This is a genomic window from Flexivirga sp. G2 (genome assembly GCF_055397625.1).
Genome location: NZ_AP039675.1, coordinates 3,568,881 through 3,623,965 on the forward strand (window position 1 = coordinate 3,568,881; position 55,085 = coordinate 3,623,965).

Annotated in this window: 57 protein-coding genes and 1 riboswitch (2 of these 58 cut by a window edge); of the genes, 24 read left to right on the top strand and 33 right to left on the bottom strand. The window is 68.0% G+C overall.

Going from position 1 to position 55,085, the window contains the following annotated elements; all coding sequences use genetic code 11:
* A protein-coding gene (locus ACZ50J_RS17280; protein WP_464298393.1) for a class I SAM-dependent methyltransferase crosses the window boundary here: on the top strand, positions 1-259 show its 3' portion. 968 nt of this gene lie to the left of the window's left edge; 259 of the gene's 1,227 nt are visible here — the last part of the coding sequence; its start codon lies beyond the left edge, outside the window; the stop codon is at positions 257-259.
* 1 nt (position 260) lies between these two features.
* Here ACZ50J_RS17280 and ACZ50J_RS17285 read toward each other — a convergent pair whose 3' ends face one another.
* The gene (locus tag ACZ50J_RS17285; protein WP_464298394.1) at positions 261-491 is read right to left on the bottom strand and encodes a hypothetical protein; all 231 of its coding nucleotides are present in this window, start codon (positions 489-491) and stop codon (positions 261-263) included.
* Between the two features lie 61 nt (positions 492-552).
* Between ACZ50J_RS17285 and ACZ50J_RS17290 the strand changes: the two genes are divergently transcribed.
* Positions 553-1,569 carry a glycoside hydrolase family 3 N-terminal domain-containing protein gene (locus tag ACZ50J_RS17290; RefSeq protein WP_464298395.1) on the top strand — a complete coding sequence of 339 codons (1,017 nt, stop codon included), beginning with the start codon at positions 553-555 and terminating at the stop codon, positions 1,567-1,569.
* Between the two features lie 90 nt (positions 1,570-1,659).
* Here ACZ50J_RS17290 and tsaD read toward each other — a convergent pair whose 3' ends face one another.
* The 9 genes from tsaD to glmS form a co-directional block, all read right to left on the bottom strand.
* A complete protein-coding gene (gene tsaD, locus ACZ50J_RS17295) occupies positions 1,660-2,706 on the bottom strand; it encodes a tRNA (adenosine(37)-N6)-threonylcarbamoyltransferase complex transferase subunit TsaD (RefSeq protein ID WP_464298396.1) in 1,047 nt (348 codons plus the stop codon).
* Positions 2,699-3,235 (bottom strand): ribosomal protein S18-alanine N-acetyltransferase, encoded by a 537-nt coding sequence (rimI, locus tag ACZ50J_RS17300; protein WP_464298397.1) that lies wholly within the window; start codon positions 3,233-3,235, stop codon positions 2,699-2,701. Before rimI ends, tsaD begins: the two co-directional genes overlap by 8 nt.
* Positions 3,232-3,909 carry a tRNA (adenosine(37)-N6)-threonylcarbamoyltransferase complex dimerization subunit type 1 TsaB gene (tsaB, locus tag ACZ50J_RS17305; protein WP_464298398.1) on the bottom strand — a complete coding sequence of 226 codons (678 nt, stop codon included), beginning with the start codon at positions 3,907-3,909 and terminating at the stop codon, positions 3,232-3,234. Before tsaB ends, rimI begins: the two co-directional genes overlap by 4 nt.
* Positions 3,910-3,963: 54 nt before the next feature.
* Entirely contained in the window at positions 3,964-4,428 is a 465-nt protein-coding gene (tsaE, locus tag ACZ50J_RS17310) for a tRNA (adenosine(37)-N6)-threonylcarbamoyltransferase complex ATPase subunit type 1 TsaE (protein WP_464298399.1), read from the bottom strand.
* Positions 4,425-5,498, bottom strand: coding sequence for an alpha/beta fold hydrolase (locus ACZ50J_RS17315; protein WP_464298400.1), 1,074 nt, complete (start codon positions 5,496-5,498; stop codon positions 4,425-4,427). The genes tsaE and ACZ50J_RS17315 overlap by 4 nt, the downstream gene beginning before the upstream one ends.
* Positions 5,495-6,652 carry an alanine racemase gene (gene alr / locus ACZ50J_RS17320; protein WP_464298401.1) on the bottom strand — a complete coding sequence of 386 codons (1,158 nt, stop codon included), beginning with the start codon at positions 6,650-6,652 and terminating at the stop codon, positions 5,495-5,497. The genes ACZ50J_RS17315 and alr overlap by 4 nt, the downstream gene beginning before the upstream one ends.
* A gap of 65 nt (positions 6,653-6,717) precedes the next feature.
* Positions 6,718-8,196 (bottom strand): bifunctional ADP-dependent NAD(P)H-hydrate dehydratase/NAD(P)H-hydrate epimerase, encoded by a 1,479-nt coding sequence (locus tag ACZ50J_RS17325; RefSeq protein WP_464298402.1) that lies wholly within the window; start codon positions 8,194-8,196, stop codon positions 6,718-6,720.
* A gap of 11 nt (positions 8,197-8,207) precedes the next feature.
* Complete coding sequence (locus ACZ50J_RS17330; protein WP_464298403.1) at positions 8,208-8,558, bottom strand: holo-ACP synthase; 351 nt, start codon at positions 8,556-8,558, stop codon at positions 8,208-8,210.
* 61 nt (positions 8,559-8,619) lie between these two features.
* Positions 8,620-10,473, bottom strand: a complete 1,854-nt coding sequence (glmS, locus tag ACZ50J_RS17335) for a glutamine--fructose-6-phosphate transaminase (isomerizing) (protein WP_464298404.1) — start codon at positions 10,471-10,473, stop codon at positions 8,620-8,622.
* 38 nt (positions 10,474-10,511) lie between these two features.
* On the opposite strand from glmS, the gene coaA reads away from it, so the two are divergent.
* Positions 10,512-11,474, top strand: coding sequence for a type I pantothenate kinase (gene coaA / locus ACZ50J_RS17340; RefSeq protein WP_464298405.1), 963 nt, complete (start codon positions 10,512-10,514; stop codon positions 11,472-11,474).
* A 109-nt stretch (positions 11,475-11,583) separates the two neighbouring features.
* Here coaA and ACZ50J_RS17345 read toward each other — a convergent pair whose 3' ends face one another.
* The 3 genes from ACZ50J_RS17345 to ACZ50J_RS17355 all read right to left on the bottom strand — a co-directional run bounded on the left by ACZ50J_RS17345 (position 11,584) and on the right by ACZ50J_RS17355 (position 14,516).
* A complete protein-coding gene (locus tag ACZ50J_RS17345; RefSeq protein WP_464298406.1) occupies positions 11,584-11,988 on the bottom strand; it encodes a hypothetical protein in 405 nt (134 codons plus the stop codon).
* 123 nt (positions 11,989-12,111) lie between these two features.
* Entirely contained in the window at positions 12,112-12,918 is an 807-nt protein-coding gene (locus tag ACZ50J_RS17350) for an aggregation-promoting factor C-terminal-like domain-containing protein (protein WP_464298407.1), read from the bottom strand.
* A 257-nt stretch (positions 12,919-13,175) separates the two neighbouring features.
* The gene (locus ACZ50J_RS17355; protein ID WP_464298408.1) at positions 13,176-14,516 is read right to left on the bottom strand and encodes a PhoH family protein; all 1,341 of its coding nucleotides are present in this window, start codon (positions 14,514-14,516) and stop codon (positions 13,176-13,178) included.
* Positions 14,517-14,882: 366 nt separating this feature from the next.
* Between ACZ50J_RS17355 and ACZ50J_RS17360 the strand changes: the two genes are divergently transcribed.
* Positions 14,883-15,917 (top strand): S66 family peptidase, encoded by a 1,035-nt coding sequence (locus ACZ50J_RS17360; protein ID WP_464298409.1) that lies wholly within the window; start codon positions 14,883-14,885, stop codon positions 15,915-15,917.
* A 126-nt stretch (positions 15,918-16,043) separates the two neighbouring features.
* Here ACZ50J_RS17360 and ACZ50J_RS17365 read toward each other — a convergent pair whose 3' ends face one another.
* A complete protein-coding gene (locus ACZ50J_RS17365; protein WP_464298410.1) occupies positions 16,044-16,805 on the bottom strand; it encodes an isoprenyl transferase in 762 nt (253 codons plus the stop codon).
* Between the two features lie 116 nt (positions 16,806-16,921).
* Between ACZ50J_RS17365 and trhA the strand changes: the two genes are divergently transcribed.
* A complete protein-coding gene (gene trhA / locus ACZ50J_RS17370; RefSeq protein WP_464298411.1) occupies positions 16,922-17,623 on the top strand; it encodes a PAQR family membrane homeostasis protein TrhA in 702 nt (233 codons plus the stop codon).
* Between the two features lie 20 nt (positions 17,624-17,643).
* On the opposite strand, the gene ACZ50J_RS17375 is transcribed toward trhA, so the two are convergent.
* A complete protein-coding gene (locus ACZ50J_RS17375) occupies positions 17,644-17,910 on the bottom strand; it encodes a hypothetical protein (RefSeq protein ID WP_464298412.1) in 267 nt (88 codons plus the stop codon).
* Positions 17,903-18,862 carry a mycothiol conjugate amidase Mca gene (mca, locus tag ACZ50J_RS17380; protein WP_464298413.1) on the bottom strand — a complete coding sequence of 320 codons (960 nt, stop codon included), beginning with the start codon at positions 18,860-18,862 and terminating at the stop codon, positions 17,903-17,905. The genes ACZ50J_RS17375 and mca overlap by 8 nt, the downstream gene beginning before the upstream one ends.
* A gap of 100 nt (positions 18,863-18,962) precedes the next feature.
* Between mca and ACZ50J_RS17385 the strand changes: the two genes are divergently transcribed.
* Both ACZ50J_RS17385 and greA read left to right on the top strand, forming a co-directional pair.
* Positions 18,963-19,325 (top strand): DUF4307 domain-containing protein, encoded by a 363-nt coding sequence (locus ACZ50J_RS17385; RefSeq protein ID WP_464298414.1) that lies wholly within the window; start codon positions 18,963-18,965, stop codon positions 19,323-19,325.
* A 144-nt stretch (positions 19,326-19,469) separates the two neighbouring features.
* On the top strand, positions 19,470-19,964 hold the full coding sequence (gene greA / locus ACZ50J_RS17390) for a transcription elongation factor GreA (RefSeq protein ID WP_464301367.1): 495 nt from the start codon (positions 19,470-19,472) through the stop codon (positions 19,962-19,964).
* 125 nt (positions 19,965-20,089) lie between these two features.
* On the opposite strand, the gene ACZ50J_RS17395 is transcribed toward greA, so the two are convergent.
* From ACZ50J_RS17395 to ACZ50J_RS17405, 3 genes are all read right to left on the bottom strand, one after another.
* Positions 20,090-20,992 (bottom strand): ABC transporter permease, encoded by a 903-nt coding sequence (locus ACZ50J_RS17395; protein ID WP_464298415.1) that lies wholly within the window; start codon positions 20,990-20,992, stop codon positions 20,090-20,092.
* A gap of 67 nt (positions 20,993-21,059) precedes the next feature.
* On the bottom strand, positions 21,060-22,043 hold the full coding sequence (locus tag ACZ50J_RS17400; RefSeq protein WP_464298416.1) for an ATP-binding cassette domain-containing protein: 984 nt from the start codon (positions 22,041-22,043) through the stop codon (positions 21,060-21,062).
* A 246-nt stretch (positions 22,044-22,289) separates the two neighbouring features.
* The gene (locus tag ACZ50J_RS17405) at positions 22,290-23,462 is read right to left on the bottom strand and encodes a cystathionine gamma-synthase (RefSeq protein ID WP_464298417.1); all 1,173 of its coding nucleotides are present in this window, start codon (positions 23,460-23,462) and stop codon (positions 22,290-22,292) included.
* A 42-nt stretch (positions 23,463-23,504) separates the two neighbouring features.
* Between ACZ50J_RS17405 and ACZ50J_RS17410 the strand changes: the two genes are divergently transcribed.
* Positions 23,505-25,271 carry an alpha-amylase family glycosyl hydrolase gene (locus tag ACZ50J_RS17410; RefSeq protein WP_464298418.1) on the top strand — a complete coding sequence of 589 codons (1,767 nt, stop codon included), beginning with the start codon at positions 23,505-23,507 and terminating at the stop codon, positions 25,269-25,271.
* Positions 25,272-25,324: 53 nt separating this feature from the next.
* Here ACZ50J_RS17410 and ACZ50J_RS17415 read toward each other — a convergent pair whose 3' ends face one another.
* Positions 25,325-28,348 carry a glycine--tRNA ligase gene (locus ACZ50J_RS17415; RefSeq protein WP_464298419.1) on the bottom strand — a complete coding sequence of 1,008 codons (3,024 nt, stop codon included), beginning with the start codon at positions 28,346-28,348 and terminating at the stop codon, positions 25,325-25,327.
* Positions 28,349-28,551: 203 nt separating this feature from the next.
* On the opposite strand from ACZ50J_RS17415, the gene ACZ50J_RS17420 reads away from it, so the two are divergent.
* The 3 genes from ACZ50J_RS17420 to ACZ50J_RS17430 all read left to right on the top strand — a co-directional run bounded on the left by ACZ50J_RS17420 (position 28,552) and on the right by ACZ50J_RS17430 (position 30,718).
* A complete protein-coding gene (locus ACZ50J_RS17420) occupies positions 28,552-29,028 on the top strand; it encodes a lamin tail domain-containing protein (RefSeq protein WP_464298420.1) in 477 nt (158 codons plus the stop codon).
* Between the two features lie 142 nt (positions 29,029-29,170).
* Positions 29,171-29,875: a peptide-methionine (S)-S-oxide reductase MsrA gene (msrA, locus tag ACZ50J_RS17425; RefSeq protein ID WP_464301368.1), complete on the top strand. Its 705-nt coding sequence runs from the start codon at positions 29,171-29,173 to the stop codon at positions 29,873-29,875.
* A gap of 171 nt (positions 29,876-30,046) precedes the next feature.
* Entirely contained in the window at positions 30,047-30,718 is a 672-nt protein-coding gene (locus ACZ50J_RS17430) for a hypothetical protein (protein WP_464298421.1), read from the top strand.
* A 78-nt stretch (positions 30,719-30,796) separates the two neighbouring features.
* Here the strand turns inward: ACZ50J_RS17430 and ACZ50J_RS17435 are convergent, their stop codons facing one another.
* Positions 30,797-31,243, bottom strand: a complete 447-nt coding sequence (locus ACZ50J_RS17435; RefSeq protein WP_464298422.1) for an anthrone oxygenase family protein — start codon at positions 31,241-31,243, stop codon at positions 30,797-30,799.
* Between the two features lie 91 nt (positions 31,244-31,334).
* On the opposite strand from ACZ50J_RS17435, the gene ACZ50J_RS17440 reads away from it, so the two are divergent.
* Positions 31,335-31,913, top strand: a complete 579-nt coding sequence (locus tag ACZ50J_RS17440) for a TetR-like C-terminal domain-containing protein (protein ID WP_464298423.1) — start codon at positions 31,335-31,337, stop codon at positions 31,911-31,913.
* Positions 31,914-31,952: 39 nt separating this feature from the next.
* Here ACZ50J_RS17440 and ACZ50J_RS17445 read toward each other — a convergent pair whose 3' ends face one another.
* Together ACZ50J_RS17445 and ACZ50J_RS17450 are read right to left on the bottom strand one after the other, a co-directional pair.
* The gene (locus tag ACZ50J_RS17445) at positions 31,953-32,915 is read right to left on the bottom strand and encodes a prenyltransferase/squalene oxidase repeat-containing protein (protein WP_464298424.1); all 963 of its coding nucleotides are present in this window, start codon (positions 32,913-32,915) and stop codon (positions 31,953-31,955) included.
* Positions 32,916-33,090: 175 nt separating this feature from the next.
* Positions 33,091-33,852 carry a hypothetical protein gene (locus ACZ50J_RS17450; protein WP_464298425.1) on the bottom strand — a complete coding sequence of 254 codons (762 nt, stop codon included), beginning with the start codon at positions 33,850-33,852 and terminating at the stop codon, positions 33,091-33,093.
* A 173-nt stretch (positions 33,853-34,025) separates the two neighbouring features.
* Between ACZ50J_RS17450 and ACZ50J_RS17455 the strand changes: the two genes are divergently transcribed.
* Together ACZ50J_RS17455 and ACZ50J_RS17460 are read left to right on the top strand one after the other, a co-directional pair.
* A complete protein-coding gene (locus tag ACZ50J_RS17455; protein WP_464298426.1) occupies positions 34,026-34,316 on the top strand; it encodes a GNAT family N-acetyltransferase in 291 nt (96 codons plus the stop codon).
* A 112-nt stretch (positions 34,317-34,428) separates the two neighbouring features.
* Positions 34,429-34,947, top strand: a complete 519-nt coding sequence (locus ACZ50J_RS17460; RefSeq protein ID WP_464298427.1) for a ferritin — start codon at positions 34,429-34,431, stop codon at positions 34,945-34,947.
* A 30-nt stretch (positions 34,948-34,977) separates the two neighbouring features.
* On the opposite strand, the gene ACZ50J_RS17465 is transcribed toward ACZ50J_RS17460, so the two are convergent.
* A complete protein-coding gene (locus ACZ50J_RS17465) occupies positions 34,978-35,805 on the bottom strand; it encodes an alpha/beta fold hydrolase (protein ID WP_464298428.1) in 828 nt (275 codons plus the stop codon).
* Positions 35,806-35,902: 97 nt separating this feature from the next.
* Between ACZ50J_RS17465 and ACZ50J_RS17470 the strand changes: the two genes are divergently transcribed.
* The 3 genes from ACZ50J_RS17470 (at position 35,903) to ACZ50J_RS17480 (ending at position 41,622) form a co-directional block, all read left to right on the top strand.
* Positions 35,903-36,511, top strand: coding sequence for a hypothetical protein (locus ACZ50J_RS17470; protein ID WP_464298429.1), 609 nt, complete (start codon positions 35,903-35,905; stop codon positions 36,509-36,511).
* Positions 36,512-36,623: 112 nt separating this feature from the next.
* Positions 36,624-38,207, top strand: a complete 1,584-nt coding sequence (locus tag ACZ50J_RS17475; protein WP_464298430.1) for a DNA polymerase Y family protein — start codon at positions 36,624-36,626, stop codon at positions 38,205-38,207.
* 1 nt (position 38,208) lies between these two features.
* A complete protein-coding gene (locus tag ACZ50J_RS17480) occupies positions 38,209-41,622 on the top strand; it encodes an error-prone DNA polymerase (RefSeq protein ID WP_464298431.1) in 3,414 nt (1,137 codons plus the stop codon).
* A 71-nt stretch (positions 41,623-41,693) separates the two neighbouring features.
* Here ACZ50J_RS17480 and ACZ50J_RS17485 read toward each other — a convergent pair whose 3' ends face one another.
* The gene (locus ACZ50J_RS17485; RefSeq protein WP_464298432.1) at positions 41,694-42,425 is read right to left on the bottom strand and encodes a class I SAM-dependent DNA methyltransferase; all 732 of its coding nucleotides are present in this window, start codon (positions 42,423-42,425) and stop codon (positions 41,694-41,696) included.
* 79 nt (positions 42,426-42,504) lie between these two features.
* On the opposite strand from ACZ50J_RS17485, the gene ACZ50J_RS17490 reads away from it, so the two are divergent.
* Entirely contained in the window at positions 42,505-42,918 is a 414-nt protein-coding gene (locus ACZ50J_RS17490; protein ID WP_464298433.1) for a VOC family protein, read from the top strand.
* On the opposite strand, the gene ACZ50J_RS17495 is transcribed toward ACZ50J_RS17490, so the two are convergent.
* Positions 42,915-43,760, bottom strand: coding sequence for a bifunctional 5,10-methylenetetrahydrofolate dehydrogenase/5,10-methenyltetrahydrofolate cyclohydrolase (locus tag ACZ50J_RS17495; RefSeq protein WP_464298434.1), 846 nt, complete (start codon positions 43,758-43,760; stop codon positions 42,915-42,917). The two genes, ACZ50J_RS17490 and ACZ50J_RS17495, sit on opposite strands and share 4 nt — an antisense overlap.
* A 23-nt stretch (positions 43,761-43,783) precedes the next feature.
* Positions 43,784-43,861, bottom strand: a riboswitch (ZMP/ZTP riboswitch).
* A 37-nt stretch (positions 43,862-43,898) separates the two neighbouring features.
* A complete protein-coding gene (locus ACZ50J_RS17500; protein WP_464298435.1) occupies positions 43,899-44,981 on the bottom strand; it encodes a LacI family DNA-binding transcriptional regulator in 1,083 nt (360 codons plus the stop codon).
* A gap of 80 nt (positions 44,982-45,061) precedes the next feature.
* On the opposite strand from ACZ50J_RS17500, the gene ACZ50J_RS17505 reads away from it, so the two are divergent.
* Positions 45,062-46,354, top strand: a complete 1,293-nt coding sequence (locus tag ACZ50J_RS17505; protein WP_464298436.1) for an MFS transporter — start codon at positions 45,062-45,064, stop codon at positions 46,352-46,354.
* 130 nt (positions 46,355-46,484) lie between these two features.
* Positions 46,485-46,820 (top strand): helix-turn-helix domain-containing protein, encoded by a 336-nt coding sequence (locus tag ACZ50J_RS17510; RefSeq protein WP_464298437.1) that lies wholly within the window; start codon positions 46,485-46,487, stop codon positions 46,818-46,820.
* Between the two features lie 4 nt (positions 46,821-46,824).
* On the opposite strand, the gene ACZ50J_RS17515 is transcribed toward ACZ50J_RS17510, so the two are convergent.
* Complete coding sequence (locus tag ACZ50J_RS17515) at positions 46,825-47,415, bottom strand: ClpP family protease (protein ID WP_464298438.1); 591 nt, start codon at positions 47,413-47,415, stop codon at positions 46,825-46,827.
* A 3-nt stretch (positions 47,416-47,418) separates the two neighbouring features.
* The gene (locus tag ACZ50J_RS17520; protein WP_464298439.1) at positions 47,419-48,030 is read right to left on the bottom strand and encodes a ClpP family protease; all 612 of its coding nucleotides are present in this window, start codon (positions 48,028-48,030) and stop codon (positions 47,419-47,421) included.
* Between the two features lie 107 nt (positions 48,031-48,137).
* Here ACZ50J_RS17520 and ACZ50J_RS17525 point away from each other — a divergent pair, with 107 nt between their 5' ends.
* Positions 48,138-48,866 carry a transporter substrate-binding domain-containing protein gene (locus tag ACZ50J_RS17525; protein WP_464298440.1) on the top strand — a complete coding sequence of 243 codons (729 nt, stop codon included), beginning with the start codon at positions 48,138-48,140 and terminating at the stop codon, positions 48,864-48,866.
* 12 nt (positions 48,867-48,878) lie between these two features.
* Positions 48,879-50,858 carry a thioredoxin domain-containing protein gene (locus ACZ50J_RS17530; protein WP_464298441.1) on the top strand — a complete coding sequence of 660 codons (1,980 nt, stop codon included), beginning with the start codon at positions 48,879-48,881 and terminating at the stop codon, positions 50,856-50,858.
* Here the strand turns inward: ACZ50J_RS17530 and ACZ50J_RS17535 are convergent.
* Positions 50,848-51,768 carry an amidohydrolase family protein gene (locus tag ACZ50J_RS17535; protein ID WP_464298442.1) on the bottom strand — a complete coding sequence of 307 codons (921 nt, stop codon included), beginning with the start codon at positions 51,766-51,768 and terminating at the stop codon, positions 50,848-50,850. The two genes, ACZ50J_RS17530 and ACZ50J_RS17535, sit on opposite strands and share 11 nt — an antisense overlap.
* Before the next feature lie 43 nt (positions 51,769-51,811).
* Here ACZ50J_RS17535 and ACZ50J_RS17540 point away from each other — a divergent pair, with 43 nt between their 5' ends.
* Positions 51,812-52,282, top strand: coding sequence for a phosphoribosyltransferase (locus tag ACZ50J_RS17540; protein WP_464298443.1), 471 nt, complete (start codon positions 51,812-51,814; stop codon positions 52,280-52,282).
* 4 nt (positions 52,283-52,286) lie between these two features.
* On the opposite strand, the gene ACZ50J_RS17545 is transcribed toward ACZ50J_RS17540, so the two are convergent.
* The gene (locus tag ACZ50J_RS17545) at positions 52,287-52,826 is read right to left on the bottom strand and encodes a YciI family protein (protein ID WP_464298444.1); all 540 of its coding nucleotides are present in this window, start codon (positions 52,824-52,826) and stop codon (positions 52,287-52,289) included.
* Positions 52,823-53,221 carry a DoxX family protein gene (locus ACZ50J_RS17550; protein ID WP_464298445.1) on the bottom strand — a complete coding sequence of 133 codons (399 nt, stop codon included), beginning with the start codon at positions 53,219-53,221 and terminating at the stop codon, positions 52,823-52,825. The genes ACZ50J_RS17545 and ACZ50J_RS17550 overlap by 4 nt, the downstream gene beginning before the upstream one ends.
* Before the next feature lie 30 nt (positions 53,222-53,251).
* On the opposite strand from ACZ50J_RS17550, the gene ACZ50J_RS17555 reads away from it, so the two are divergent.
* Positions 53,252-53,914, top strand: a complete 663-nt coding sequence (locus tag ACZ50J_RS17555) for a TetR/AcrR family transcriptional regulator (protein WP_464298446.1) — start codon at positions 53,252-53,254, stop codon at positions 53,912-53,914.
* A 3-nt stretch (positions 53,915-53,917) separates the two neighbouring features.
* Here the strand turns inward: ACZ50J_RS17555 and lysX are convergent, their stop codons facing one another.
* On the bottom strand, positions 53,918-55,085 hold the 3' end of the coding sequence (gene lysX / locus ACZ50J_RS17560) for a bifunctional lysylphosphatidylglycerol synthetase/lysine--tRNA ligase LysX (protein WP_464298447.1). 2,255 nt of this gene lie beyond the right edge of the window; 1,168 of the gene's 3,423 nt are visible here — the last part of the coding sequence; the start codon falls outside the window, past its right edge — the gene reads right to left on this strand; the stop codon is at positions 53,918-53,920.

Sequence of the window (55,085 nt, forward strand, 5' to 3'; positions counted from 1 at the left end):
CACCTCACCTCGTGACGTCGTCGTCCCGTGGGCCAAGAAGTACGCCGTCACCGAGGCGGTCCCGTTCAACATCAAGGCGTTGCGATCGTGGGTGCGGGACCATCGGATCGGCCGGCTGACGATCAAGAAGAAGGGCGCGTCGATCGACCCGGCACAGTTGCGCCGTCAGGTGCGTCTCAAGGGTGACAACGAGGCGACGATCCTGGTGACGCGCGTCGGTGGCGCGCAGGCAGTGCTCATGCTGCAGCCCGTCCGGTGAGTTACCGTCGATCCGTGGCTGCTTCCCGACAGGTCATCCGCGCGGCGAGCGTGTGCGTCGTGTCGGGGTTGGTCGTCGCCGGGTGCTCCTCCGGTGGGACCACGCAGGGCGGCGGTTCGCCCTCGTCGACCGGCTCGTCCGCGACGTCCGCCGCGCGTATGCCGAGCAGGTCCTCCTCGACGCCGTCCTCGACATCGTCGTCGACGTCCTCGACCGTGAAACCCCGTGCCACCGGCACCAGCTCGGCGACTCCGTCCCCATCACGCGGTTGTGTGCAACGCACCTACGACCGGATGAGTCCTGCACAGCGCACCGGCCAGTTGCTGATGATCGGCCTGGACGGCACCTCCGCTGCTTCTGCCAACGACGCACTCATCGCGCGCGAACACGTGGGCAACGTCATCTACCTCGGCGGCTGGACCGGGGTGTCCCGTGTCCGAGCCACGTCCAATCACCTGCAGTCCCAGGTCAGTTCATCCTCGACCGGCGACGTTCCCCTGTTGATCGCGGCCGACCAGGAGGGCGGCTCGGTGCAACAACTGAAGGGCGCCGGCTTCTCGCCGTTGGAGTCCGCCACGCAACAAGGACGGATGAGCGGCAGACAGCGGGTCGCCTACGGACAACTGATCGGCCGCCAGCTCGAGGCGGCGGGGGTCAACCTCAACCTCGCACCCGTCGCCGACACGGTGCCCGCTTCCTTGGGCACGCGGAATGCGCCGATCGGCAAATGGGGCCGCGAGTACGGCCACGACCCGGCGACCGTCGCGACGTCCGTCACCGACGTCGTCCGCGGCCTGCGCAGCACCGGCGTCGGTGCCACGGTGAAGCACTTTCCCGGACTCGGCCGGGTCACCGGCAACACCGACGTGACCGCAACGGGGACCACCGACTCGCGGACGACGGCGACGGACAGCTACCTGAAGCCGTTCGCGGCCGGCATCCGGGCCGGTGCCGGGGCGGTGATGATGTCGTCCGCCCGCTACGACCGGATCGATCCCGCCAACCGGGCACCGTTCTCGCACAAGATCATCACGGGACTGCTGCGCGACAAGCTCGGCTGGCATGGCGTTGTCATCACCGACGACATGAATGCCGTTGCAGTGCAGGGTCTTTCACCCGGCCAGCGAGCAGTGCGATTCATCGCAGCGGGCGGTGACATCGTGTTGACCGGGCAATCGGCGGCCGCCGGGCCGATGGTGCGGGCGATCACCGCGCGTGCGTCGTCCGACAAGAAGTTCGCCGGCCAGGTCGCTGCGTCCGCCAAGCGGGTCCTCGCCCTCAAGCAGCGGCTGGGCCTACTGCACTGCTGATGTGCTCGACTCCTCGCGGCACAGCCCCGACGTCGTCTCGCGGGCGTCCACCAACCCTTCAGGAGAGTCGATCTCGCCGGTTACCTGCCACTAACCGGCCTTGGTCTGACTCACCGGCATCGACGAATCGGCCGGCAGATCAAGCGAACTCGGAGTCAGGCCACGCTGGACCATCTGTGACCCCAGGGCGGCGACCATCGCACCGTTGTCCGTGCACAACCGGACCCGCGGCACCCGCAGGCTGATGCCGGCCGCGTCGCAGCGCTCCTGTGCCATCGCGCGCAAGCGACTGTTGGCCGTCACTCCCCCGCCGATCTGCAGGTCCCTCACGCCATACTCCTGGCAGGCGTCGATCGCCTTGCGGGTGAGGACATCGGCGACCGCTTCGTTGAAACTCGCCGCGACGTCGGCGACGGGCAGGACCTCACCGGCGTTCTGCCGTTCCTGCACCCAGCGGACCACGGCGGTCTTCAACCCGGAGAACGAATAGTCGAACCGGTGCCGCTCCAGGTCCTTGCGCGTCGTCAGCCCCCGCGGGAAGCGGATGGCGGCCGGGTCGCCCTCGGCGGCCGCACGTTCGATGTGCGGCCCGCCCGGGTAGGGCAGGTCGAGCACGCGGGCGACCTTGTCGAAGGCCTCACCGGCCGCGTCGTCGATCGTGCCACCGAGTTCCTCGACATCGGAGGCGATGTCCCGCACCAGCAGGAGGTTGGTGTGGCCTCCCGAAACCAGCAGCGCCACAGTCGGTTCCGGCAACGGCCCATGGTCGAGTACATCGGCACACACGTGCGCGGCGAGGTGGTTGACGCCGTACAAGGGCTTGTCGAGGGCCCAGGCGAGCGCCTTCGCGGAGGCGACCCCGACCATCAGCGCACCAGCGAGGCCGGGGCCGGACGTGACTGCGATCGCGTCGACGTCGCGCAGGCTGTGCCCCGCCTCCTCGCACGAGCGCTTGATCGTGGGCAGCAGCGCTTCCAGATGGGCGCGGCTGGCGACCTCCGGCACGACTCCCCCGAAACGGGCGTGCTGGTCGACGCTGCTGGCGACGACGTCGGCGAGCAGGGTGTTGCCACGCACGAACGCGACACCGGTCTCGTCACAGGAGCTCTCGACGCCGAGGATCAGCGGTTCACTCATGAGAAGTCCCCTCGAGGTGCGCACGCATCACGTGCGCGTCGACGTTGTCCGGCTGGTAGTAGCCGCGGCGGGTCTGGATGTGCTCGAATCCCGCTCGCAGGTAAAGGTTTCGGGCCGGTTCGTTATCGGCGCGCACCTCCAGGAGCAGCGCCTGCGCGCCGCTGTCCCGAGCCTGCTGCGTGAGCCGCTCCAACAGGACGCGGCCCAGTCCGTGGCCCTGTTCTGCGGGTGCGACGGCGATGGTCATGACGTCCGCGGTGTTCCCGGCACAGTCGATCCCGCCATACCCGACGATGCGGTCGGCACCGGTCGCCACCGTGTACTGGCGCCGCGGGCGGCCGGCCAGCTCCGACCACCACGACCGCGCCGACCACGCGTCGTGCGCGAACAGCTGCTCGTCGAGCATGGTCAGCTGCTCGATGTCCGGCCACTCCATCTCGCGCAAGGCCACCGTCATACCCGTTGCCGCGCCTCTGCCCGCCATTCCGGTCATCGCTCCGCTGCGATCCTCGCGTCGGTCGGCGCTCACCGCGGCAGCACCGACTTCTGCGCGGTCGCCGGCTTCGCGTCCGGCTGCCGCAGGTAGAGCGGCTGCACGGGCAGCAGCTCGCGCCCGGCGGCCAGCTGCTGGATCGTGTATGACGCCACGCCACCCGCCGGCGCGTCGAGCGGCAACAGCGCCGCTGCGAAGGCGTCCGGGTAGAGCTGCGGACCACGACCAGCGGCAGGCAGGGCGCGAATCTCGTCGGGCAGTTCGGCGGGTCGGCACACCTGCGGCATACCCGAGACGCGCTCGACGCCGTCGGCGGTCGCGCGGTAACGCGCCCAGTAGACCTCTTTGCGGCGTGCATCGGAGGCGATGACGAAATCGCTCGGTGTGCCCTGCTCCTGCGCCGCCGCGTGCGCCAGTGCATCGAGGCTGCAGATGCCGTGGACCGGGAGGTCGAGTGCCAGGCCGAGCGTCGTCGCCGTGGCGATCCCGACGCGCAGGCCGGTGAACGGACCCGGGCCGACACCGACGGCGATCGCGGTCAGGTCGGCGGGCGCCCGGCCGGCCCCGGCGACGACCGAGGCGATCATCGGGGTGAGGGTCTCGGCGTGACGCCGTGAGTCGACCAGTGACTCCTCGGCGATCACCGTCGTCCCGTCGTGGAGGGCGACGGTCACGGCCGAGGTGGCGGTGTCGAGAGCGAGCAGCAGCACCGGACAAGGGTACGGCGCCCCCGGTCCCCCACCGAATGACGGCTTCCTCGGCCGTCATTCGTGGACGAGTTGCTCGACCAGCGCCTCGAATCGCGTTCCGGTGGGGAGCAGCGTGACGACCCGAGCATCACCGTCGGGCTCGAGCACCAGCTCCAGGTGCGACTCGGCGAGGTCCTCGGCCAGCCCGGACCCCCACTCGACCACGGTGACGGACGAGGCGATCTCGGCGTCGAGGTCGAGGTCGTCGAGTTCGGCGGAGCCGCCCAGCCGATAGGCGTCGACATGCACCAGCGACGGGCCGCCGACCAGCGACGGATGGATCCGGGAGATGACGAACGTCGGCGACGTGATCGGCCCGCGGACGCCGAGACCCTGGGCCAGGCCCTGCGTCAGGGTCGTCTTGCCCGCGCCGAGACCGCCGGTCAGCACGAGCAGGTCGCCCGCCCGCAGCAGAGCACCCAGCCGCGCACCCCACTCCTGCGTCGCGTCGGCGTCCGCCAGCCGCACCCGGGCGGTCATTGCTCGGCCCTGTCCCGCGCCGACCGTTCGGCCCGCTCGAGGAACGCCAACAGTTGGGCGCTGAGCAGGTCGGGCGTCTCCAACGGCAGCACGTGCCCGGCCCGCTTGACCACGACCAGCTCGGCACCCTGCAGCGCGCGGGCGAGACTCTCGCCGTGTGCGATCGGTGTCATCCGGTCGCGGATGCCGTGCATGATGAGCGTCTCGATGCCCTCGAAGACCGGCAATGCCGCCTCTCGCTGGTGCTCCATCAGCGTCGGCAGGAACGCACCGATCACCTGCAGGCGGGTCCCGAAGATCATCTCCGCAAGATCCCGGATGACCGGTTTGGGGACCGGGCCACCGAACGAATACCGATGCACCAGAGCGGATTCGACGTTCCGGCCGAGCAAGCGCGCCACGTTGAACGCGTTCTGTTGCCGGTCGGCACGCGCCACCGCACCCGGCCCGAGCCGATGCACGACGCCGCCGAGCTGCTTGCCCAAGCCGAAGTTGACCTCGGAGAGGCCACCGGCACTCGTGCTGATCAGCGCGACACCGACGGTCCGTGCGCGCACCAGCTCCGGCCGTTCCTCGGCGAGCGCCATCAGCGCCATACCGCCCATCGAGTGACCGACCAGCGCAATCGGCCCCTCGGGGATCGCCTGCTCGATGACACCCGCCACGTCGCGGCCCAGCTGCGCGATCGTGTACGACTCCTCGTCACCCTCCCCCGATCGGCCGTGCCCGCGCAGATCCATACTGACCACGCGATAGCCGGCGTCATGTATGGCGCGACGCTGTTGCGCCCACACGGCCTGACTGTGCGCGTAGCCGTGCACGAGCAGCACGGTCGTCGCCTTCGCCCCGTCCTCGGCCGGTTCGTCGATCTCGACGTAGAGCGGGACGCCGTCGTCCGCGACCACCACCGACCCCCGCTGCTCGAGATCGGGGTCGTCCGGCGGGCGCAATGCGACACGGTCGTTGCGTCGCGACCGCAGCACCCGGTCGGTGGCGAGCCCGGCAGCCGTCGCGGCACCGGCAGCCGCCACCCCGATTCCCAAGCCGATCAGTCCGCGTCGCGAGCTCATACGTCGCCGAGGTAGATGCGCGGCAGCCGCGAGCTCATCCGGGTGACGATCTCGTAGCTGATGGTGTCGGTGGCTGCGGCCCAGTCCTGTGCCGTCGGTTCACCGTCGGCACCGCTGCCGAAGAGCACGACCTCATCGCCCGCACGCACGGACAGGTCACCGACGTCGACCACGAACTGGTCCATGCAGACCCGCCCGGCGATGGTGAACTGACGACCGCCGACCTGCACGGGGCCCTTGGACGAGGCCGCCCGCGGCACGCCGTCGGCATACCCGCAGGGGACGTCGATCAACGTCGTCTCGCGCGACGTGACGTAGGTGTGTCCGTAGCTCACCCCCTGACCGACCGGAACCCGTTTGGTGACAGTGACATTCGCGGAGACGGTCATCGCCGGCACCAGCCCGAAACGGGACGGCCCGCCGATGTCCGGCACCGGCGACAGGCCGTAGACGGCGAGCCCGGGGCGCACCATGTCGAACGCGGCCTGGGGTGTCGTGAGCGTCGCCGCCGAGTTGGACATGTGGCGCACCTCGAGGTCGAATCCGGCACGCTCGCAATCGCGCACGGCGTCGGCGAAGCGCACCTGCTGCGCCTGCACCGTCGGGTGCTGCGGGGCGTCGGCGAACGCGAAGTGGGTGAAAACGCCTGTCACCGTGACGGTTCCGTCCGCAACGTGCCGCTGCGCGGCATCGACCAGCAACGGCCAGTCCGGCCCGAACGCGCCGTTGCGCGCGAGCCCGGTGTCGACCTTGAGTTGCACCCGTGCGGTCCGGCCGGCCGCGCGGGCCGCCGCCGCGACGGCGTCGAGCTCCCAGACTGCCGGCACGCCCAGGTCGATGTCCGCGGCGATCGCCGCGCCGAAATCCATGCCGGGAGCATGCAACCAGCTCAGCACCGGGACGGTGATGCCGGCGTTGCGCAGCGCCAGCGCCTCCTGCAACTGGGCCACCCCGAGCCACTGCGCGCCGCCGCGCAGCGCGGCTCGCGCACTAGGGACGAGGCCGTGTCCGTACGCGTCGCCCTTGACGACGGCCATCACCATCGCGTCGCCGGCGTGCTGTTGCAGTACCTCGACGTTGTGGGTGATGGCGTCCAGATCGACGATCACTCGCGCAGGCGCACCACCCTGCAACGCGGGAGCTTGGTCATTCACAGGGGCCAGTGTGGCACCTCGACCGAACGGTGCTGCGGACCCGTCGGGCTGGTGTCCGTCCGGCGTCAGGACGGCAACCGCAGCAGGTGCGCGACCGTACGGCCGAGTTCGTGCGCGACGTCCATCGCGCGCACCGGGCCGCCCGGATTCGCCCGGTCACCGGCGACGCCGTGCACCAACGCACCGAGCGCGCCCGCGCGCAGCGGGTCCAGGCCGGCGGCAAGCAGCGCACCGCACACGCCACCGAGGACGTCACCGCTGCCGGCCGTTGCCAGCCACGCGGGTCCGTCCGCCTGAGTGATGACGGGCATTCCGCTGTCGGTCGGCGGCACCACGGCCGTGACCGCGCCTTTGACCAGCACGGTGCACCGCAGCCGGTCGGCGACCTCGCGCGCGACGACCGTCGGCGCCCGATCCACCTCGTCCGCGGTGAGCTCACCGCTCGCCCCTTGTATGCCGAGCCGGCCCGCCAGCCGCAGGAGTTCGCCCGCGTGCGGTGTCAGCAGGGTCGGCGCGGTTCGCGGCTGCTCCAGTAGGTCCAGGCCACCGGCGTCGAGCAGCACCGGCAGGTCGGAGGCGAGCGCGTCACGCGCAGCCGACAGTTGCTCCGGTGACGCGTCCTGCAGGTCCATCCCGGACCCGATCAGCCACGCCTGCACGCGGCCCGCGCCGAACACCGCCTCCGGCACGGCCTGCCGCAGCAGGGCGGTCGGTGCGTCCGGTCCGACATACCGGACCATGCCGACGCCGGCGGTGACGGCGGCCGTGGCGGACATCAGCGCGGCACCCGTGTAGTGCTCGCCGCCGGTGATCACACCGAGCACGCCGCGTGAATACTTGTCGTCACCAGGCGCCGGAACGGGCCAGTTGCCGGCGACATCGACGTGCGAGAACCGTTGCACCGCAGCACTTTCGGGCTCCGGCACGCCGATGTCGACCACCGTGAGGAGACCGACGGCCTGCTCGGTCGCCGGCATGAGGTGGACCGGCTTGGCCAGGCTGAAGGTCACGGTCTCGTCGGCGAAGATCGCCTCGCTGCGCACCTCACCAGCCGGGTCGAGCCCGGACGGCAGGTCCACGGCCAGGACCAGCGCGTCGTCGGCGATCAGGTCGGGCAGGTCGCCGAGGTGCGCCGGCAGCCCGGGTCGTCCACCGATGCCGAGGATCCCGTCGATCACCAGCTCCGCCACCGCGAGCGCCTCCAGCACCTCGGCGGATGCTGCGCCGGAGCGCCACTCGAGGGCGACGACACCGTTTCCCCGGGCGGCGTCCAACGCCTGCTCGTGGGTGTGCGGACCGACCAGCACCGCGATGACATCGGAACCGTCCGCCGCGAGACGGGCCGCGGCGTACAGGGCGTCGCCGCCGTTGTCACCGCCACCGGCGAGCACGACGACGCGACCAGTCCCTTCCTCGGACAACCGCGCCGCGGCGACCTGCGCCAGCCCTGTCGCGGCGCGCTGCATCAACTCACCGTCCGGCAGCGTCTGCCGGACCGCATCCTCGGCGGCGCGGACCGCCGGCACGTCATACGCCCGAATCATGGCTTGGAACCTCAGCTTTCGGCGATCACCACTGCGGATGCGATGCCCGCATCGTGCGAGATCGACAGGTGCAACGAGCGTATGCCGAGCTGCTGTGCCCGGGCCTCCACCGAACCGTGCAACTCCAGCGACGGCTTGCCGGCGTCGTCCTTGACGACGATCGCGTCGACCCAGTGCAGCCCGACGGGCGCACCGAGCGCCTTGGCGAGCGCCTCCTTCGCGGCGAAACGGCCGGCCAACGAATTCGGCGGCAGGTCCCGCTCCTGCTCCGCGAACAGGCGCATCATCAATCGTGGCGTCGCCTCGAGCTTGGCCATGAAGCGCGCCACGTCGACGACGTCGATGCCGACCCCGACGATCATGAGGTCTCCATATGCCGAGGGCGAGCAGGCTTGCAGCGGGCTGCTCGACCAGCTTGGGTGCTCATTCCACGGTCACGGACTTGGCCAGGTTGCGCGGCTGGTCCACGTCCAGACCCTTGGCATTGGCCAGCTCCATCGCGAACACCTGCAACGGCACCGCGGTGAGCAGCGGCTGCAGCATCGGTGACGTGCGCGGCACCCGGATCACCTCGTCGGCGAACGGCTCCACCGCGGTGTCGCCGTCCTGCGCGATGACGATGGTGCGCGCACCGCGAGCGCGGATCTCCTGGATGTTGGAGACGACCTTGCCGTGCAACCCGTGCGGGGTGTCCGGACCGGGCACCACGATGAAGACCGGCTGGCCGGGTTCGATGAGCGCGATCGGTCCGTGCTTGAGCTCACCCGCCGCGAACCCCTCGGCGTGGATGTAGGCGAGCTCCTTCAGCTTCAGCGCGCCCTCGAGCGCGATCGGGAAGCCGACGTGCCGGCCGAGGAAGAGCACCGAGCGGGTGTCGGCCATGAAGTGGGCGATCTCGCGGACCCGGTCCAGCCGGTCCAGCACTTCGGCGATGCGGTCGGGCGCCTCCTGCAACTCGGCGAGCACGGCGCGCGCGTCGTCGGCATACGACTCGCCGCGCAGCTGCGCCAGGTAGAGACCGAGCAGGTAGCAGGCGGTGATCTGGGCGAGGAAGCCCTTCGTGGAGGCGACGGCGATCTCCGGCCCGGCGTGCGTGTAGAGGACCGCGTCGGACTCACGCGGGATCGTCGCGCCGTGCGTGTTGCAGATCGACACGGTCAGCGCACCCAGGTCGCGGGCGTGCTTGACCGCCATCAAGGTGTCCATCGTCTCGCCGGACTGGCTGATCGAGACGACCAGCGTGCGCTCGTCGGCGATCGGGTCGCAGTAGCGGAACTCGTGGGCGAGGGCGACCTCGACGGGGATGCGGGTCCAGCGCTCGATCGCGTACTTCGCGATCATCCCGGCGTATGCCGCGGTGCCGCACGCGACGAAGGTGATCCGGTCGACGTCCCGCAGTTGCGCCTCGGAGATGCGCAGCTCGTCCAGCACCAGCTCGCCGGTCTCGTCGGTCCGTCCGAGCAGCGTGTCGGCGACGGCCTGCGGCTGCTCGTGGATCTCCTTCTCCATGAACCAGTCGTGACCGCCCTTCTCGGCGGCGGCCGCGTCCCAGTCGACGTGGAAGGTCTTGCCCTGTGCCGGGTCGCCGTCGAAGCCGATGACGTCGACGCTGTCCGGGGTGATGGTGACGATCTGGTCCTGCTCCAGCTCCATGGCCTCGCGGGTGTAGCCGATGAACGCCGCGACGTCGGAACCGAGGAAGTTCTCGCCCTCGCCCAGCCCGACCACGAGCGGGCTGTTACGGCGGGCGCCGACCACCACACCCGGCTGGTCGGCATGGATGGCGAGCAGCGTGAACGCACCCTCCAACCGAGCGACGACCTCGCGCATCGCTGCGGTCAGGTCCCCGTCATACGCACGGGCCAGCAGGTGCGCGACGACCTCGGTGTCGGTCTCGGAGGTGAATTCGACGCCTGCGGACTGCAGCTCGGTACGCAGCGAGTGGAAGTTCTCGATGATGCCGTTGTGGATCAGTGCGAGCTTGCCGTCCGGGCCACCGAGGTGCGGGTGCGCGTTGGCGTCGGTGGGTCCCCCGTGCGTCGCCCAGCGGGTGTGGCCGATCGCGGTGCGCGAGGCCTGCAGCGGGTGCTGGTCGATCTCGCCGGTCAGATTGGCCAGTTTCCCCGCGCGCTTGCGCGACTCGATGGCGTCATCGGCTACCAGCGCGATCCCCGCGGAGTCGTACCCGCGATATTCGAGTCGGGCCAGGCCCTCCATCACCACATCCTGGGCGCGAGAACTGACCTGCGAGCCGACATACCCGACGATTCCACACATGAGGGCAATTGAACCCGATCGACGGACCGTCGTGGACAATGGCCTGCGTGTCTCGCAGCCGTATCGCCGTCCCGTCGCCCTACGTCGAGTTCGACCGAGCTGCGTGGGTGGGCCTGCGAGATTCCCACCCGATGAGCCTGACCGGTGAGGACGTTCGTCGGCTGCGCAGCACCGGGGACAGGCTGGACATGCCGGAGGTGGAGGACATCTACCTGCCGCTGTCCCGCCTGCTCAACATCTACGTCGCCGCGACCGGCCGCTTGCATCGGGTGACCACCGACTTCCTCGGCGAGCGACCGGCCCGCACACCGTTCGTGATCGGCATCGCCGGATCCGTGGCGGTGGGCAAGTCGACCACCGCGCGCATCCTGCGCGAGCTGCTCGCCCGCTGGCCCGGCGCGCCGCGCGTCGAGCTGGTCACCACGGACGGCTTCCTCTTCCCCAACGCAGAGCTCGAGCGGCGAAACCTGCTGCAGCGCAAGGGTTTTCCCGAGTCCTACGACCGTCGAAAGCTGATCCGTTTCCTCAGTGAGGTCAAGTCCGGCGCCCCGCGCGTCACGGCGCCGGTCTACTCACACCTGAGCTACGACATCGTGCCGGGCGAGCAGATCACCCTCGAGCAGCCGGACGTGCTGATCGTCGAAGGTCTCAACGTGCTGCAGCCCTCGGCCCCGACGACCGATCAGCGGGGCACGCTCGCTGTGTCGGACTTCTTCGACTTCTCGGTGTATGTCGATGCCCGCGAGGACCACATCAAGCAGTGGTACGTCGAGCGCTTCCTGCGCTGGCGACAGACCGCGTTCGCCGACCCCAACGCCTACTTCCACCGGTATGCCGCACTGACCGACGAACAGGCCGTCGCGCGTGCCGAGCAGATCTGGGAGACGACCAACGGTCCGAACCTGGAGGAGAACGTCGCCCCGACCCGCAGTCGCGCGACACTCGTGCTGCGCAAGGACGCGAGCCACAACGTGACCCGGATCCGGCTGCGCAAGATCTGACTCAGCCCGACCGGGCCGTGGAAGCCGCTACTGTCGTCGGTTACTCGCCCGAGATCGCGCACAACGGCGAGTGAGTGACGACAGTAGCGAGAAGGCGCGTCTCGCGGGATCAGCGGGTCTCGGACGGGTCCGAGAACTCCTCGCGGTCTTGCTCGTCGTCCTGCTCGTCGTCTTCGTCGAACATGTGCTCCACGTCGTCGACCGACATGGTGTTCGCGTCCTCGTCGTCATACTCGTCGCCGACGTAGGCCTGCTCGGCGCGGCGCGTGCGCACCCACAGCAGCAGCCAGACGCCGGCGGCCACTGCGGCGACGACCAGGGCCAGCAGGACGCCGCCGAAGAGCTGGTAGAGCAGGTGCGAGACGCCGTTCGCCGGCACCGACCCCTTCTTCTCGTTGTTGAAGGTGGGCGCCTGACTGTCGCCCCACTTGGCGCCCAGCCCTCCCCCGAGGGCGATCAGCAGCACCGCGACGACCCAGTAGGTCGCTACGAACCAGCGCTTGTGCAGGAGCATGGTGCTCAAAGTAGCCCGTCGTTCGGCAGTATCGAGATCAGTCGCCTGTCGGCGTTTCGCCGACCCTACCGGCAGCTGCGCCGGTCAACGGGGACCGGTGCGGCACCGCCCGTGCTCGAGCGGTCAGTACCAGCCGGTGGCCTGCGAGTGACCCCAAGCGCCACAGGGCGAACCGTAGGTCGCCTTGATGTAACCCAGGCCCCAGCGGATCTGCGTGGCCGGGTTGGTGCGCCAGTCGGCACCGGCGCTGGCCATCTTCGAACCGGGCAGCGACTGCGGAATGCCATAGGCGCCCGACGAGGCGTTGGTCGCGCTGGCGTTCCAGCCCGACTCGCGGTTCCAGAGGCTGACCAAGCAGCCCATCTGGCTCTGGTCCCAGCCGTATGACGACAGCTGCGACGACGCGTAGGCCTGCGGACTGCCGCTGAACGACGTGGCCGGCGGACGGCTGCTGTCGCGGGAGGTGGTCGACGCCTGCGCGCGCTTGGCCTCGGCGGCCTTCTTCGCCGCAGCAGCCTTCGCGGCGGCCTTCTCGGTCACCGCCTTCTGGGCCGACGCGACGCTGGACTTCGCGGCGCTCTCCAGCTTCGCGGCAGCGGTGGCGCGAGCGGCTGCGGCGGAACGCGTCTTGGCGTCGGCTGCCTTGCGCGCGCTGACGGCGTTCTGAGCGGCAACCAACTGGGCCTGGCCGTCCGCGGCGACGCCGGAGTCGGCCGCGCGCAACGCGGTCGACGTCGTCGCCGGAGCTCCGAGCACCAGCTTGGCCTGTGCCGAGCCGGCTGCGGTCGCGTTGGCGGTCGCGGCGGTGGAGTATGCCGCGGCAGCGACCGAAACGGTCGAGATCGCTGCGGTGGCGGCAACGGCCGGCCGGCGGAGTGCGCCGATCCCGGTGTCGCGACGGGCGCGGTGACGTCCCACGGGACGAGACATGGAGCAGGGGCCTTTCGGGGGAAGACAGGGCCAACGCACTCCGCAAGCCCGGCAGAGTGATGCGACAGAACCTGACGGTCCTGTCGCATCACACTGCCGCGCTCGCCGGGGTGATCCTCAGGGGAGAAAATCACGCCGCCCGGACCCGTGAAGGTCGCGTTCGTCGAGCACGTCCCGGGTACGTTACCCCGAAAACCGACCCGCGCGTTACCGAAACGAGATATCGGCTGTCAGAAAGATTTCCGGCGGATGGCCGATCAGGCCTCCGATCCTTCGAGCAGATCGGTCACCAGGGCCGCGATCGGACTGCGCTCGCTGCGGTGCAGCGTCACGTGTCCGAAGAGCGGATGACCCTTGAGCTTCTCGATCACCGCAGCCACTCCGTCGTGCCGGCCCACCCGCAGATTGTCGCGTTGTGCGACGTCGTGGGTGAGCACGATCCGCGAGTTCTGACCGATCCGCGACAGGACCGTGAGCAGCACGCCACGCTCCAGCGATTGCGCCTCGTCGACGACGACGAACGCGTCGTGCAGGGACCGACCGCGGATGTGCGTCAGCGGCAGGACCTCGAGCAGCCCGCGATCCATGACCTCCTCGGTGACCTCTCGGGACACCACGGCGCCGAGTGTGTCGAAGACCGCCTGGGCCCACGGGCCCATCTTCTCGTTCTCGGTGCCGGGCAGGTAGCCCAGCTCCTGGCCGCCGACGGCATACAGCGGGCGGAAGACGATCACCTTGCTGTGCTGCCGGCGCTCCATGACGGCTTCGAGTCCGGCGCACAGCGCGAGCGCGGACTTGCCGGTGCCGGCCCGGCCACCGAGGCTGACGATGCCGACGTCCGGGTCGAGCAGCAGGTCGAGGGCGATCCGTTGCTCCGCGGACCGGCCGTGCAGGCCGAACGCGTCGCGGTCACCGCGCACGAGTCGCACCGACTTGTCGGCCATCACGCGGCCGAGCGCACTGCTGCTGCCGGCACCCAGCATCACCACGCCGGTGTTCGTCGGCAGATCGGCGACTTCCGGGATCTCGGCGCGGCCCTCGTCATACAACGTGTCGAGCACCTCGGGTGGTACGTCGAGCTCGGTGGTGCCGGTCCAGCCGGAATCGACGGCGAGTTCGGCGCGGTATTCGTCCGCGCGCAGACCGACCGCGGACGCCTTGACCCGCATCGGCATGTCCTTGCTGACGACGGTGACGTCATGTCCCTCGTTGGCCAGGTTGCGCGCGACCGCGAGGATGCGAGTGTCGTTGTCCCCCAAGCGGAATCCGCTCGGGAGCGACTGCGGGTCGGTGTGGTTCAGCTCCACCCGCAACGTGCCGCCGTCGCCGATCGGGACCGGCGCGTCGAGACGGCCGTGCGTCTCCCGCAGGTCGTCGAGCGCGCGCAGTGCGGAGCGGGCGAAATAGCCCAGCTCGGGGTGATGGCGCTTGGCCTCCAATTCGGTCACGACGACCACCGGGAGCACGACCTCGTGCTCGGCGAAGCGGGTCATCGCCCGTGGATCGGACAACAGGACGGAAGTGTCGAGCACGTAGGTGCGCACAGCACGCGGGTCTGCAGCGGACGTCGAAGCGGAGGGCTGGGAGCTGATGGCCATAACGATCTCCTGCGTCACACGGCACGTCGCGCCGTGTGACCTACTCTCGGACCAAGTGCCGGGACCGGGCCCGTAAGGGCCGGTGCCGGCCCTTCGTCCGGAGCAACGATCGCTCCATCTCGGGCCTCCCGAACGCCCCACGGGGATCGCGGTGCGTCGGGATCGACACTACGACCGGTTGCGCCGTTGACCGTGCACCACGCCGAACGACACGCGACCTGCGCAACAGGAGTTCATCGGCAGGACGGCGTCCGGTCACCAAAGGTGTCACTCCAGTCACTTCTGCCTCAATCGACCCACAGGCTCCGTGGTCGCGGGAACGGAATTCCGTTGCCGCCATACCGGCTCGGCTGCTGAACTACCCGCATGACTCCGCCAGTGCTTCCCCCGCCCGTACAACCCGGTGGTCGCGTCGCGATCCTCTCGCCGAGTTGGGCGGCACCGGCACACTTCCCCGCCATACACGAGCGGGCCCTGGAGCGACTGCGCGACGACTACGGCGTGGAGCCGGTGGAGTTCCCGACCACCCGACGCGACGCGTCGCCGGTCGACCGGGCCGCCGACGTCACCGCGGCGTTCGCCGACCCGAGCATCACGGCGGTCATGTCGACCATCGGCGGCGACGACCAGATCACCGTGCTGAAGCACCTGGACGCCGACGTGATCCGCGCCAACCCGAAGCGGTTCATCGCCTACAGCGACAACACGAACCTGTCGAATTACCTGTGGTTCCAAGGCATTGCAAGCGTGTATGGCGGCTCGACACAGGTGCATCTGGGACCCGTTCCGGACAAGGCGCACCTGGAGTCGCTGCGCGCGGGGCTGTTCGGCGGCGACCTGCGACTGACCCCTCCGGAGCGCACGCGGGACGTCGGCATCCGCTGGGACGACCCGCGCGCGCTGACCGATCCCGCCCCCGACCTGCCGGCGGAGCCGTGGACCTGGAGCGGGCCGCGGCGCACCATCACCGCGCCGACCTGGGGCGGCTGCCTGGAGATCGTGGAGTGGACGCTCGCGGTGAACCGCTGGATGCGCCCGCTCGACGACTACCGAGGCGCCGTCCTGCTGCTCGAGCCGCACGAGGAGCTGCAGACACCGGAGCAGAACTACCGACTGCTCCGGAACATCGGCGAGCGCGGACTACTGGACGTCGCGTCGGCGCTGCTGTGGGGCCGACCACCGGCCGGCGATCACGAGCGGCCCGCGACGGAGGAGGCCGCAGCGACCTGGCGCGCCGAACAGCGCGACGTCGTGCTGCGGGCGGTGCAGGAGTACAACCCCGACCTCGTCGTCGCACTCGACGTCGACTTCGGCCACACCAGCCCCCAGCTCCTGCTCCCGTATGGCGGGAAAGTCACCGTCGACGGCGAATCTCAAACGATCACAGCCCACTTCGAGTGAAACTCCGCCACCCCCGAGTGAAGCCATGACCATGCCGAGTGACGGCTTCTTCGGCGAGTGACGGCGCAATTGGACCGTCAGCCGGCGAAGAAGCCGTCACTCGGGAGATTGAAGCGGTGGGTTCTATTACTTGCCGAGGCGGCGATCGCGCACGGCATAGGCGCGCAGCGCACGCAGGAAGTCGACCCGCCGGAAGTCCGGCCAGTACGCCTCGCAGAAGTAGAACTCGGAGTTCGCGCTCTGCCAGAGTAGGAACCCGCCGAGCCGCTGTTCCCCGGAGGTGCGGATCACCAGGTCGGGATCGGGCTGGCCTTTGGTGTAGAGATGCTGCGCGATGTGTTCGACGTCGAGGCTCTCGGCGAGGTCCTCGATCGACGTCCCGCGCGCCGCGTGCTCCTGCAGCATCGCCCGGACCGCGTCGGCGATCTCCCGCCGGCCGCCGTAGCCGACCGCGATGTTGACGATCATCCCGTCGACCCCGGCCGTGGACTCGGCGGCTTCCTTCAGCACCTGAGCCGTGGACGCCGGCAGCAGGTCGAGCGCGCCCACCGGGTGCAGCCGCCAGCGCTGATCGGCGGCCAGCCCCTCGACAGCGCCCTCGATGATGCCGAGCAACGGCTTCAACTCGACCGGTGACCGGTTGAGGTTGTCGGTCGACAGCAGCCACAGGGTGACGACCTCGACGCCGGCCTCCTCACACCAGCCGAGCAGCGGCTTGATGTTGTCGGCACCGGCCTGATGCCCGTCGGCGGTCTGCGCTCCACGGGCCTTCGCCCACCGGCGGTTGCCGTCGAGCATGACGCCGACGTGCCGCGGCAGGTTCTGCTGGGGCAACGACTTGCGCACGTGTCGCTCGTATGCGGCGTACAGCAGATCGCTCACGCGCATCGGTCGTCCCCCATTTCCTGTCGTCGGGTCTGCAGACCTCCAGCGTATGCCGAGGCGCTCGTCACATCGACCAAGCACGGTAGTTCGTGTTCGATCCGGTCACCTACCCTTGCCCCATGATCGAGTCGCGCCCGTCGGCCCCCCGCTCCCTGCAGCAGGACGCAGCCGACCTGGTGCGCGCCGTCAAGCCGAAGCTGCGGGGCTGGCTGCACGCCGGTATGACGCCACTCGCGGTCGCCGCGGGAATCGTGTTGGTGTGCTTGGCTCCTGGCACCCGCGAGCGCCTCGGCGCGGCGGCGTTCGCGCTCACCGCGGTGCTGCTCTTCGCCACGTCCGCGGCATACCATCGCGGCACCTGGTCCACGAAGGTCGAGCGGACGCTCAAGCGGATGGACCACTCCAACATCTTCCTGATCATCGCCGGCACCTACACGCCGTTCGCGGTGACCTTGCTGCGCGGCTCCCAGGAGATCAGCCTGCTGCTGATCGTGTGGGGCGGCGCGATCCTCGGTGTGTTGTTCCGGGTCTTCTGGGTCGGCGCACCGCGCTGGCTCTACACGCCGATCTACGTCGCGCTCGGCTGGGTGGCGATCTTCTACTTCGGTCCGTTGCTGGACGCCGGCGGCGCGGCGGTGATGACCCTCGTCGCGGTCGGCGGCGGTCTCTACACCCTGGGCGCGATCGTCTACGGGACCAAGAAGCCCGACCCGTCGCCGCAGTGGTTCGGCTTCCACGAGATCTTCCACTCGCTGACGATCCTTGCGTTCGTCTCGCACTACATCGCGGTGTCGTTGGCGATCTACGCCCACCACCGCTGACCGTCGGGACGGCGACCGGGTCAGCCCTGATCGGGCCGGTCGTCGGGTTGCTTGGCAGCCTGCGCTTCCGCTGCGGGCGCTTGCGTCGGGTGCGCCGCGGACCGCGGGTGAGCCGACGGGATCCGATGCCGGACCGGGTGGTCCTGCTCCTCCTGCCACTGCGCCCTGCGCAGGTGGTTGTTCATGCTTCGGAAGAGCAGCCAGCAGGCGATCGCCAGACCGAACAGCACGATGAAGCCCCAGATGCCGGCGGTGACCGCCACACTCTCGTTGCCACCATCACCCATGGGTCGCCTCCTGTGTCACTCGCTGCTTCACATCGTCCACGACCGGCGCGCCGAGCGGCCCGGTCGCCATCGCATCGGCGGCTGCGACGTCGGCCGGCAGTCCCGCGAAGAGATCGTCCTCGCCGTCGGCCAGTGGCACGAAGGACCGCGCCAGGTCGAACTCCTCGGTCGGCCAGATCCGCGCCTGGTCGGCCGGCGACAGCGCGAAGAACGAGCCATCCGGGTCGATCTGCGTCGCGTGCGCCAGCAGCGCCTGCTCACGCACCGGGAAGTACTTCGAGCACTCGATGCGGGTGGTCACCCGGCCCTCGGGACGGTCCTCGCGGTGCCTGAGCCATTCGGCGTATGGCGACTCGCGCCCCTCGTCCAGGAGGGCCTCGTGGAAGGCGATCATCTTCGCCCTGGAGAAGCCGCGGTCGTAGTAGAGCTTCAGCGGCTGCCACGGCGCCCCGGCGTGCGGGAACGCCTCCGCGTCGGCGGCCGCCGTGAACGCCGCGAGCGTCACGTCATGGGTCATGATGTGGTCCGGGTGGGGGTAGCCGCCGTTCTCGTCATACGTGGTGATGACGTGCGGCCGGAACTCCCGGATCGCTCGCACGAGGGCTTCGGTGGTGATCTCCAACGGCTCCAGCGCGAAGCACCCCTCGGGCAGCGGGGGCAGCGGATCCCCTTCCGGGAGACCGGAATCCACGAAACCGAGCCAGGTCTGCTCGACGCCGAGGATCTCGCGGGCCTTGGCCATCTCGGCCCGACGGACCTCGGGCAGGTCACGCGCGATGTCCGCGTTGCCCTTGAGGCGTGGGTTCAGGATGTCGCCGCGTTCACCGCCGGTGCAGGTCACCACCAGGACGGGGTGGCCCTCGTCGACGTAGCGGGCCATCGTGGCGGACCCCTTGCTCGACTCGTCATCGGGGTGGGCGTGCACTGCCATCAGGCGCAGTGACTCTGTCACGTGCTGCACTCCTTGTCACAGGTACTCAGGGGGACGATCCGCTCCGGTTCCGGAGGGGCGACCGGGGATCGCCCGAGTTCGCAACCTATTGTCTCACCTCATGAACATCCCCCGACCTGCACCCGAGGATCGCAAGTGGTGGGTCATCGGCATCATCGGTGTGCTGATCATGACCGCGGGCGCGGTCTGGTGGGGTATCTCCGCAACGCGTGGCGTCAGCTGGGAGAACGGACCGTTCGACGTCAAGAACGACCGGAGCGTGCAGGTCACCTTCTACGTGACGAACCAGGACGGCAAGCCGGTCACCTGCGAGTTGGAGGCCCAGGACATCAACCACGGCCGGGTCGGCGTCATCACGGTGAAACTGCCCGCCAGCTCGTTCCGTACGACGTCATACACCCGCACCATCCCGACGGTCGCCAAAGCCGTGACCGGCATCGTGGACCACTGCGAGTACCGCTGAACGATTCGGGTCGCGGCGCCTGGCGGTGCTAAGGTTGGTAGCTACGCCCAAAGGTCTGGGACCAGCATCCGAGCCACGTGCCGGAGCGGCCCCGGACCTCATTGTTTGACCAATGGTTTGACAGGTCCATCGACCTAAGGAGAGATCGTGACTTCTGCTGACACCTCAGCCAGCTTCCTGACCCAGGAAGCCTACGACCGCCTCAAGGCCGAGCTCGACCATCTGTCCGGCGAGGGTCGCACCGACATCGCCAACCAGATCGAGGAAGCTCGCCAGGAGGGCGACCTCAAGGAGAACGGCGGCTACCACGCGGCCAAGGAGGAGCAGGGCAAGATGGAGGCCCGCATCCGGCAGCTCGAGGAACTGCTGCGCAATGCGGTCGTCGGCCACTCCACCGCCACCGAAGGCACCGTGAGCCCCGGCATGGTCGTCACCGTCGAGATGTTCGGCGACAAGGAGAAGTTCCTCCTCGGCAGCCGGGAGATCGCGGGCGACTCCGACCTGGACGTCTACAGCGAGCAGTCCCCGCTGGGCGGCGCCATCAACGGCGCCAAGGTCGGCGAGAGCGTTTCCTACGAGGCGCCCAACGGCAAGACGATCGAGGTCAAGGTGCTCGAAGCGACGGCATACACCGGCTGACGCACCCGCCGTACAAACGGCATACGACGGCATACAACGGCATACGAAGGGCGCCCCGGCAGCGATCGCTGCCGGGGCGCCCTTCGCGTTCCCCGGAACTCGTTCCCCCGAGTCCGTGCCCGGAGCTATTTGGCGACGGCCTTCTTGTATGCCGCCGTCGCGAACGGCAGGAAGATCGCCAGCAGCACCACGGACCAGATCAGCGTGTAGAGGTCCGGATGCTGCAGCGCCCAGGTGTATGCCGTCTGCTTGTCGATCTCCGCGTGGGTCTGCCCCGGGGCCTGCATGGAGTAGAGGTTGCCGAAGTTCTGGCGGGCCGACTGCGTGATGGTCGACACGGGGTTCCAGCCGGCGATCGTCTTCAGGACCGACGGCATGTTCTGCGACGGCACGAACGTGTTGGCGATGAACGTCACCGGGAAGATGACCATGAACGACGCGTTGTTGACGACTTCGGGCGACCGCACCCGCATGCCGATGTAGGCGAACACCCACGACAGCGAATAGGCGAAGAAGAGCATCAACGCGTAGGCCCACAGGGCGTGCAACGGGCCGTCGTGCATCCGCCAGCCGATGACCAACCCGGTCAGCGACATCACGACCAGCACGACGATGTTGTTGACGACGTCGGTCAGGGTCCGCCCGAAGAGCACGGCGCTCGGGTGCATCGGCAGCGTGCGGAACCGATCGATCACGCCCTTCTGCATGTCCTCGGCCATCATGTAGCCGGTGATCGTGGCGCCGAAGATGATCGTCTGGCAGAAGATGCCGGCCATCATGAACTCGCGGTAGCCGGACTGCACCGAGGCGCCCGAACCGGCCAGCGAGCCGAAGACGTAGCCGAACAGCAGCACGAACATGATCGGCTGCAGGGTGGTGAAGATCAGCAGGTCCGGAACCCGTCGGATCTTGATCAGGTTGCGTCGGGCGACCGTCAGGCCGTCGCCGATCAGGCTGCCGGTCGCGAGCTCCGGTCGGGTGGCGGGCGATGCCGACACCGCCGTGTCCGTCTCCAGTGGCGGATTCATGCCGATCCCCTCGTTCCTCGGGTGTCGGCATTCATCGTGAGCCCGTTTGGTCGCTCGCTGCGCTCGCTCATGCCGGCCTCCCCACGAGTGCCTCAAGCTCCTCGTCCTCCGACTCGGCCTTGTGACCGGTCAGACTGAGGAAGGCATCGTCCAGAGTCGGGCGACGAATTCCGATGTCCTGCACGGTGATCGAGCTCTCGTCGAAGCTACGGACGGCCTGCAGCAAGGACTGCGTGCCACCCGTCACGGGCACGATCAGTCGACGCGTGTGCGCGTCGGTCTCCACCGCTCCGGCACCGACGGCGGTCATGATGTCGCCGGCCTCGGTGAGCCGCGCCCCGTCGGCGACCGTGACCTCGAGACGTTCGCCGCCGACCTGGGCCTTCAGCTCGTCGGCAGTGCCTTCGGCGATGATCCGACCGCGGTCGATGACCACGATGTTGTCGGCCAGCCGGTCGGCCTCCTCGAGGTACTGCGTGGTCAGCAGCACCGACGTGCCCTGTCCGACGAGGGTGTTGATGACGTCCCACATGTCGCCGCGACCGCGCGGATCGAGCCCGGTCGTGGGTTCGTCGAGGAAGATCACCGGGGGTCGTGCCACGAGTGCGCCCGCCAGGTCCAGCCGACGTCGCATGCCGCCGGAGTAGGTCTTCGCCGGACGACTCGCGGCCTCGTCGAGTCGGAACTGGCCGAGCAGCTCCGCCGCGCGCGCCTTCGCGTCCTTGGCGGACAAGTGGTAGAGCCGCCCGATCATCTCGAGGTTCTCCCGGCCGGTGAGGTATTCGTCCACCGCTGCGTATTGACCGGACACCCCGATCTGCCGCCGCACCGCCTGCGGATCGCGCAGCACGTCGGCGCCCGCGACCGTCGCCGACCCGGCGTCCGGGCGGATCAGCGTCGTGAGCATCCGCACCGTCGTCGTCTTGCCGGCGCCGTTGGGCCCGAGCACCCCGAGCACACTGCCCTCGGGCACTCGCAGGCTCACGCCGTCGACCGCCTTCACGTCCTTGTAGTGCTTGACCAGCCCTTCGGCTGTGACCGCGTCGGTCATCTTGTCTCCCTTGTCCCAGCTGCCCGGTCTCACCGTCTCACGAAGCACCGACAACGAGCCGTCGGTTTTTTCGCGACATATCGCAAGTTCGAAATGACGATATATCGCGTCTTGTTCCGGAGTCAACGGTGTTTGTATGTCGTGTCGCGTCATGCCGGGCAGCGAACAAGGCTGAGGGGCGGTTGCGCGAGCTTGCTCGCGCAACCGCCCCTCAGCCCTGCAAGGAGTCCAGCCGGAAGGCTCCGCTCAGCCGTCGAGCGCTTGGGCGAGGTCGGCGATCAGGTCGTCCGGGTCCTCCAGGCCGACCGACAACCGGATCAGGTCGTTCGGCACCTCGAGCTCCGTCCCCGCGACGCTGGCGTGCGTCATACGACCCGGGTGTTCGATGAGCGACTCGACACCGCCGAGCGACTCCCCCAGCGTCCAGATCCTGGTGCGCCCGATCGCGTCGACCGCGTGCTGTTCGCCACCGTCGAGCTGGAAGCTGACCATCCCGCCGAACCGGCGCATCTGCTTGGCGGCGATGTCGTGACCGGGGTGGCTGTCCAGACCCGGGTAGTAGATGTGCGTGACGTCCTTGCGGCCGCGCAGGTAGTCGACGACCTTCTCCGCGTTGTCGCAGTGCCGCTCCATGCGGACGGCCAGCGTCTTCAGACCGCGCAGCACCAGCCACGAGTCGAAGGGGCCGGCGATCGCGCCCATGGAGTTCTGATGGAAGCCCACTCGCTCGGCCGCATCGGCGAACTCGGGGACACCGATGTTCTCGGCGACCACGACGGCGCCGCCGACGACGTCGCTGTGTCCGCCGGAGTACTTCGTCGTGGAGTGCATGACGATGTCCGCGCCGAGGCTGATCGGCTGTTGCAGGTATGCCGACGCGAACGTGTTGTCGACGACGAGCAGCGCGCCCGCCTCGTGCGCGATCTGCGCGATCGCCGCGATGTCCGCGATACCCAGCAGTGGGTTGGTCGGTGTCTCCAACCAGACCAGTTTCGTCACGCCGGGACGGATCTCCCCGCGTATGGCGTCCGCCTGCGACACCTTCGCCAGGCTGTGGTCGACGCCCCACACCTTCTGCACCTTGTCGACGAGACGGAACGTGCCGCCATACGCATCGGTCGGAATGATCATGTGCTCGCCCGGTCGCAGGATGGCACGCATGATGCAGTCCTCGGCAGCCAGACCGGAGGAGAACGCGAATCCCTTTGCGCCGCCTTCCAATGCGGCGATGCACTCCTCGAGTGCGGCACGTGTCGGGTTGCCGGAACGGGAGTATTCGTAGCCCTCTCGCAGGCCGCCGACCCCGTCCTGTTTGTAGGTGGAGGTCTGGTAGATCGCGGGCACGACAGCCCCGGTGCGTGGGTCAGGCTCCTGCCCGGCATGGATGGCGCGCGTCGAGAAGCCGTGCTCAGTCGTCATGAGGCAACCTTACGGTCATCTCGGTCTGGCATCGTGACGGACATGAGCGATCGCGATTTCCGAGGACTGGGCGCCCACCCGCACTCTGCAGGGACAACGTTCGGCGTATGGGCTCCGCACGCGGAGACCGTGTCCGTGGTCGGTGATTTCAACAACTGGGACGCGGCGGCCGGCCCACTCACACGCGACGGCGACGTGTGGAGCGCGGAGGTCGCCGGGGCAGCACCCGGTCAGCAGTACAAGTTCGCGATCACCAGCGGCGGCACCGTGACCGAACGGATCGACCCCTACGCACGCCAGTGCACGAGCTCGGTGGGCAACGGGATCATCTACGACGACAGCACTTTCGACTGGGGCGGCGACGACTTCCGGTGCCCACCGATGAACGAGCTCGTGATCTACGAGACCCACGTCGGATCGTTCGTCACCGACGGCGAGAGCGTGGGTCGGCTCGATCAGGTCGCGACCAAACTCGACTACCTGAAGTCGTTGGGCGTCAACGCGATCCAGCTGATGCCGCTGATGGAGTTCGCCGGGGACTACTCGTGGGGATACAACCCCGCGCACGTCTTCGCCGTCGAGTCCGCGTATGGCGGCCCGGACGGACTGAAGCGGCTCGTCAAGGCCGCTCACGAGCGCGGCATCGCCGTGATCATCGACGTCGTCTACAACCACTTCGGCCCGTCCGACCTGGACATGTGGCAGTTCGACGGCTGGAGCCAGGACGGCAAGGGCGGCATCTACTTCCTCCAGGACTGGCGGTCGACTACGCCGTGGGGTGACACCCGGCCCGACTACGGGCGGCAGGAGGTCCGCCAGTTCATCGCCGACAACGCGCGGATGTGGCTGGCCAACTTTCACGCCGACGGCTTGCGCTGGGACATGACGCCATACATCCGCAGCGTCGATGCGACGGAGGAGAACATCCCCGAGGGGCGCATCATGTGTCGTGAGGTCAACGACGAGATCCGCCGCGACTTCCCCGACTGCGTCTCGATCGCCGAGGACCTGCACGGGGATCCGACGGTGACCTCGACGGCCGACGGCGGCGCCGGCTTCCACTCACAGTGGGACAACCACTTCGTCCATCCGATCCGGGACGCAATCATTCCGGCGGACGACGGGACACGATCGATGGCCTCGGTCGCGGAGGCGATCAGCTACTCGTACGGCGACGCGTTCGCACGCGTGGTCTACACCGAGTCGCACGACGAAGTGGCCAACGGCAAGGCGCGAGTGCCGCAGGAGGCCGACCCGAACGACCCCACCGGCGTGCGGGCGCAGAAGGCGTCGACCCTGGGCGCGGCGTTGACCCTCACCTCACCGGGCATCCCGATGCTCTTCATGGGCCAGGAGTTCCTGCAGGACGAGTGGTTCCGGGACAACGTGCCGCTCGACTGGTCCGGCCTGGGTGAGTTCCACGGCATCGCGGTGCTCCATCAGGACCTGATCCGCTTGCGCCGCAACGGAAACGGCACGACGCGCGGCCTGTCCGGACCGCACGTCGAGCTGCTCGACATCGACGACGATGCCAAGGTGATCGCCTACCACCGGTGGATGGACGGCGGACCCGGCGACGACGTCGCGGTCGTGGTCAACATGAGTGGCGCCACCCACGAGAACGTCGGTGTGCGGTTTCCGTCCGTGGGTCACTGGACACTCGCCCTCAACACCGACGCCCAGATCTACAGCAGCGGCTTCACCGGCACCTGGGTCGGCGACGCGGACGCGCAGGACCACGGCGGTGCGCCGATCGCGTCAGTGACGCTGCCGCCGTACACGGCGTTGATCTTCGCCCGCACCGAGTAGGCGAGGGTCTCGATACACCTCCCCCGCTGCGCTCCTCCGGCACTCGACCAGCTTTAAAGAGCGGAGTTGAGCTCTCGCCAATCGATGCCGTGCGGCGCCCGCTCGACGATCGTCTGCACCAGGCCGAGCCGCGACGAGCGCAGCGCCTCGTCGTCGGCCATCAGCATCACGTCGTCGAAGTATGTCGCCAACGGTGCCACCAACGGCAGCGCATCCGGAATCCATTGCGGCAGAGCGTCATTCGCGTGGTCGGGCAGTTCGTCGACGTAAGTCACCAGGGCCCGCTCGGCGTCCGATGCCAGCAACGCCCGATCGTATGACGCGGCAGTGCCGGCCGGCACGATCCGGGTGATCCGCTGGACGGCCTCGACCAGCGGGGCGAAGCGGTCGTCCGTTCGCGCCTCGTCGATGTCCGCGAGCGCTCGCGTCGCGACGCCGGGCGCGGTTGCGAGCGGGGTGACCGCAGCAACCAGACCCACCGACACACCTTCGTCACGCAGCTGCTGCGCGAACCGACCGACGATGAATTCCTTTGCGGCCGCGACGGATTCGTCGGACACCTCGATGCCCTGCTGCCGCAGTCGGGCAGCCGCAGCCGCGAGTCCGGCGTCGATCGTGACGGCGCCGAGCTCCCGGTGACCGCGCAGGATCGAGAGCAGGCCGAGCGCGGCACGACGCAGCGCGAACGGATCCGACGAACCGGACGGCTTGGCACCGATCGCGAACATCGCGGCCAGCAGGTCGAAGCGGTCGGCGAGCGCCAGCACCGCACCCGGCAGCGACTGGGGCAGCGCGTCCCCGGCCGTGCGGGGCAACTCCATCTCCCACAGCGCCTGCGCCACCTGCGGGGTCTCCCCCGCCTTGGTCGCGTATTCCTTCGCCATGAAACCGGCCAGTGACGACAACTCGATGACCATCTGGCTGGACAGGTCGAACTTCGCGAGCTCCCCGGCTCGACGGGCAGTCTTGATGTCCTCTGGACTGACATCGACTTTACTCAGAAGATCTTGGGCAATCCCGTTGATACGAATAGCCCTGTCATCCATTGAGCCGAGGCGGTTCTCGAAGGTCAGTTTGCTGATGCCGGACCGCAGGTCGGCCAGCGGCTGCTTCAGGTCGGCGTCGTAGAAGAACGCTGCGTCCTCGTAGCGAGCACGCAGCACCGTCTCGTTGCCGAGACGGACCAGCTCGTCGTCACAGTCGCCGTTGGCGACGGTCACGAAGTGGGGCAGCAGGGCACCGTCGGCGTTGCGCACCGGCAGGTAGCGCTGATGCTTGCGCATCACCGTGGTGAGGATCTGCTCGGGCAGTTCGAGGTGCTTCTCCCCGTAGCTACCGAGGATCGCGTGCGGCTGCTCCACGAGGTTGGTGATCTCGTCGACGAGGGCCGACTCACCGTCGAAATCGATTGTCCCGCCGACGGATTCGGCGAGTGCCCGGGATTGGTCGATGACCTGCTGGCGTCGGGTCACGGGGTCGATCACGAGGCCGTGGGTCTCCAGCACGTCGCGCAGCCGATCAGCGGACTCGACTCGCACCAGCGGCGTCGCGTCGGTCCGGTGCACGTAGGTGGTGCGGCCGGCGGTCAGCTCGGACGCGTGCACGGGCACGACGACGTTGCCCCACAGGGCGACGATCCAGCGCACCGGGCGGCTGTAGGACAGCTGCGGGTCGTCCCAGCGCATGTTCTTGTCAGCGCGCAGGGCCTCGACGATGTCGCCGATGATCTCGCCGGCCACGGCCAGGACGTCACGGCCCTGCTCGGTGAGCTTCACCGCGATGTGCTCGGCGCCATCAAATTCAGCTCGTACGAGGCTCGATGCATCGACCTTCTGGCCGCGTGCGAATCCCTGTGCCGCCTTGGTGAGTTCGCCGTTCTCGTCATACGCGGCGGCGACCTTGGGTCCCTTGCGCAAGCTCTCGGCGTCGGGCTCGTGCGCAGACAGGTCGGCGACCGTCGCGACGATGCGGCGCGGGGTGCCCACCACGTCGATCGCACCGTGCGTCAGTCGGCTGGCGCCGAGGCGGTCGGTCAGCGACGTGCGGACGAAGTCCATCGCCTGCTCGACCACGTGCGGCGGCAGCTCCTCAACACCGATCTCGACCGCCAGCGTCTGGTCGTCGGTCGGCAGAGTGGTGACGTCGACGTCCTCCGGTTCGTCGGCCGGGTGCCGCACGGCGGAGCCGACGAGCACCTTCGGCGCCTCACCCTTGAGCAGCGGGAAGTCGAGTTCCTCGCGCCGCTCGATCCAGAGTTTGGAGACGTCGCGCGCGAGCGCGCGCATGGTCGAGAACGCCTTGGCGCGCTCGGTGGTGGAGATCGCGCCACGCGCGTCGAGCACGTTGAACGCGTGCGACGACTTGAGCACGTAGCTGTATGCCGGCACCGGCAGCCGCTGCTCGATCATCCGCGTCGCCTCGGCGACGTAGTGGTCGAAGAACTCCTGGTTGACCTGCACGTCGGCGTCGTCCAGGTAGTAGCGCGACATCTCGTACTCCTGCTGGCCGAAGGCCTCGCCATACGTGATGCCGGGTGCGTACTGCATGTCCTTGAAGTGCGAGACACCCTGCTGCGCCATCATGATGCGCTCGATGCCGTAGGTCAGCTCGACAGGGATCGGGTCGAGATTCTGCCCGCCCACCTGCTGGAAGTAGGTGAACTGGGTGATCTCCATGCCGTCCAGCCAGACCTCCCAGCCGAGGCCCCAGGCGCCGATCGCCGGCTGCGCCCAGTTGTCCTCGACGAAGCGGATGTCGTGCGCGTGGATGTCGATGTCCAGTGCCTCGAGCGACTCGAGGTAGAGCTCCTGCGGATTGCCCGGCTCCGGCTTGAGGATGACCTGGAACTGCGTGTGCGTCTGCAGGCGGTTGGGGTTCTCGCCATACCGGCTGTCGTCGGGCCGCACGGACGGCTCGGCGTAGGCGACGCGCCACGGCTCCGGCCCGAGCACCCGCATCAGCGTCGCGGGGTTCATCGTCCCCGCTCCGACCTCGGTGTTGTTCGGCTGCACGATCATGCAGCCGCGGTCGGTCCAGAACTTCTGGAGGCGGATGAGGGCGTCTTGCACGGTCAGCACCGGGACAGGTTATCCAGCCGGAGCGGCCCCGCTCACCTCGCGTCCACCGAACCGCGCCGTTCCGGCGATCCGACGGGGTGCGACACGATCTTGCGAGGGCCGAGAAGTTCTGCGAAACAGCTGGACGATTTCTGACCTCTTCTTTACTCTTCCTTTACCCGGCGAATGTGCCGTCATTCCTTCTCACCGAAAGTTCGATCGTCATGCGTCGTGTTGTGCCCGTCCTTGCTGCCGTGTCCGTTGCCGTCGGTATGACGCTTCCTCTCGCCGCACCCGCCGATGCGGCAAGCACGCTGAAGTTCGCACGGTTCTACGCCGACCAGCCGGGGTCGGACACGCCCTATACACAGACGCGACTCAACCGCGAGTACATCCAGGTCAAGAACGTCACGCGCAAGACGATCAGCCTGTCCGGCTACCTGATCCACGACCGCGGCTCGAAGCATGTCTTCCGCTTCGCCAAGACCTTCCGGCTCGGCGCGGGCAAGACGGTCACCGTGCACTCCGGAAAAGGTCGCAACACCTCGACCAACCTCTACTGGGGAATGAGTCGGTCGATGGTCTGGAACAACACGCTCGACACGGCGTACCTGGTGAAGGGCCGCACCACGGTTACCACCTGCACCTACAAGCAGACCGCAGCGCAGAAGCGGGCGAAGACCGGCTACAAGAACTGCTGACCCTAAGCGGATCGAGCGCCGCCCTGAGTAGTCCGCGAGGGACGAGCGGACGTATCGAAGGGTGCGGTGAGGTACGAGCCGCGTATCGAGATCGCGCATGTCGCCCGGGAAGGCTTCAGCGCACCTTTTCGTTGTGCATGACATGAGCTTCCTCTTCGGCCGCAAGACCTCGATGGTGTCACCCGACGAAGCACTTCCCGGCCGCCAGGCACAACTGCCCGGCATACCCGAGACGCACGAAGTGCTCGGCACTCCCCTGCAGGGTCCGTGGCCCGAGGGCACCCAGCTGCTGTATGTCGCCATGGGCTGTTTCTGGGGCACCGAGCGCATCTTCTGGCAGCAGCCCGGCGTGGTGGCGACCGCAGCCGGCTACATGGGCGGCTTCACACCGAACCCGACGTACGAGGAGACCTGCACCGGTCGTACCGGCCACACGGAAGCGGTGCTCGTCGCGTACGACCCGACGAAGACGTCACCGGAGCTGCTGCTGAAGGCGTTCTGGGAGAACCACGACTCGACGACGGCCAACCAGCAGGGCAACGACATCGGCACGCAGTACCGCTCGGCGATCTACTGGACCACGCCGGAGCAGGAGCAGGCCGCGATCGCGACGCGTGAGGCCTTTCAAAAGGTGTTGCACGACAACGGTTTCGGCGAGATCAGCACCGAGATCCGCCCGGCCTCCGAGGCGGGACCGTTCTTCTACGCCGAGGACTACCACCAGCAGTACCTGCACAAGAATCCCGGCGGCTACTGCAACCACGGCCCGAACGGGATGACGTGCCCCGTCGGCCTGGTCCGGCAGGATCAGTTGCCCAGCCAGCAGTCGGTGCTGCCGCCGCAGTGATGGTTCCGCAGTGACCGGTCGCGGCGCGCAGTTCAACCGCGCTCCGACCGAGTCCTAGGCGGCGTACGACTTCGACCAAGATCGGCCGGCATCGGGCAACCATTCGCCGCCGTGGTCGTCCTCCCATGTGTCCCACCGAGGGACGCTCATCGACACATTGGGGGATCGATCATGAACACCATCACGCGCAACAAGTTCCTCGCGGCGGCGGTCGCGGGAATCATCACCTGCGGCGGCGCCATCGCGACCGCCACGGTCAGTAACGCCGACCCGTCGGCATCGCCCGGCGCCACGAGCAGCACGGGAACGTCGACGGGGACGTCGCCCGCCACTGCGACGACAACTGCTCCGACGAGCGCACCTTCGACTTCTACGTCGGCTGCGACGTCGATCGAGACGAGTTCTCAGGTCGCCCACCTGGTAATCACTCCAGTGCTCAAATCAGCGGGCAACGAACGCTACCGGGCGGGCTTCCAGGCGAACGGGTCCATATTCGGCGGGAAAGACGCCCCACTGAACTACACGTCGGCCGAGGTCACCGTCGACGGCAAGGTTGCCTTGGCCGGCGACGGATACGACTGCACCTCGGACTGCATGGTCAAAGCATGGAACGACGTCACGCTGAGCAGTGACACGATCGCGTTGGCACCGGGGACGCACACGGTTATCGCCTGGCTGACGTACTCCACGGGCCCAAAGTCCGGGGCACGTGCCACCGCGACGAAGGTGTTCACCACTGGCAGCGGATCGACCTCGACAGCCACGACGACCCAACCGCCCGCTGGTTCCAGCGAACCGCCCACACCTTCACCGCGCACCACGCAGCTGGGCGTCACCGGCTGACCCGAGACCGCAGCCGGTTGTCACCGACTCCATCGGGGGAGGTCGGTGACAACCGGCTGACGTTCGCGCGTGTGCAGTTCAGACGAGCGCGATCACCAGCAGCGCGAAGGCGGCGATGAGGATCGCGACGCGGACGTAATGGAAACGCAGCCAGCGGTTCAGTTGCGCCTTCCAGTCGGCCGGCCGGTTCTCCACGGTCCAGCGCTTGTTGCGGTTGTTGATCGGGACCAGCAACAGGATCGACAGCACCACACTGAGGATCAGCAGAGCGGCAGCGATGACAACGAGACCGCTGCCGTCGTGGTGCCAGCCGGCGATGGCCCACCCGGCGGCCAGGATCAATGACCCGATGTACCAGAACGGCATCACGGCGCCGAGCATTCGGCCGCCGTGAGCATGACCGAGTTGGGTGCTGTCATCGGGCAGCGCGTTGAGAATCGGGTTCATCACGAAGGCAACCGCGAACTCGACCCCCACCAGTACGCCGACAACCACGGTCGTGACGACCTCGAGCGTGTTCAGCATGATGTTCCTCCAGAAAATCTAGCGTTGCTAGTGATGTGAATGACGCTAGCAGTGCTATCGCTTGATTGTCTAGCGCTGCTAGAATTCAGCCATGTCGGTACAGGAACGAAGGCAACGCGATCGCGACGAGCGCGAACGACTGATCGTTGCGACCGCGCGCGACATCGCCGAGAAGCAGGGCTGGGACGCCGTCACCACTCGGCGGCTGGCGGAGAGCATCGAATACAGCCAGCCGGTTCTCTACAGCCACTTCCGCGGCAAGCGCGAGATCATCGGCGCCGTCGCCCTGGAGGGTGCCACCGAAATGGCCGCGGCGGTGCGCGCCGCTGCTACCCGCACCCGAAGCGCCCGGACCCGGGTCGCCGCGCTCGCGCGCGCGTATCTGGAATTCGCCGAACAGAACCCGGCCGTGTATGACGCCATCTTCCAGCTCGACGGCGGACTGGTCTTCGCGATGGAGGACACCCCGGCGCCGCTCAAGGACGCGTTCGACGCCCTGCTGGAGAGTCTCGGACCGGTAGCCGGCGAAGGCGTCCACCCCGGCCTCTTCACCGAGGTCTTCTGGGCGGCACTGCACGGTATGGCGACGCTGACCCGGGCGGGACGACTTCCCCCGGAAGACACCGAGACTCGCATCAAGCTGTTGGTGGAACGGCTGGCCGTGCTCTAGGCCTGCCACTTCCCCACTGCCCGGAGGCTCAGGAACGGCTCAGGCAGTCGGACCGCCGTCATACCAGCGCAGCACGCGCAACGCGCGCAGGGTGTTCCAGCGGCTCGGCCGGCCGTCGCCGTCCTCGAGCTCGAAGTGGACCAGGCCGGGATGGGTGTTCTCGAGCAGCCACTTGCCGTCGGCCTGCTGCTTGGACCGCACCTGTTCGACGGCGTCGGCCAGCCGCGGGTCGGGAGCATCGCCGGCGGCACGGAAGTAGTCGAGACCGCGCAGCACGTCGTAGTGCCACTGCGTCGGGAACGAGAACTGCAGCCAGTCCTCGTCCGCGACCTCACCGGTGCTCGCACGCCGAAAGAGGTTGCGCTGCAACAGGTATTCCGCACCGCGGTGTCGCGCGTCCGACACCTCGAGACGGCCACCGGCGCGCTCGTAGTCCAGCAGACCCTCCAGCACACAGATGGTGGTGTGGAACGACGAGCGCGTCGACCCGTTCTCCGCCTCACAGTTCCAGCCTCCGTCCTCGAGCTGCTCGCCGAGCAGCCGTTGCACGATGGCGTCGACGTCCTGACCGAAGTATGCACCGGTCGACACCGTGCCGCCGTTGATGCAGGGCTCGACCTCACCGGCGAAGAACGCCGAGCCGTCATACTCCCAACGGCATTGCTCACGCACGCCGCTGACCGCCTCGACGACTCGCGAATCGCCAGGGTTCACACCGAATTCGCGCAACAGCCGCAACGTCGGCAGCGTCGCGGTCCACGGTTGCCCGTCCGGGTCTCCGACCGGACCGTCCGGTGGTCGCCAGTCCTTGCCCGGGAAGCACGCACCACCGGCCCAGGCGCCGTCGGCATACAGACCGAGCAGCCGGCTCCCCTGCCCCGAGTCGGCGACCCGCGCACGCTCGGTCGCGATCTCGGCAGGTGGAGAGTCGGTGAGATCACGCAGCACCTGCCATCGGATCGATGGGTCTCCCGCGAGCAGCCAGCCGACCACGTCAGTCATGCGCGTCACCTCTCGTGTCCGACTGTCTTGTCCGACATCACCTCACGCTAGGCCGCCCCACCGACAGCTGCAATCGGTCACCGACCGAACCATGCGGGCATGGTTCAGGGTCTGATCCTCGGCCTGCCCGCTCACCGCCCCGCCGTTCAATGACGCAGACGATCACAACTCGGTTTCAGTTGGCCTGAGGCGGGGTGAGTGGAGTGTCCACGTCCAGGATCTCGTTGCGCAGGATCGTGCTTGGATTACCGTCGAGTGCCGCGATTTCGACAGTGATTGCGGTCTGTACGTCGAGGTGAACTCGGTATGAGGTCGGTAGGGCGTCGTTAGACGATCCCGTGCGATCGGGACCGTACTCAAGGAGTCGACTTGCCTCGCTGTCCAAGAGGGGGCAACACCCGCAGCGCGGGTCGTACCCTCCCTCCCAATCTTCCCCGACGCCCATCAGCGGTCGGCAGGTCGCTGACCATGTTCTTCGGCCCAGCCGTGATTCGGTTCGGACGTCATGAATATGGACACCGTGGCTGAGTTCTTCGGGATCAAGCATCGCCGTCCAGATGTAGTTGCGCCACATTGGATCGCCGTGTGCAAGGTGCCACATCCGCGGGCGTTCGATGACGAGACCATCCGGACGGAACTCTGGCTCATCACGGTCCAAGAAGTCCCGAGCGTTGCCCGAGGTGCCGTACGGCACGCCGTGGCTGACCTCAACCCCTTCACTGGAGCGGACGGTCACCCGCTGTGAAGGGCGGTCGAGCCACGCTTCCACCTCGTCCCCAAAATCGGTGCTGCGGTGACGGAAGTGCAACGTGTTGAATCTCCATGGGGAGCTACGCGAGAGCGCCCGAAAGTCATCCACACGTGGCCTGTCAGTGAGTCTCACCATGGTCATGTCGATAGTGGACCACGCGGGACTGCGGATCTTCGGTTCGGTCAATCAAGCTCCCCTGCGAGATGGCGGTGATCGACACCTTCAAACCGCCCCGAGAAGGGATCAACGCGCCCGAGCTGACGAACGGGATAGGCGTTGGCGGCCTGTCACATCTCCCGTCATACCCCGGACCACCCGGTTGTATGACGCACGGCGACGTCGAGGTCCAAGATGGACGTATGAGTGACGACATCACGGTGGCCGACAATCCCGAGCAGAACCGCTACGAGGCCCGCATCGGCGGCGTCCTCGCCGGGTTCTCCGTCTACCGGCTCGCCACGGATGAGATCACCTTCGTGCACACCGAGGTCGACCCGAAGTTCGAGGGCAAGGGCGTCGGTTCCGCCATCGCCCGCTACGCGCTCGACGACGTGCGGGCGGCCGGCAACCGCTCCGTCATACCGGAGTGCCCGTTCATCAAGGCCTGGATCGACCGGCACCCCGACTATCAATCGCTGCTTCGGAGCTGATCTCACCGGCTCGCACGCGAGCGCTGCGAATCGTCAATGAGGTGAGGCAAACCCAACTGTGGGTAGGCAAACTTTGCTGGTGACGCACGGCATTGCGACCTACTCTGGTCCCATGAAGATGAGCGCCGCACTCGAGAAGAAGTTCAACGCCCAGATCACCCTGGAGTTCGAGTCCTCGATGGTCTACCGCCAGCTCGCGATCGAGATGGAGGACCAGGACCTGCCGGGCATCGCCGCATGGTTGCGACACCAGGCCGACGAGGAGATCGTCCACGCCAACAAGTTCATCGACCACCTCAGCGACCGGTCCAACCACCCGGTGATCGGTGCCATCGCCGCACCGAAGGTCAGCGCCAAGAGCGTTCTGTCCGTGTTCGAGGCGGCGCTCGCGCACGAGCAGAAGGTCTCCGCCTCGATCCGTGAGCTGTATGCCGCCACGGAGAAGGACGGCGACCTGGACTCCCGTCCGTTGCTGCTGTGGTTCCTGAGCGAGCAGGTCGAGGAAGAAGCATCGGTCGACGAGATCGTCGGGCGCGTCAAGCTGATCAACGACGACGGCCCCGGCCTGCTGCGCCTCGACGACGAGCTGGCCCAGCGTCCGGTCGCCACCACCGAGAACACCGCCGGCTGACGCCACCCACCACTCGTCCGGACGGGCCGGTCACCGATCGTCGGTGGCCGGCCCGTCCGCGTCCAGGATGCGCCGCAACGTCTGCAGCCATTCCCGCGGTTGATCCAGGTGCAGGTCGTGGCCGGCATCGGCGATCGTGGTGTGCTCGACGTGACCGCCGGCGCCATACATCCGCTCCAGCTGCTCGGTCGGTATGGCGCTGCGCTCCGCCACGACCAGGTGCGTCGGGACGGTCACGGACTCCCACGCCCGCCAACGCGGCAGCACGTGCACCGCACGCAGCGCCTCGACCAGCACGTCCGCGTTCCAGCACGGCACGAGGCCGCCCGCGTCGAACTGCAGACCGTCCGCCCACGCCTCGCCGGCCGTCGGAGTGCTGTCGAAGAAATCGATGAAGGCATCCCGGTCCGGGAAGCTCGCCGGCCAGCTGCGCAACCACTGCTCGACCGGCGCAGTGGCAGCATCACCGCCGCCGCCGACTCCCGCTTCGACCATCACCAATTGCCTTACCAGGTGCGGATATTCAGCCGCCACGAGCATTGCCGTGTGACCGCCCATCGATTGCCCGACGAGCGTCACCGGACCCCCGCCGAGCCGGTCGATCAGGGCCACCACATCGGCGACGTAGGCCGCCCGGGTCACGTCCTGCGGCATACGGGTCGAATGCCCGTGGCCGCGCTGCTCCAGGGCGACCATCCGGTGGGTGTCACCGAGTCCGCGTAGCGTGGCCGACCACTCCTGAGCGGTGCCGGCGAGGCCGTGCAGCAGGATCACCGGGTGGTCGCCGACGCCGGTGTCGGCATACGCCAGCTCGACCAGGCCACGTGCCAGGGTGCGCCAGGCGGTGGATGCGATCACCAGGCGATTATGTCGGTCCGGTCGACGTCGCCGACCACCGGATCGCGTGGCGTGCGCCCGATTGACTTTTTCGAACATGCGTTCGATCATGGAATGCATGACCGCTCCCACCGCGACCCGGGTTGCCGAGTTGCACGAGCTGCTGCAGCGGCACGAGACGACGCCGGCGGCAGGCAGCGTGCCGGTGCTTCCGGCGCTCGCCGAGTTGTTCCCCCGCGGGTTGCGTGCCGGTGCCGTCTACACACTGCACGGCTCGATGAGCGCGGCTCTCGCCCTGCTCGCCGGACCTTCGATGGCGGGCTCGTGGTGCGGTGTCGTCGGGCTGCCCGACCTGGGCGTCGAAGCCGCTGCGGAGTGGGGCATCTGGCTGGACCGGCTGGCACTGATCCCCCAGGTCTCCCCCGACGACTGGACCTCGGTGATCGCGGCCCTGGTCGAGGTCACCGCGCTGGTCGTGGCGGCACCCCCGGAGCACGTCTCCCCCGGCGAGGTGTCCCGGTTGCTCGCCCGTCTGCGGACCAGTGGCAGCACGCTGGTGGTGCTGGGCTCCTGGCCCCGCGCCGCCGCGAAGCTCACCGGCCGCATCGTGCGCTGGGACGGCCTGTATGCCGGGCACGGCCACCTTTCCGGCGGCGCCCTGCGTCTCGAGGCGACCGAACGACACCGCACCCGGCACGTCGATCTCACCCTCCCGGTCCGCCCATGATCCCCCACGCCGGTCGAGTAGCGGCGAGGAACGAGCCGCGTATCGAGACCACCCACGCCGGTCGAGTAGCGGCGAGGAACGAGCCGCGTATCGAGACCCTGGAACACACGCCATGATCACCACCTCACCCGTGCGCGTGATGCTGCTCTGGTGCCCGGGCTGGTCGGTGCTGGCGGCCCGGCTCACGCAGGGCATCGCTGCCGACCAGGCGCTCGCTCTCACCGATCGCGGTGTGGTCGTCGCCTGCTCCGCTGCGGCCAAGCTCGAGGGCGTCACCGTCGGGCTGCGCATCCGGCAGGCTCAGCACCGCTGCCCAGAGCTGATCGTGCTGCCGCACGACGTCGTGGCCGAGGCGCGCGCCTTCGAGCCGGTGCTGCACGCCGTCGAGGAGAAGATCCCCGACGTGCACGTGGTCCGGCCCGGAGTCGCCGCGGTGCGTGCGCAGGGTGCCGCACGTTTCTACGGCGGCGAGCACGCCGCCGCGAGCGCCCTCTTCTCCCACCTGCACGATTTCACCCGGCACGAGTTGCGACTGCCGGTCGACCTGCGCGTCGCTGTCGCCGACGGACTCTTCACCGCTGAGCAGGCCGCCTACGTCAGCTCGACCGTCGCACCCATCCACCTCGTCCCGGCGGGCGGCTCGGCCGCCTTCCTGGCCGGCCTGCCGGTTGCCGCAGCCTGTGACAGGAAGTTGGACAATCTGTTGCAGCGCATGGGGATTCGCAAGCTCGGCGACCTGGTGCAACTGCCGCGCGATCAGGTGCACGCCCGCTTCGGCGCCGCCGGCCTGCGCGCGCATCAACTCGCCAGCGGCGAGGATGCACCGATCCTCAGTCCCCGCACGGTGCCGCCGGAGTTGGGCATGCAGGTCCTCTTCGACCCGGCCACCGACCGGGTCGAGCAGATCATCGCGCACTGCGAGCCGGCCGCCGCCGACTTCGCGCAACTGCTCACGCGGGCCTCGTTGATCTGCACCGAGATCCGGGTCACCGTGCAGCTCGAGCCGGACGCCCTCTTCGAGCGGGTATGGCGGCATCCGTGGCAGTTCGGCAGCTCCGAGGTCCTGGACCGGATCCGTTGGCAGTTGGAGGATCTCGCCACCGAAGCAGCAACGGTCGACGACGACTCGCTGGGCGCGTCGGTGCTCTCGGTGCAGGTGCTGCCGGAGTCGGTCGACAACGCCGAACACCATGCGCAGGGGCTCTGGGGTGATCGCCCCGATGAGAAGGTCGAGCACGCCCTCACCACTCTGCAGCACCGGCTGGGTCGCGACGCCATCCTCACCAGCACCGTCACCGGAGGCAGGCTGCTGCACGAGCGTCGTGTTCTTCGCCCCTGGGGAGACGCGCTGCCGACCACTCGCGAGCGTCGGCTCGAGCAGCCCTGGCCGGGCACCGTCCCCGGTCCCGCCCCGGCCACCGTCTTCAGCAGCGCGAGCCAGGTGCAGGTCCTCACCGACACCGGGGAGTCGGTCACGGTCGACGAGCGCGGCACGGTCAGCGGGTCACCTGCATGGTTGCGTTTCGCGGCGGGACGTCGGCGCATCGCACAATGGGCCGGCCCCTGGCCGATCCATCATCGCTGGTGGCGAAAGCGAGTGCGTCTCAACCGTTTTCAGCTGATCGACAACCAGTCCGCAGCCTGGCTGCTCCTCGCCGACGGCAACACCTGGTTCCTGGAAGCAAGGTACGACTGAGATGGGCTGGAGCAACCCCGCCATACCGTGGTCACAACTGGAGCAGGCGTTGTCCCGCGGCATACGACCCGAGGACCGCACGGTGCGCGGGCAGCCCGCCGACGGCGGTGACGGGCCGGTCTTCTCCCGCAAGCGACACCCGTTCCGCCCGGCCGATCTCGGCGAGTCGGCCGGGCCGGTGGTGCCGTATGCCGAACTGCACGCGCACTCCTACTACAGCTTCCTCGACGGTGCCGCGGCACCCGAGGATCTGGTCACCGAGGCGGCACGACAGCGGCTGCACGGCATCGCCATCACCGATCACGACGGCCTCTACGGCATCGTGCGTTTCGCCGAGGCGGCCGAGAGTTATGGATTACGAACGGTTTTCGGCGCCGAACTATCGCTCGGCCTCACGGCTCCGCAGAACGGCATACCCGATCCGGAAGGCAATCATCTGCTCGTGCTGGCGCGCGGAGCGGAAGGCTACCGTCGCCTGGCCAGAGCCGTCACCGACGGCCAGCTCGCCGACGCCGCGGAGAAGGGCAAGCCGCTCTATGACCTGCAGGCGCTGGCACAGGAGGCAGCCGGTCACTGGGTCGTGCTGACCGGGTGCCGCAAAGGCAGTGTGCCCAGCGCACTCACGCGGCATGGGCATGACGCGGCAGTCGCCGAATTACGTTCTCTACAGCACCTTTTCGGTAAGGACAACGTCTTCGTCGAGCTGACCGATCACGGCGACCCCACCGACAGCGCCACCTGTGACCGGCTCGCCGGTGTCGCGGATGCCGCCGGGGCGCTCACCGTCGCGACCAATGCGGTGCACTACGCAGATGCTGAGCAGTACCCCCTCGCCACCGCCCTGGCGGCCGTCCGTTCGCGGCGCAGCCTGGAGGAGCTGGACAGCTGGTTGCCGGTGCACGGCGCGGCATACGTGCGCAGTGGCGCGGAGATGGCGCAACGCATGCGGCGCTTCCCGGGTGCCGTCGAGCGGACCGTCGAGATCGCCGACGACCTGGCCTTCAGCCTGCGCGCGGCGTCACCGCGACTCCCCCGCCAGGAGGTGCCGGCCGGTCACACCCCGATGAGCTGGCTGCGCGAGCTCACCATGCGGGGTGCCGCCGAGCGCTACCCCCGGGACAACCAGGCGGCATACGCACGCATCGAGCGGGAGCTGGATGTCATTGAGAAGAAAGACTTTCCGGGCTATTTCCTGATCGTGCACGAGATCGTGCAGTTCGCCCATACGCACGGCATCCTGTGCCAGGGGCGCGGCTCGGCCGCGGCTTCCGCGGTCTGTTACGTCCTCGGCATCACGGTGATCGACCCGATCTTCTACGAGCTGCCGTTCGAGCGGTTCCTGTCCGAACTGCGCGAGGAAGCCCCGGACATCGACGTCGACTTCGACTCGGGCCGGCGCGAGGAAGTCATCCAGCACGTCTACGAGCGCTACGGTCGCCGCAACGCCGCACAGGTCGCCAACGTCGTCACCTACCGCCCGAAGAACGCCGTCCGCGACATGGCCAAGGCGCTCGGCGCCAGCCAGGGGCAACAGGACGCGTGGTCCCGGCAGGTCGAGCGGTGGGGTGCGGAGATCGCGAGCGCGGACCACGACATACCCACGCCGGTGATCGGGTTGGCGACGCAGGTGTTGGGCTATCCGCGACATCTCGGCATCCACTCCGGCGGCATGGTGTTGACCGACCGCCCAGTCAGCGAGGTGTGCCCCATCGAGCACGCCCGGATGACGGATCGCACTGTCCTGCAATGGGACAAGGACGATTGCGCGTGGATGGGGCTGGTGAAGTTCGACCTGCTCGGGCTCGGGATGCTCGCCGCGTTGCAGCACACCTTCGACCTCGTCGAGCGCCATACCGGCGAGCAGTGGCGCATCGAGACGTTGCCCCGCAACGAGCCCGGTGTCTACGACATGTTGTGCCGGGCCGACTCGATCGGCGTGTTCCAGGTCGAGAGTCGTGCGCAGATGGGGACTCTCCCCCGGCTGAAGCCGCGGTCCTTCTATGACCTCGCCGTCGAGATCGGGCTGATCCGACCCGGTCCGATCCAGGGTGGTGCGGTGCACCCCTACATCCGGCGACGGACCGGCAAGGAGGACGTCACCTACTCGCACCCGCTGCTCGAGCCGGTGCTCTCGCGCACGCTCGGCGTGCCGCTCTTCCAGGAGCAGCTCATGCAGATGGCGATCGCGGTCGGCGATTGCAGCCCGGCCGATGCCGACCTGCTGCGCCGGGCGATGGGGTCCAAGCGTGGGGTCGAGCGCATCGACTCGCTGCGCACGAAGCTGTATGACGGCATGGCCCGCAACGGCATACCGCCCAAGACTGCGGAGGAGATCTACAACAAGATCGAGGCCTTCGCCAATTTCGGTTTCGCCGAGTCGCACGCGCTCAGTTTCGCGGTGCTGGTCTATGCCAGCTCCTGGCTCAAATTGCATTACCCCGCAGCGTTTTTGGCAGGTTTGCTGCGCTCCCAGCCGATGGGCTTCTACTCGCCGCAGACGCTCACCGGCGACGCACGGCGGCATGGTGTCGAGGTGCTATCGCCGGACCTGATGCGCTCCAGTGTGCACGCCGATCTCGAGCCGGACTCCCCCGATGCCATGGACCAACGCGGCGGCACCGACGACTGCTTGCGCGACCACACGCAGGAGGAGATCGGTGATTTCGACACCGATGCTGCGCCCGATTGGCAGGAGCACCGCCGCGACTGGCACCACGCGGTGCGTCTCGGGCTGGCCGACATCACCGCGCTCGGTGAGGCTGCCGCGGAGCGCATCGTGCGGACCCGGGATCTGTCCGGGCCGTTCACCGATCTGGCGGACCTCGCGCGCCGCGCCGAGCTGGATACCGAGCAGATGGAGGCGCTTTCGCTGTCCGGCGCATTGGACGCACTGACCGGTTCACGTCGTGACGCACTGTGGCGTTCAGCAGAGGCGGCGTCGATCCGCGGTGACCAGTTGCCGGTTCGCGTGCCGTACCAACCGCCGCTGCTGCCGGAGTTGTCGATCGGCGAACTGCTGATGCACGACCTGCAGGCGACCGGGATCAGCCCCGGTGATCATCCGATCCGGCATGTCCGCGCGGACCTGGACGCGCGCGGCGTGCTGCCGATCGAGCAGTTGAAGGGGTTCCAGAGCGGCCGGCGGGTGCAAGTCGGCGGTGTGATCACCCATCGCCAGCGCCCGGCGACGGCCGGCGGGATCACCTTCGTCAATGTGGAGGACGAGACCGGAATCCTGAATGTCATTGTCTCGAAAGGCGTTTGGCATCGTTATCGGCGCATCGCGCGTGCGTCACCGGCGATGGTGGTGCGCGGCATACTCGAACGCTCCGAGGACGGCGTCACCAACCTGCTCGCGGATCGCTTGGAGCACCTCACGATTCACGTGCGGACCAAGTCCCGCGACTTCCAGTGACGTGCGCGGGTCGAGTAGAGCCTGGCGGAGCGCAGCGGGGGAAGGCTCGTATCGAGACCAGCACGGCGATCTCACTCGCGGTGGGTCCGGGCGAAGAACACCCACTCTCTGCCCGGGCGGTCCGGTGCATCGCGTACCTCGACGACCTCGAAACCGTGGCGCCGCAGGTCGTCCTCGATCTCCGCATGCGCCCGAAAACGCAATGTCGACACCGATGTCAGCGTCTCGTCGGCCAGCTCGAGTGTGGACTCGAACGTCACCAGCGGCAACGCCACCTCCGTCACCGTCATCGAGTCCGTGCCGCGACGACCGTCCGGCAGCACGACCTCGGCCGGTGGCGTCGTCCACTGCTCCCACGCGCGCACTTCGGGGTGGCGGGTCTCGAAGACGAACCACCCGCCCTCCCGCAACGCACCGTGTATGGCGCTCAACGTCTGCTCCCAGTCCGCGTCGTCCACGAAGACCTGTGCGACGTTCCCGGTCATCACGGCCAGGTCCGCATCGGTGACGCGATCGATCAGCAGCGTGGCGTCCCCGGGCAACCAGGTCACCCTGTCGGCATACGGCTTGGCGCGGGCGACATCGATCGAAGCGACCGCCGGATCGACACCGACCACCACGTTGCCCCGAGCCGCCAATCGCACTGCGAGAGAACCGGTTCCGCAGCCAACGTCCACGACCTTGCGGGCGCCCAGCTCATCGACGATCGCCTCGTAGACGTCGAGGTCACTGCGGTCGTCATCGAAGAAGTCGTAGAGGACCGCCAGTCGTGGGTCGGCGAAGCCGGCATCGGGTGCGCGCATACCTCGAACGTATGGCGGTCGCCGTTCGGCCGCACCTGATTTCTGTCCGGCTCGGCGCGCACGGGTCTAGCCTGAGTGGATGCTCACAGCAGTTCACACGCTGATCTATTCGTCGGATCCGCCTGCGACCCGGGCCTTCTTCCGTGATGTCCTGCAGTGGCCGTTCGTCAGCGACGCCGCCTCCACCGAGCCCGGCCACGCCCCGGAAGATGCTGCCAACTGGCTCATCTTCGGGACCGGCCCGAGCGAACTCGGTGTCCACCCGCTGATGCCCGGCCGTGGCCGGGACACACCGCAACACGTGATGAGCCTGGTCTGCGACGACATCGTCGCCACCGTTCGCGAACTGTCCGGCCGTGGTGCGACTCTCCGGGGCGAGCCGGAAGACCGCGGTTACGGCATCGCCGTCGACGTCGCAGTGCCCGGCACCGAAGACATCCAGATCTACGAACCGCGCCACACGACTGCCTACCAGTTGCCGAGCAGGATCTAGCAGATTCGCCGTTCCGCCGCGGTGACGGTCTGCTCCATCAGCACCGCGATCGTCATCGGACCGACGCCACCGGGCACCGGTGTGATGTATGACGCCCGCTGTGCCGCAGCCGCCGTCTCCACGTCGCCGACATTGCCCGGGTTGTAGCCGGCGTCGACGACGACGGCCCCCGGCTTGATCCACGCACCCCGGATCAGCTCGGGCCGTCCGACTGCGGCGACGACGATGTCGGCGACACCGACCTGCGCCGCCAGATCCTTCGTGCGTGAGTGGCAGAAGGTGACCGTGGCATCGCGGGCGAGCAGCAGCAGCCCGACCGGCTTGCCGAGGATCGCGCTGCGTCCCACAACGCACACCTGCTGCCCCGAGAGCGGCACGTCATACGCATCGAGCAGCCGGACGATCCCCTCCGGCGTGCAGGAATGGAATCCGTTGGCGGACAGGCCCATTGCCGCGAAGCTGTGCATGGTGACGCCGTCGACGTCCTTGTCCGGAGCGATCGCCTCGAAGACGGCCAGCTCGTCCACCTGGGTTGGTGCCGGGTGCTGCACGAGGATGCCATCGACAGAGTCGTCGGCGGAGAGCGCGCGGACCGCCTGGACCGCTTGTTCCGTGGTGGTGTCCGACGGCAACTGCACACGACGGGACTCGAGCCCCAGCTGGCCGGCGCGCCGCTGCTTCATCCGCACGTAGGTGTGCGACGCGGGGTCGTCACCGATCAGCACGGTGGCGAGGCACGGCCGACGCCCTTGTGCCGCAACGAATTCCGCAGCACGGTCGGCGGTCTCTGCGAAGATTCGACGCGCGACGGCAGTGCCGTCCAGTAGTTGTGCACCAGACATCCGGGGACTCCTTGAATCGATCGGAGTCGCACCCAGGCGGGCGATACGACGAACTCACACTCCCCGGTGGTGCCCCACCTTCGCCAGTCGTGTTGGACCCAGTTTAGCCGAGCGCCCGCTGGAGCCGTTCGGCGAAACCTACCGACCCTTCGGCGCGGGACCGGTCGTATCGCCTTCGCGCAGGGTCACCGGGACCAGCACATCGGAGACGTCCTCACCGGCGAGCAGGGCACGCACCACCTCGCCGACAGCCCTGCCCTTCTCGATCGGGTGCTGGTCGATCGTGGTCAGCGTTCTCGGAAACCACGGCAGCGAGACCCCGTCGTACCCGGTGACCGACAGGTCTTCGGGGACGCGCACGCCGCGGTCGACCGCGCACTGCACCACCCCGGCTGCCAGCAGGTCGCTCTGGGCGACGATCGCGGTCGGCGGCTGGTCACTCTCCAGCAGCAGCGTCGCTGCCGCGTAGCCCGAGTCGAAGTCGGGCTCCTCCGCCTCGATGAGGGTCGCCGTGGCGAACACCTCCCGCACACCGATCGCCCGCTCCCGCGTGTCCGGGAACTTGCTCGCGCGGACCTGGGCGATGGTTCGCCGTCCGGTCGTGCCGCCCCACCGGAGCGGCATCATCACGTGGTCCACCCGGCGATGCCCGAGCCGGTGCAGTAATTGCGCCAGCTCACGGGAGGCCGCACGTTCGTCAGCCGTCACCTGTATGTCGGCACCCGCCGGCGCACCGGTGCCCACCACCGGAACGCCACGAGCGGCGAACTGCGTTGCCAACACGTTGTTCTCGTCACCACACAGCATGAAAACCGCAGCGTCTGCAGCCACACGGGACACCTGAGGGCCGGTGTCGCCATACCCCTCAGCCGCATCCGGCAGCAGCAACAGCCCGTATCCCATTTCCCCGACGACCTGCGAGAGTCCGTCGAGCACGGACACGACGTACGGATCGCGGAACGCGTGCAGGATGCGTCGCTCGACGACCGCGGCGATCACACCGCTGCGCCCGTGTCGCAGGGACGAGGCCATCGGGTCCGGCCCGCCATACCCCAGCAACTCGGCAGCGGCACGCACCCGGTCGGCCGTCTCCGAGGCGACCGGTTTGTTGCCGCTGAAGACCAGCGATGCGGTCGAGATCGCGACACCGGCGCGCTCCGCGACGTCACGCAGCGTCACGCGTCCGCCGGACGAGTGCTCGGCTTGACCTCCCACAGACATGTGGAGCAGACTATCGAATCGATTCGATCGAATCGATTCGACAAGCCACTGAAAAGCTCCTCCGAAGGAAACCCATGGTGATGGTGGACAAGCTCCCCACCGCGCAGACGCCGCAGACCGACCCCGCACAGGTCCGGCGCGTCTCGACCTCGGTCGCGGTGCTGTTCGTGCTGAACGGCGCGGCATTCGCATCCTTCGCCGCCCGACTGCCCGACGTGAAGTCGCTGCTCCACCTGACGACCGGACAGCTCGGTCTGCTCCTGCTCGCCGGATCGATCGGCAGCGTCAGCGGACTGCCGCTCGCCGGCTGGGTGATCGGCCGCTTCGGCAGCCGCGTCACGGTCCGTGTGGCGGCCCTCGCAACCGTCACCGGTTACCTGCTGGCAACCGTCGCCATCACCTCGCACCTCGTCTGGTTGACGGTGATCGGTCTGCTCGTCGCGGGCATGGGCATCGGACCGTGGGACGTCGCGATGAACCTCGAGGGGACAGTCGTCGAGCGCTGCCAGCAACGATCGATCATGCCGCGCTACCACGCCATGTTCTCCGGCGGCACCGTGCTGGCCGCGCTGATCGGGGCGGGCCTGACCGCCATACACGTACCGCTGTGGGTGCATCTGGTCGTCGTCATGATCGCCATCGGCACCGTCGCCATCTGGCGGGCCAAGTACTTCGAGACGCTGTCCGACGGCCGCAAGGAGTCGGTCGAGAACGCCGCGGACTCCGGCCCCGCGCCGACCGGCCGCAGCGCGTGGACCGACCCGCGAGTCCTGTTGATCGGTGTCGTGACCCTGATCGCCGCGTTCACCGAGGGATCGGCCAACGACTGGCTGTCGCTCGGCTTCGTCGAGGGCCACCACGTGCCCAAGTGGGCCGGAATTCTAGCGTTCGCAACCTTTCTGACCTTCATGACGATCGGGCGCCTTGCCGGCACGGCACTCCTCGACCGCTACGGGCGGGTGCCGGTGCTGCGTGTCTGCTTCAGCCTGGCGATCGTCGGCTGCCTGGCCGTCGTCCTCGGTCCGACTCCGCTGGCGTATGCCGGAGTCGTCGTCTGGGGCCTCGGCGTCTCGCTGGGTTTCCCGGTCGGCATGAGTGCGGCAGCGGACGACCCACGGCATGCACACGCCCGCATCTCGGTCATCAGCACGGTCGCCTACACGGCCTTCCTCGCCGGGCCGCCGCTGCTCGGGCTTCTCGGCGAGCATGTCGGCGTGCTGCACGCCCTCTTCGCGGTCGGCGCCGCGGCGACCGTCGCCCTCGCGCTGGTGCCTGCGGTGCGGGAGCCGGAAGGCGGGCACCACGACAACACGCCCGCGACGTCGACCACCACCGACCCAGCCCTCTGCGCCACCCCCGCCCATCCCGAATGACGGCTTCCTCGGCGAGTGACGGTCGGATACGGCCGTCACTCGGCGAAGAAGCCGTCATTCGGCATCGGTCCGCTTCTGCTCTGAGCAGAAAGCGTTGGGCGGCACCGGGCATCGGGGCTAGCGTCGAGTCATGGGTGACGTGCGACAGCTCCGGCAGCGTTCGACGGTCGAGCCCCTCTGGCGGGAAGTGCTCGGCACACAGCTGCGGGCGATCCGGTTGCGACGCCGCGGCACGATCACCACGACCGCGCAGCGGGCCGGGATCTCCGCGCAGTACCTCTCCGAGATCGAGCGGGGCCGGAAGGACCCGTCCTCGGAGATCGTCGCCGCCATCGCCGGCGCACTCGACTGCACCCTCGCCGAGGTCACCGACCTGACGGTCCGCGAGCTGCGCCGGGAGTCCGCCCGGCTGGGCCTGGCTCCTGCTCCGGCGAGCATGCGCGGCCCGGTCGCGCTGGCCGCCTGAGCACTCAGCTGCGGTAGGCCATCACCTCGTCGACCAGCCCGTAGTCGACGGCCGCTTGCGGGGTGAAGATCCGATCCCGGTCGGTGTCCTTGCGCAACACGTCGACCGGTTGTCCCGTGTGATGCGCCAGCACCTCCTCGGCCTCCGCGCGCAGTCGGATCACCTCGTCCGCCGCCAGGATGATGTCGGGTATGGCGCCACGGCCGCTCCCGGTCGGCTGATGCAACAGGACCCGCGAGTGCGGCAGCACGCTGCGGCGCCCCGGAGCACCTGCTGCCAGCAGGATCGCCGCCGTCGAACACGCTTGCCCCACACAGGTCGTCGCGACCGGTGATCGGACGAACCGCATGGCGTCATACACGGCGAAGGTTGCGGTCAGCGACCCGCCGGGCGAGTTGATGTAAAGGTTGATCTCCTGGTCCGGCGCGACCGATTCCAGGTGCAGGATCTGCGCGATGAGGGCGTTCGAGACGCCGTCGTCGATCTCGGTGCCGAGGTAGACGATCCGTTCGGACAGGAGGTGGCTGTAGACGTCCATGACGCGATCACCACGCGGGGACGACGCAATGACATTCGGAATCGTGTAACTACTCATATGTCAAACTCCAAGTCCCACAGGGTTTTTGCCCGGTTTGATACGGCTCAGGTCGTCGATGACCCGGTCGACGAATCCATAGGCGACGGCTTGTTCCGCCGTGTACCACCGGTCACGCAGCGAGTCCTCGAACACTCGCGGCAACGGCTGACCGGTCAGCTCCGCCGTGATGCCGAGCACGGTGTCCCGTGTCTGACGCAGATCGTCGGCCTGCAGCTCGATGTCGACCGCGGTGCCGCCGAAGCCGGCGCTGCCCTGGTGCATCAGGATCTTCGAGTGCGGCAGGGCGTAGCGCTTGCCCTTCTCCCCCGCCGTCAAGAGGAATTGCCCTGCGCTGCAGGCCAATCCGAGTGCCAGCGTCGACACGTCGTTGGGGATGGCACGCATCACGTCCATGATCGCGAGCATCGCCGGCACGGAACCGCCGGGCGAGTTGATCCAGAAGCTGATGTCGGCACGAGGGTCGGCCGCCGACAGCAGATAGAGCTGGGACATGAGTCGGGTGCCGATCTCGTCGTCCAACGCGGTGTCGAGCACGATGATGCGCTCGTCCAGAAGATGTTCGGCGATCTGCCGGCTGAGTGGGTGTGGTGGTCTGGGCTGTTCCTCGGACATGACTCGACCTTCGCCGAAACCACCTGTGAACAGCCAGCTTTCGCTGCTGTCAGCAGATTGGCCACACCGCGTAGCCGATGCGGCTCACGGCTCCCTACGATCGACCCATGACGAATTCGACCGCTCAGGCACGCGCCGACCTGGCTCCCGACGGCCGCGTCACGGCGTCGATCAATCTGGGCAATCCGGTGCTCGCCCAGGGGACCGCCGCAGCTCCGAGCGGCATCACCGTCGATCTCGCGCGCGAGGTCGCCGCCAGGTTGGACGCCGACCTCGACTTCGTATGCTTCGACGCCGCGCGCAAGTCCTTCGCCGCACTCGCCTCCGGCCCGGCGACCATCGCCTTCCTCGCGATCGAGCCCGCCAGAGCGCGAGAGGTCACCTTCACCGAGCCCTACGTCCTCATCGACGGTGTGTATGCCGTGCCCGAGAACTCGACCCGCCGTTCACCCACCGACGTCGACACCGACGGTGTCCGGATCGGCGTGAAAGAGGGCTCGGCATACGACCTGTTCCTGACGCGCACACTCGAGCACGCCACCATCGTTCGCGGCACCGACGGCACCACCGTCTTCGCCGAGCAGGACCTCGACGTCGCGGCAGGCATCCGTGAACCCGTCACCGCGTATGTCGAGAACCACCCCGGACTCCGCCTGATCGATCAACCGTTCATGCAGATCCGCCAGGCGATGGCCACGAAACCGGGCGTCCACCCGCAGACCACGGCCTGGCTCGACGACCTGTTGGACGAACTGCTCGCCAGTGGTTTCGTCGCCGAGTCCCTGCGCCGCTCCGGACAGTCCGAGGGGCTGGCGGCCGCGCGCACCGCCGGGTGACAGGCTGGAGCCATGGCCAACCGACTCGCCGACTCCCTCAGCCCGTACCTTCGCCAGCACGCCGACAACCCGGTGGACTGGCGCGAGTGGGGCCCTGATGCACTGCAGGAGGCTGCCGCGCAGGATCGCCCGATCCTGCTGTCCGTCGGGTATGCCGCCTGTCACTGGTGCCATGTCATGGCGCACGAGTCGTTCGAGGATGCCGAGGTCGCCGCAGCGATCAACGAGTCCTTCGTCGCGATCAAGGTGGACCGCGAGGAGCGGCCCGACATCGACGCCGCCTACATGACGGCCACCACCGCGATGACCGGCAACGGCGGCTGGCCGATGACCTGCCTGCTCACCCCCGACGGCAAGCCGTTCTTCGCTGGCACATATCTGCCGAAACCGCAGTTCCTGCAACTGCTTTCGGCCGCCAAACACGCCTGGGAGACGCAGCCCGATCAGGTCAGGGGCTCCGGTGACAACATCGCGACCCAGCTGTCCGCCGCTGCCACCCGCGGCGCACCCAGCGCACTCACCGCCGAGGTGACCGCCGCCGCCGCCACCACCCTCCGACAGTCGTATGACGTCCAGCACGGGGGCTTCGGCAACGCGCCGAAGTTCCCGCCGTCGATGGTGTTGGAGTTCCTACTGCGCCACCATGTTCGCACCGGCGACGCCGATGCCCTCGCCATGGCCGAGCACACCTGCGAAGCCATGGCGCGCGGCGGCATCTACGACCAGCTCGCCGGCGGTTTCGCCCGCTACAGCGTCGACGCGACATGGACCGTGCCGCACTTCGAGAAGATGCTCTACGACAACGCTCAACTGCTGCGCGTCTACGCCCACCTGTGGCGTCTCGTCCCGTCCCCGCTGATCACCCGGATCGTCTCGGAGACAGCGGAATTCATCGTGCGCGACCTCGGCACTGCGGAAGGCGGCTTCGCCAGTGCACTCGACGCCGACACCGAAGGAGTGGAGGGGACGACATACGTCTGGTCGACCGACGACCTGCGCGCCGCGCTGGGCGATGACGACGCCGCCTGGGCTGCCGACCTGCTCGGCGTCAGCCACGAGGGGACGTTCGAGCACGGCACGTCCACGCTGCGGTTGCCACGGGATCCGGAGGACCCGGCGCGATGGGACGTGATCCGCACCAAGCTGGCGGACCAACGCGCCCGGCGCGCCCAACCGGATCGCGACGCGAAGGTCGTGACCTCGTGGAACGGCCTGGCGATCAGTGCACTCGCCGAAGCGGCGCTGATTCTGCAGCAGCCCGAATGGCTCGACGCCGCAACAGCTTCCGCGGAGTTTCTGCTCACCGCGCACCTGGTCGACGGCCGGCTGCGGCGCACGTCGCTGGGCGGCCGAGTGGGCACCGCGGCCGGCGTCGCCGACGACTACGGAAACTTCGCGGAGGCGCTGCTCGTCCTGCACCAGGCAACGGGTGAAGAACGCTACTTGTCTGTCGCCGGCCAGCTTCTTGAGACCGCGCGGGGTGTCTTCGACGGACCGTCCGGAAGTTTCCGCGACACGGCCTCCGACGGCGAGCAGTTGTTCTTCACCCCTCGTGGCGCGGGCGACAACGCGGAGCCGTCGGGCACTGCCAGCCTGGCCGGCGCACTGCTCGCACACAGCGCCCTGACCGGTGATGCAGCAACTCGGAGCCGCGCCGAGCAGGCCATCGCCGCAATGAGTGAAATCGCCACGCAGGCACCAAGATTCGCCGGTTGGGCACTCGCGGTGGGCGAAGCCACGCTGGCCGGCCCGGTGCAAGTTGCGGTCGTCGGAGCCGACCGAGCGGCCCGTGGGCTCGCCCGCGCCGCGTGGGCCACGCCTTCGGTCGGCGGGGTGATTGTGCGCGGCGCGCCGGACGCGCCGACGTCACCGCTGCTGGCCGACCGGCCCCTGGTCGGCGGGCGTTCAGCTGCGTACGTGTGTCACGGCTTCGTGTGTCAGGCCCCGGTGACCGACCGTGAGGAACTCATCACTCAGTTGCTCAACCGTTGAGCAGTCGGGTGCCGTTGTCCCACAGCACCTTTCGCATCCAGTCGTCGCCGAGGTCGAGTCGTGCCAATGCTTCCAGTTGGTGCGCATACGGATAAGGGATGTTCGGGAAGTCGGATCCCAGCACCACCCGATCCCCGAGATCGGCCAACCGGGCGGCATACCCGTCGGGCAGCGGCGCGAATCGATCGGTGAAGTCCGTACCCACCATCGTGGTGTCCAGGTGCACATGGTCATGCCGCTCCACCAGATCGGCGAACTCGTGGTACTCCGGCATACCCGCGTGCGCGATCACCAGGGTCAGCGCAGGATGCTTCGACAGGACCCGCGCGATGCGCTCCGACCCGGTGAATTCACCTGCCAGTGGCGCAGATCCAGCATGTATGACGACCGGCACCTCCGCGTCGGCGAGCTGCTCCCAGGCCCCGTCGAGTTGTGGATCGTCCGGTGCGTACTCACCGACCTGCACGTGCATCTTGAAGAGCCGCGCTCCAGCCGCGAGGTCCGCGCCGACATACTCCCCGGTGTCGGGTTCGGGGTAGAGCGTGCCGCAGTGGACCGCATCCGGCACTCGGGCGGCGAACTCGGCATTCCACTCGTTGAGCCAGCGCGCCATACCGGGCTTGTGCGGATAGGTGAGGGCCGGAATCGCGCGCACCCCGAAGCCGCGCAACACGGCCAGTCGGGTCGCCTCGTCGAAGCGGTAGGTGATCGGCCACGACGCGCCGTAGTTCTGCACGGCTGCGTCGAAGTAGCCCCAGACCTTCTCCAGCATCGGCTCCGGAAGGAAGTGCACGTGGATATCGGCGAGTCCCGGAATTCCCAATGATTCCAGGTAGACCGGAATGTCGCCGTCGGTCTTCGGCCCGGGCGTCGTCATGCCGACACCGGCCCAGGAGTTCTCATGGAGCAAACCTAACAACACCTCGGGCGAGCTCCTGGAGTTGAATGGCCCCATGACACAAGACCGCGAGGTACTCACCTGGGACCTGTTCGGCAGCGCGAGCCGCGAGCTGGCGCAGACCATCCACGACAGCGGCTATCGACCGGATCTGATCATTTCGATCGCCCGCGGCGGCCTCATTCCGGCCGGCGCGATCAGCTATGCGCTCGGCATGAAGAACGTGCACGTGCTCAATGTCGAGTTCTACACCGGCGTCGACGAGCGACTGCCGATGCCGGTGATGCTGCCGCCGGTGCCACAGCCGGTCGACCTGTCGGGCGCCACGGTGCTGATCATCGATGACGTCGCCGACACCGGTGGCACGCTCGACCTGGTCCGCAAGTTCTGCGAGGGCCACGTCAAGGAGACCCGATCCGCCGTCATCTACGAGAAGTCACGGTCGATCGTGAAGTGCGAATACGTCTGGAAGCGCACGGATCAATGGATCGATTTCCCCTGGTCGAGCCAGCCGGAGATCGGCTGATCCGTCACTCGGGACGTCCGCCGAAGTCCCAGCGACGTACTTCGTGCGCGACCCCCGCGCTGCCGGTCAGGACCGTCGACGCCTCCTGCGGAGTCCGCAACTGGACCAGGGCAGCAGCACCGAGTGATCGACTTCTGTCGTCGGAGAGCAGCGGTCCACAAGCGATGACGGAGGTGGGGTCGGACGGTTGCCCCACCCGCTGCCCGGCGAGGCCGAGTACCAGGTACCGATGGGCGTCCGGCTGCGGATTGGGGAACTGCCACATGGTGCGACCCAACAGGTTCTCCCAACGCCGCAGTAGAACGTCGCGGAAGACTCCGGCCTGGTAGTACGGCTCGTCGAAGGCGAACGCGCGCGCCTCCGCGGGGTCGGCCACTCGCACGATGTGCACGCTCCCGGTCACCGATCCGTCGGCGTCGAAGGTCGGTCCGCGGGCGATGAGCTGGTCGGCGAAGCCGTCCATGTAGGACCAGTGCTCCTCCCGCAACTCGTCGCGCAACGCAGCGGATCCGGCCCGATCGCGGTGGAAACAGAAGAAGTTCACGAGACACCCACGTTCAGTCGCATCGCCAACCTCCGCCGCAGGTCGGCAATGGAGTCCCGGCGCGCCCACCCGATCAGTGCCGAGAGCGCCAGCATGACCAGCGGCGGCATGACGCTCTCCCCCGTGCTCACCTGCGCGACGGTCGCGCACGTGGTCAGTGCGACGAATCCGCAGGCAGCCACACCCGCCAGGATCGGCACGAGCAGTGCGACCGCACCCACGACCTCGACGACCCCCAGCGCGATGCGTGGTGGCGCTCCCCAACCCATCGCGTGGAAGGTCCCCATCACTGACGGGGCTGCCACGAACTTCTGCACCGCCGCACCCACGAAGCCCAGCGCCGTCACCCACTGCACCACCAGCAGCCCTCGTTTCCTATACACCGTATAAGTCATGAGGTGACTATACGGCGTACAGTTCCGGTTGTGAAGGCCGATCGATCTACCCGCCCGTCTCTCACACCGACCGCCATCGTCACCGCCGGCGTCACCATTGCCGATGCCGACGGACTCCCGGCGGTGTCGATGCGGCGGCTCGCGAAGGAATTGGGTGTCACGCCGATGGCGCTCTACTGGCATTTCGCCGATCGCGACGCACTGCTGGACGGTATGGCGGAGCAGATCACCTCGGAGGCCAGGTTCAGTGATGACGCGGCGGCCGCGTGGGACGCACGCTATCGAGCGGTCCTCGTCACCCTTGTCGACCTCCTCCGCGCACACCCGTGGATGGGCAGACTGCTGATCGAGCGGCTCGTTCCCCTGCCGCACTACCTCACCGCCCTCGAGGTGCTGCTGGACAGCAGCCGCTCCGCCGGGATCGGTGTGCAGGACTCGGTGTTGCTGGCCCAGCAGGCAGTGCAGGCCGTGGTGACCCTCGTGGACTACGAACCGGTGCCACCGGCCGATCCGACCAAGCCGGCAGCCGAGCTCACCGCCCTGCACAGTTCGCTGAACACATTGTCGGAGAACGATTTTCCGCGGGTCCGCGAAGCGGCCGGCGCACTGACCGAGCCGCTCGATGCCGACCACTACTACCGGCTCGGCATCGACACCATCATCGCCGGCTTGCGCGCGACAGCGACCGGCTGACGATCAGGCCTGCGGCCGCACGAAGGGGAACGCGAGCGTCGCCTTGATGCTCTGACCCGTCAGCATCATGACCACGCGATCCACGCCGAGGCCGAGACCGCCGGTCGGCGGCATGGCGAGCTCCAGCCCCGCGAGGAACGCCTCATCGAGCTGCATCGCTTCGACATCACCGCCCGCGGCGGCCAACGACTGCTGGGTGAAGCGCTGCCGCTGATCGACCGGATCGGTCAATTCGCTGTATGCCGTGCCCAATTCGGCTCCGAACGCAACGAGGTCCCATTGCTCGGTCAACCGGTCGTCGTCGCGATGCCGACGTGCGAGCGGGGACACCTCGACCGGGAAGTCGCAGTAGAAGGTGGGGAAGGTCGTCTGCTTCTCAACGAGTGCTTCGTACAGCTCCATCACCAGCGCGCCGGCCGACTGATCGCCCCGGACCGGTATGCCGTGGTCCCGGCACACCTGCGACACCTCGTCCCGCGCCGACACCGAGGTCAGACGCGTGCCCGCCGCACGTGACACGGCCTCGTGGACGGTGATCACCGGCCACGGCTGGGTCAGATCGACTTCGTCATACCCACCAGAATTGTTGGGCCGCAACGCGATCGGCTTACCGTGCACCGCGGTCGCGACGTTCAACAACACCTCACGGGTCAGCTCTCGCATGAGCACGTAATCGCCGTACGCGGCATACGCCTCCAACGAGGTGAACTCCGGATTGTGCGTCGCATCGGCGCCCTCGTTGCGGAAGTTCCGGCCGATCTCGAAGATCCGCTGCATCCCGCCGACAGCCAGGCGTTTCAGGTAGAGCTCGGGAGCGATGCGCAGGAAGAGCTCCATGTTGTAGGCGTTGATGTGTGTGGCGAACGGACGCGCGGCCGCGCCACCGTGCACCGGCTGCAGCATCGGTGTCTCGACCTCGAGGAAGCCGCGGTCCTGGAAGGTGTCCCGCATGGCGCGCACCGCGGCGGACCGCTGCACCAGCAGCTCCCGCGCGCGTTGGTCGACGATGAGTTCCAGCGACCGGTTTCGCACCCGCGTGTCCTCGGGGTGCAGGACGCCGAGTCCCGGCACGGGACGCAAGCATTTGGCAGCCATCTGCCACGACTGCATCAGCACCGACAGCTCTCCGGTGCGGGATGTCGCCACCGGACCGGTCACGCTCACCAGATCG

Excerpts from the sequence above, each read along its gene's own strand:
- ACZ50J_RS17290 (WP_464298395.1), top strand. The coding sequence starts at position 553 with ATGAGTCCTGCACAGCGCACCGGCCAGTTGCTGATGATCGGCCTGGAC.
- tsaD (WP_464298396.1), bottom strand. The coding sequence starts at position 2,706 with ATGAGTGAACCGCTGATCCTCGGCGTCGAGAGCTCCTGTGACGAGACC.
- tsaE (WP_464298399.1), bottom strand. The coding sequence starts at position 4,428 with ATGACCGCCCGGGTGCGGCTGGCGGACGCCGACGCGACGCAGGAGTGG.
- ACZ50J_RS17315 (WP_464298400.1), bottom strand. The coding sequence starts at position 5,498 with ATGAGCTCGCGACGCGGACTGATCGGCTTGGGAATCGGGGTGGCGGCT.
- ACZ50J_RS17325 (WP_464298402.1), bottom strand. The coding sequence starts at position 8,196 with ATGATTCGGGCGTATGACGTGCCGGCGGTCCGCGCCGCCGAGGATGCG.
- ACZ50J_RS17330 (WP_464298403.1), bottom strand. The coding sequence starts at position 8,558 with ATGATCGTCGGGGTCGGCATCGACGTCGTCGACGTGGCGCGCTTCATG.
- glmS (WP_464298404.1), bottom strand. The coding sequence starts at position 10,473 with ATGTGTGGAATCGTCGGGTATGTCGGCTCGCAGGTCAGTTCTCGCGCC.
- coaA (WP_464298405.1), top strand. The coding sequence starts at position 10,512 with ATGGCCTGCGTGTCTCGCAGCCGTATCGCCGTCCCGTCGCCCTACGTC.
- ACZ50J_RS17345 (WP_464298406.1), bottom strand. The coding sequence starts at position 11,988 with ATGCTCCTGCACAAGCGCTGGTTCGTAGCGACCTACTGGGTCGTCGCG.
- ACZ50J_RS17350 (WP_464298407.1), bottom strand. The coding sequence starts at position 12,918 with ATGTCTCGTCCCGTGGGACGTCACCGCGCCCGTCGCGACACCGGGATC.
- ACZ50J_RS17355 (WP_464298408.1), bottom strand. The coding sequence starts at position 14,516 with ATGGCCATCAGCTCCCAGCCCTCCGCTTCGACGTCCGCTGCAGACCCG.
- ACZ50J_RS17360 (WP_464298409.1), top strand. The coding sequence starts at position 14,883 with ATGACTCCGCCAGTGCTTCCCCCGCCCGTACAACCCGGTGGTCGCGTC.
- ACZ50J_RS17365 (WP_464298410.1), bottom strand. The coding sequence starts at position 16,805 with ATGCGCGTGAGCGATCTGCTGTACGCCGCATACGAGCGACACGTGCGC.
- trhA (WP_464298411.1), top strand. The coding sequence starts at position 16,922 with ATGATCGAGTCGCGCCCGTCGGCCCCCCGCTCCCTGCAGCAGGACGCA.
- ACZ50J_RS17375 (WP_464298412.1), bottom strand. The coding sequence starts at position 17,910 with ATGGGTGATGGTGGCAACGAGAGTGTGGCGGTCACCGCCGGCATCTGG.
- ACZ50J_RS17385 (WP_464298414.1), top strand. The coding sequence starts at position 18,963 with ATGAACATCCCCCGACCTGCACCCGAGGATCGCAAGTGGTGGGTCATC.
- ACZ50J_RS17395 (WP_464298415.1), bottom strand. The coding sequence starts at position 20,992 with ATGAATCCGCCACTGGAGACGGACACGGCGGTGTCGGCATCGCCCGCC.
- ACZ50J_RS17400 (WP_464298416.1), bottom strand. The coding sequence starts at position 22,043 with ATGACCGACGCGGTCACAGCCGAAGGGCTGGTCAAGCACTACAAGGAC.
- ACZ50J_RS17405 (WP_464298417.1), bottom strand. The coding sequence starts at position 23,462 with ATGACGACTGAGCACGGCTTCTCGACGCGCGCCATCCATGCCGGGCAG.
- ACZ50J_RS17410 (WP_464298418.1), top strand. The coding sequence starts at position 23,505 with ATGAGCGATCGCGATTTCCGAGGACTGGGCGCCCACCCGCACTCTGCA.
- ACZ50J_RS17420 (WP_464298420.1), top strand. The coding sequence starts at position 28,552 with ATGCGTCGTGTTGTGCCCGTCCTTGCTGCCGTGTCCGTTGCCGTCGGT.
- msrA (WP_464301368.1), top strand. The coding sequence starts at position 29,171 with ATGAGCTTCCTCTTCGGCCGCAAGACCTCGATGGTGTCACCCGACGAA.
- ACZ50J_RS17430 (WP_464298421.1), top strand. The coding sequence starts at position 30,047 with ATGAACACCATCACGCGCAACAAGTTCCTCGCGGCGGCGGTCGCGGGA.
- ACZ50J_RS17435 (WP_464298422.1), bottom strand. The coding sequence starts at position 31,243 with ATGCTGAACACGCTCGAGGTCGTCACGACCGTGGTTGTCGGCGTACTG.
- ACZ50J_RS17440 (WP_464298423.1), top strand. The coding sequence starts at position 31,335 with ATGTCGGTACAGGAACGAAGGCAACGCGATCGCGACGAGCGCGAACGA.
- ACZ50J_RS17445 (WP_464298424.1), bottom strand. The coding sequence starts at position 32,915 with ATGACTGACGTGGTCGGCTGGCTGCTCGCGGGAGACCCATCGATCCGA.
- ACZ50J_RS17455 (WP_464298426.1), top strand. The coding sequence starts at position 34,026 with ATGAGTGACGACATCACGGTGGCCGACAATCCCGAGCAGAACCGCTAC.
- ACZ50J_RS17460 (WP_464298427.1), top strand. The coding sequence starts at position 34,429 with ATGAAGATGAGCGCCGCACTCGAGAAGAAGTTCAACGCCCAGATCACC.
- ACZ50J_RS17470 (WP_464298429.1), top strand. The coding sequence starts at position 35,903 with ATGACCGCTCCCACCGCGACCCGGGTTGCCGAGTTGCACGAGCTGCTG.
- ACZ50J_RS17475 (WP_464298430.1), top strand. The coding sequence starts at position 36,624 with ATGATCACCACCTCACCCGTGCGCGTGATGCTGCTCTGGTGCCCGGGC.
- ACZ50J_RS17480 (WP_464298431.1), top strand. The coding sequence starts at position 38,209 with ATGGGCTGGAGCAACCCCGCCATACCGTGGTCACAACTGGAGCAGGCG.
- ACZ50J_RS17485 (WP_464298432.1), bottom strand. The coding sequence starts at position 42,425 with ATGCGCGCACCCGATGCCGGCTTCGCCGACCCACGACTGGCGGTCCTC.
- ACZ50J_RS17490 (WP_464298433.1), top strand. The coding sequence starts at position 42,505 with ATGCTCACAGCAGTTCACACGCTGATCTATTCGTCGGATCCGCCTGCG.
- ACZ50J_RS17495 (WP_464298434.1), bottom strand. The coding sequence starts at position 43,760 with ATGTCTGGTGCACAACTACTGGACGGCACTGCCGTCGCGCGTCGAATC.
- ACZ50J_RS17500 (WP_464298435.1), bottom strand. The coding sequence starts at position 44,981 with ATGTCTGTGGGAGGTCAAGCCGAGCACTCGTCCGGCGGACGCGTGACG.
- ACZ50J_RS17505 (WP_464298436.1), top strand. The coding sequence starts at position 45,062 with ATGGTGGACAAGCTCCCCACCGCGCAGACGCCGCAGACCGACCCCGCA.
- ACZ50J_RS17510 (WP_464298437.1), top strand. The coding sequence starts at position 46,485 with ATGGGTGACGTGCGACAGCTCCGGCAGCGTTCGACGGTCGAGCCCCTC.
- ACZ50J_RS17515 (WP_464298438.1), bottom strand. The coding sequence starts at position 47,415 with ATGAGTAGTTACACGATTCCGAATGTCATTGCGTCGTCCCCGCGTGGT.
- ACZ50J_RS17520 (WP_464298439.1), bottom strand. The coding sequence starts at position 48,030 with ATGTCCGAGGAACAGCCCAGACCACCACACCCACTCAGCCGGCAGATC.
- ACZ50J_RS17525 (WP_464298440.1), top strand. The coding sequence starts at position 48,138 with ATGACGAATTCGACCGCTCAGGCACGCGCCGACCTGGCTCCCGACGGC.
- ACZ50J_RS17530 (WP_464298441.1), top strand. The coding sequence starts at position 48,879 with ATGGCCAACCGACTCGCCGACTCCCTCAGCCCGTACCTTCGCCAGCAC.
- ACZ50J_RS17540 (WP_464298443.1), top strand. The coding sequence starts at position 51,812 with ATGACACAAGACCGCGAGGTACTCACCTGGGACCTGTTCGGCAGCGCG.
- ACZ50J_RS17550 (WP_464298445.1), bottom strand. The coding sequence starts at position 53,221 with ATGACTTATACGGTGTATAGGAAACGAGGGCTGCTGGTGGTGCAGTGG.